This is a genomic window from Salipiger mangrovisoli, assembly GCF_015223355.1.
Taxonomy (GTDB): Bacteria; Pseudomonadota; Alphaproteobacteria; order Rhodobacterales; family Rhodobacteraceae; genus Salipiger; species Salipiger mangrovisoli.
Map to the genome: position 1 here is coordinate 169,461 of NZ_JADFFK010000007.1, position 55,145 is coordinate 224,605.

The following is a 55,145-nucleotide window of genomic DNA, read 5'->3' on the forward strand; positions in this document are numbered from 1 at the left end:
CTGGACGGAGTGCGACCGGACGAGACCTCTGCCCGCGACGGCGCGGCGCGCGAGACCCTGCTCGAGGTCAACAATATCGAGGTCATCTACAACCACGTGATCCTCGTGCTGAAGGGGGTCTCGCTCTCGGTGCCGCGCGGCGGGATCACTGCGCTTCTGGGTGGCAACGGCGCGGGCAAGACCACGACACTGAAGGCGATCTCGAACCTGCTGCACTCCGAGCGCGGCGAGGTGACCAAGGGAACGATCTCGTATCGCGGTGAGCGGGTGCAGGACCTCGATCCGGCGGCGCTGGTCAAGCGCGGGGTGATCCAGGTGATGGAGGGGCGGCACTGCTTCGAGCACCTGACGGTGGAAGAGAACCTGATGACCGGGGCCTTCACGCGGCGCGACGGGAAAGCCGCCGTGCTGCGCGATCTCGAGATGGTCTACGAATATTTCCCGCGGCTGAAGGAGCGGCGGAAGTCGCAGGCCGGCTACACCTCGGGCGGCGAGCAGCAGATGTGCGCCATCGGCCGGGCGCTGATGTCGCGGCCCGAGATGGTGCTGCTGGACGAGCCTTCGATGGGGCTGGCGCCGCAGCTGGTGGAGCAGATCTTCGAGATCGTGAAGGCGGTGAACGAGGGCGAGGGTGTCTCGTTCCTGCTGGCCGAACAGAACACCAACGTCGCGCTGCGCTACGCGCATTACGGCTACATCCTCGAGAACGGCCGGGTGGTGATGGACGGGCCCGCGCAGGCGCTGCGCGAGAACCCGGACGTGAAGGAATTCTACCTCGGCATGTCCGACGAGGGCCGGAAATCTTTCCGCGACGTGCGCTCCTACCGCCGCCGCAAGCGGTGGCTGGCGTGAATGCGCGCCTTCCTTGCTCTGCCGCTGCCCGAGCCGCTGATCCCGCCTCTGCTGGCGGTGCAGGAGGCCGTGCCGGTGGGGCGGGCGGTGCCCGAGGAGAACCTGCATGTGACGCTGGCCTTCCTCGGCGACGTCGAGGATGCCGAGCTGCAGGAGTTGCACCTCGAGCTGGAGGGGCGGGCGCTGCCGGGCTGCTGGCTGCGGGTGTCGGGGCTGGAGAGTTTCGGCGGGCGCGCGCCCAGGTTGCTGGCGGCAGAGATCGCGCCCGATCCGGGTCTTGCGGCGCTGCAACTGCGCGTGCAGCAGGCCTGCCGCGCAGCGGGGGTTGCGCTCGAGCGGCGGCGGTTCCGGCCGCATGTGACCTTGATGCGCTTCGGCGCAGGGCTGCGCGGCGAGGCGTTGGCGCGGTTTGACCGCGCGGTGGCGGGGCAGGTTGCGCTGACCACCGGGGCGGCGGCGGCGGCGGAGCTGCGGCTCGTCGCCTCGACGCTGACCCCCGAGGGGGCGCTTTACGAGACATTGGCAGCCTATGCGCTGCCGCACCCGCCCGGCGATGCCGGGGCCGGGGAGGGTTAGGACTGGGCTGAAGAAGGGAGGCTCGGATGAGCAGCTACTACGACGATCTCGAGACCCGCAGCGCGGCGGAGCGCGCATCGGCGCTGGCCGGGGCGCTGCCGGGGCAGGTCGCCCGCGCGCAGGCGCTGCCGGGCTACGCGGAGCTTCTCGCGGGGGTGGATGCGGCGCGCGTCACGACGCGCGAGGCACTGGCGGCGCTGCCGGTGCTGCGCAAGTCCGAGCTTGGCGCGGCGCAGAAGCGCGCGGCGCCCTTCGGCGGCTTTACCAGCCGGCCCGCCGCCGGGTTTGCCCATATCTTCCAGTCGCCCGGGCCGATCTACGAGCCGGGTGGGAGCGAGCGCGACTGGTGGCGGCTGGGGCGTTTCCTGCATGCAGCAGGCATCGGTGCGGGCGACATCGTGCAGAACTGCTTCGGCTATCACCTGACACCCGCCGGGATGATCTTCGAGAGCGGCGCGCGGGCGGTGGGGGCGGCGGTGCTGCCCGCCGGCACCGGCCAGACCGAGCTGCAGGTGCAGGCGGCGGCGGACATCGGTGTGACCGCCTATGCCGGGACGCCCGATTACCTGAAGATCATCCTCGACAGGGCCGAGGCCATGGGGGTGGAACTGGCGATCCGCAAGGCGGCGGTCTCGGGCGGGGCGCTGTTCCCGTCGCTGCGGGAGTTCTACGCCGAGCGAGGGATCGCCTGCCTGCAGTGCTATGCCACCGCCGACCTGGGGCTCATCGCCTATGAGACGCCGAGCATGGAGGGGATGATCGTCGACGAGCGGGTGATCGTCGAGATCGTCACGCCCGGCACCGGCGATCCGGTGGCCGAAGGCGAGGTCGGCGAGGTGGTGGTGACCACGCTCAACCCCGACTACCCGCTGATCCGTTTCGCCACCGGTGACATGTCTGCCGTGTTGCCGGGTGTCAGCCCCTGCGGACGGTCGAACATGCGCATCAAGGGCTGGATGGGCCGTGCCGACCAGACGACCAAGATCAAGGGCATGTTCGTGCGCCCCGAGCAGGTGGCGGCGCTGGTGGCGCGCCATGCCGAGATCGGCCGGGCCCGCGTGGTGGCCAGCCGCGAGGGCGAGATGGACGTGATGACCGTGCGGATCGAGACCTCGGGGCAGGGCGAGGCCCCCGATGCCGGGGCCTTCGAGGCGAGCGTGGCGGAACTGCTGAAGCTCAAGGGCAAGGTCGAACTTGTGCCGCCCGGCGGGCTGCCACGCGACGGCGTGGTGATCGAGGATGCGCGCAGCTACGAGTGAGGGGTCAAGGCATCACGATGTGCGGTGCAAAATGCTTTGAAGGACTTTGCACTCAGCGCAGCAGCGACGAGTAAAGCAGCAGGCCCCAGGGCTCCAGCGCCTTGTGGACCTGCGCCCAGCCGGTGCCGAAGGTGATCGGGTCGATGCTGGCAGACTGTGCGATTTCGGTCAGGCTGCGGCGGCCGTCGATCCCCGCGAGCAGCGGCGCGGTGCCCTTGGGCAGCACCAGCGTGGCCTCGGCCCCGGCCATCTTCACCGGCAGCGGACGTCCCTGCGCCACGGCCGTCGCCAGCGCTGCGCGCTGCACGCCCCGCAGGTGGGGGATCAGCTTGCGGTCCGTGGGCGCGGCCCTGGTGGGTTCCGCCTCGGCGGGCACGGCATAGGCGGTGTGCATGCGGATCGTGCCGCGCAGCTTCTCGGCAATGGCCATCTGGGTGGCGGGGTCCATGCGCTCGGGCACCTCGGTGAGCTGCGCCAGATCGTAAAGCGCGGGAGTGGTGAAACCTGCGAGACGCCAGCCGGCCCGGTCCAGGGTGGCGAGCAGCTCGGGCACCGTGTAGCTGCGGTCCTGCCCGTGCAGCAGGAGGTCGTAGAAGCCCGCATCAGAGGCGTGGTGATCGCCGAGGTTGCGGTTGGCGGCGAAGGGATGCCCCGCGGGCAGTTCGGCGACGAGGCGCTGCGCGCGGGCCAGCCGCTCCTGCGGTGGCAGCCCGTCGAAGAGCGCGCCGAAGGCCTCCTGCAGCGGGTAGACGCCCGACCGGCCATAGGGCGCGTAGACCATGAAACCGAGCCCGCCTCCGGCGGCGAGCGCGGCGCGCAGGGCGCTGAAACCGGCCTCGGGCTCGGGCAGGTGATGCAGCACGCCGCAGCAGTCGATGTAGTCGAAGCTGCCGAAGACGGGCGCGTCCAGCAGGCTGGCGGTGTGGAAGGTGATGCCGGTGAGACCGCGCACCTTGGCGCGTTCCTCGGCCACGGCGCGCGAGGCGGTGGAGAGGTCGAGATAGGTGATTTCGTAGGGCCGTTTCGCGGCGGTGAGCAGCGTGGCGAGCTGGATCAGCCCGTCACCGGTGCCGCCCCCGGCGACCAGCACGCGCAGCGGCCGTGTCCAGTCGCGCGCGCCGCGCCAGAGCCAGTGGTCCATTTCCAACGGATGCGAGGGCGAGCCGGTGATCAGCCGGGTCTTTTCGTCCTTCGGGTCGCGCGCGGGGTAGGGGTAGCTTTCGTACTGCTCTTTGACCGTGACCATGCGCGCTCCCTCTCCTGCGGGAACTTGTGGCATGGCATCGCTGAAAGGCCAAGGCTTATCGAGACTTGCGGGCGATCTCGAGCTTCGTTTCGAGCAGCGACATGTCTTGGATGAGACGGCGGCGCTGATCGCGGTCAGCGGTCTCGCGCAGCGCGTCGCGCAGGGCCGAAAGCTCGCGCGAGAGCGCCACTGCCTGCGGCACGGCGCCGTTGTCCCTGAGGATGCGTGTCAGCACGGCGTTTTCCGGATCGTCGCAGTCGGGCAGCCGTTGCCCAGCGCCGGGCAGGTTGTCAAAGGCCCCCTCGGCCTCGGCCTTGGCGATACGGGCGTTGATCAGGTCAATGAGCGGGTGATCCATGGCGATGCCGTGTTTGTGGGGAACGGGCCGAGCATAGCGCGGCACCGGCCGTGGCAAAAGGGGGCGCTGCCCAACAGATATCTGCCGCGCCCGCTTTTGGAGTGGCAGGGCCGTCGCCCGTGACGGCTCGGAAACCGTCCGCGACCTTGCTGTCCTTTTGTCAGACCTTGATCGCATGCGCGGCGGCGACCGCATCTTCGAGACCCACAGTCGAAGTGCCCGCCGTGACGTCCATCTTTGCAGGAATGATCGAAGCCGGAGCCATGCGGATGCGACGGCCCACCGTCAAGTCTCTGCCACCTTTGGTCCAACGCATGGATAGGGTTCCTCCCGCCTTCTACGAAGTCCCCGTAAAAGACCGCTTGACAGAAATTGGAACGTTCCATTAGATCGTTCCAATGGAACGTTCCATATCGGGTTGTTCCGAGTCTTGGGAGGACGACAGTGGCTTGGGCATTCGCGGGCGCCAGCACGATTGGCGGCCAGTACATGATCGACGCGGTTCGCGCGCAGACAGAGGGCCGGGTGGACTGGGTCGTCAGCGGGAATGCGGACCATGCGGCCGGCTACGCAGGGCGCTACGGCATCGCGAACTGGACGACGGCCCTTGAGGACGCCCTTGCCGATGATGCCGTGACCTCCGTCTACATCTCGTCCACCAACGAGAAGCATTTCGGCCAGGCGATGGCGGCGATCGCCGCCGGGAAGCATGTCCTGTGCGAAAAGCCTCTTGCCATGACGGCGGAGGAAGCTTCGGCGATGGTGGTGGCTGCCCGGGATCGGGGCGTCATTCTGGCAGTCAATCACCACCTGCGCTCTGCCGGCAGCCATCGCGCGATCCGCGCGCTGATCGCATCCGGACGCCTGGGCCGCATCCTGTCGCTGCGGGTTTTCCACGCGGTCCATCTGCCCGAGCATCTGCGCGGCTGGCGGCTCGATGATGCGTCCGCGGGCGGCGGCGTCATCGCGGACCTGACCGTCCACAACGCCGATACGGTCCGGTATCTCGTTGGCGAGGACCCGGTGTCCGTCGTGGCCGAAACGGCATCCACGGGCATGGGAAAAGGGGTCGAGGACTCGGCCATGTCGGTCTGGACGATGCCTTCCGGCATCATGGTCTTCAGCCACGAGAGCTTCACCCACCCGCACAGCGCCTCGGGCATCGAGGTTCACGGCACGGAAGGGTCGGTCATCGCGCGGGGCGTCATGGCCCAGGATCCCGTCGGGGAGATCGAGCTGGTCACCTCGGCGGGCCGGGAGACGGTGCCGTTCGACAAGTCCGGCCTGTACGAAGCCGTTGTCCGGGATTTCGAGCTGGCAGCCGCCACCGGTGCCGAACCGGCCGCGTCCGGGGCGGATGGGCTCAAATCACTTCAGGTCGCCATCGCCGTCCGGGAGGCGGCGCGAACCGACAGGCGCCTGGCTGTCACTTACGGAGAAGTTCAATGAGCAAGGTTGTGCCCGCGGCGGAAGCGGCTGCCCGAATTCCGGACGGTGCGATCGTCACGGTCTCGTCCTCATCGGCGCTGGGGTGCCCGGACCTGGTCCTTCAGGCGATCGGCGCGCGGTTCGACGAAAGCGCGCATCCCAGGGACCTGACAACCATCCATCCGATCGCCGCAGGCGACATGTACGGGGTCAAGGGCGTGGACCACATCGCCAAGGACGGGTTGCTTTCGCGGATCCTCGGCGGCTCGTATCCGTCTGGTCCGTCGTCGAAGCCCATGCCCGAGATCTGGAAGATGATCGTCGAGAACCGGGTGGCGGCGTACAATGTGCCCTCGGGCATCCTCTTCGACATGAACCGCGAGGCGGCGGCGAACCGTCCCGGCGTGTTGACGAAGGTCGGCCTGGACACCTTTGTCGATCCCCGGCGCGAAGGCTGCGCGATGAACGAACTTGGTGCTGAAGCACCCATCGTGCAGCGCGTCGAGTTCGGTGGAGAGACCTGGCTGCATTTCCCGAACCTCGTTCCGAACGTCGCCATCATCCGGGCCACCACGGCCGACGAGTTCGGCAACCTGACCTATGAACACGAGGGCGCCTATCTTGGCGGCCTCGAGCAGGCGATCTGCGTGCGGAACCACGGCGGGCTGGTCATCGCCCAGGTCAGCCGCGTGACGAAGCGCGGCTCGCTCCGGCCGCATGATGTCCGGGTGCCGGGTCATCTGGTCGATCTGGTCGTCGTCGATCCGCATCAGAAGCAGACCTGCGAGACATCTTACGATCCCGCGATCTCGGGGCAGGTCATGCGACCCTGGGACAGTTTCAGCCTTGCCGAGCCGGGGGTCGAGAAGGTCATCGCCCGGCGCGCGGCACTCGAGCTGAAGCCGGGCATGTCGGCGAACCTCGGCTTCGGCATCTCGGCCATGGTGCCGCGCATCCTGCTGGAGGAGGGCCATCCCGACGCCGTCACCTGGGCGATCGAACAGGGCGCGGTCGGCGGCATGCCCCTGACGGATTTCGCCTTTGGCTGCGCCTCGAACGCCGACGCCTATGTCCCGTCGCCGCAGCAGTTCATCTACTTCCAGGGCGGCGGCTTCGATGTGTCGTTCCTGTCCTTCCTGGAGGTCGATGTCGCAGGCAACGTCAACGTCTCGAAGCTGGGCAAGAAGCCCTACCTGACGGCCGGCTGCGGGGGCTTCGTCGATATCACGGCAGGGGCAAGGAAGATCGTCTTTTCGGGGTGGTTCGAGGCGGGCGCGAAGGTGGAGCTGCGCGAAGACGGCGTGCACATCGCGGCGCCCGGCAAGTTCACCAAGATGGTCGAGGCGGTCGAGCACGTGACCTTCTCGGGGGAGCGGGCGCGCGAGCTGGGGCAGGAGATCCTCTATGTCACCGAGCGCTGCGTCATCCGCCTGACGGCCGAGGGGCTGGTCGCGACCGAGATCATGCCGGGGATCGATCCCGAGCGCGACATCGTCGCGGCCTCGGGCGGGCGGGTCAGCTTGGCCGCCGATGCCATCACCCTGCCGCTTTCGCTCCTGTCGGATGCGCCGATGGGGTGGGGCCAATGAGCGCCGTCCACCTTTCCCGGCGCGACCGGATCGTCGAGCTTCGCCTGGACAATCCCGCGAAGCTGAACGCCTTCACGGTCGAGATGCTGGCGCAGCTTGCGGCGCATCTGGAGGCGATCGAGCGCGATGCATCCATCGCGGCCGTGATGCTGACCGCCGAGGGGGACAGGGCCTTTTGCACCGGGGCGGACATCAACGGTTGGGGGGACCTGAGCCCGGCCGAGTTCGCCCGTCACTGGGTGCGCGACGGCCACCGCATCTTCGACCGGCTGGCGCGGTTGTCCAAACCGACCGTGGCGGTGCTGAACGGCCATGCCTTTGGCGGCGGACTGGAGCTGGCGGCGGCCTGCGACATCCGCGTCATGGCACCGAACGCGGCCTTGGCGCTGCCCGAGGCGGGGGTGGGCATCGTGCCCGGCTGGTCGGGAACGCAGCGGCTGCAGCGGCTGCTGCCCGAGCCGATGGTCAAGGAGATGGCCCTGTTCGGGCACCGCATCAAGGCCGAGCGGGCGCTGGCTTGCGGCTTTGTCGCGGCGGTGGACGAGGACCCGCGGGCGGCGGCCGATGCCTTGCTGGCCAGGGCCGTCACCCTGTCGCCGCGCGCCGTCGAGATCTCGAAGTCGATGATCCACGCCGCCGCGGGCGAGGACCGCGGCGCGATGGTCGAGGCACTTGGGAGCGCGGCGATCGCCGCCACAGCCGACAGGCAGGAAGGCGTCGCCGCATTCCGCGAGAAACGAAAGCCGGAATTTTCGGGAACCTGACAATGAACGATCTTCTGCACATCATCTCTGAGCCGGCCCTGAACGTGCCAGCTTCGCCGTACCAGGCGCGACACTTCATCGACGGCGCCCTGGTGGACAGCGCGGACGGGCGCAAATCCGATCGCAGGTCGCCGTCGCATGGCGTCGTCGTCAGCCAGGCTGCCCTCGGCGGCGTCGCGGAAACCGAAGCCGCGATAGCGGCCGCGCGCAGAGCCTTCGACGACGGCCGTTGGAGCAGGCTGTCGGGCAAGGACCGTGCCCGCGTCCTGAACAAGGTCGCCGACCTGATCGAGCGCAACGAGGAGCGGCTCGCGCTTCTGGAAACGCTGGAAAGCGGCAAGCCGATCTCGCAGGCACGGGGCGAATGCGGCGGCGCCGCGGACCTCTGGCGCTATGCCGCATCGCTGGCGCGCACATCGCACGGCGACAGTCACAACACCCTCGGCCCGGACATCCTCGGGGTCGTGGTCAAGGAGCCGATCGGCGTCGTCTCGATCATCACGCCCTGGAACTTTCCCTTCTGGATCCTCAGCCAGAAGCTGCCCTTCGCGCTGGCCGCCGGCTGCACCTGCGTGGTCAAGCCGTCCGAGATGACGCCTTCGACGACCGCGATGCTTGCCGAGCTGCTGGCCGAAGCCGGCTTGCCGGCGGGCGTGTGCAACATCGTCCTCGGCCATGGCGATCCGGTCGGCAGCCTGATGACCAGCCACCCCGAGGTGGACATGGTCAGCTTCACCGGGTCCACGGCGGTCGGCAAGCGCATCACCGCGACGGCCGGCCAGTCCCTGAAGAAGGTCGCGCTGGAGCTGGGTGGCAAGAACCCGCAGGTGATCTTCCCCGACGCGGACCTCGAGACCGCCGCCGACGCGGTGACCTTCGGCATCTATTTCAACGTCGGCCAGTGCTGCAATTCCTCGAGCCGGATCATCGTCCACGAGGACATCGCGGATGCCTTCGTCGACCGGGTGGTCGCGCTGTCGCGCAAGGTGGCGTTCGGCAATCCGCTGCACCCGGACACGCAGGTCGGCGCCATCGTGACCCCCGAGCACCGCGAGAAGATCGACGGCTACGTCAGGGCGGCGCAGGAGGCTGGGGCGGAGCTGTGCCTGGGCGGAGCGGGGCTGTCGGTGCCGGGCCTCGGCGACCAGTTCTACCAGCCGACGGTGATCCGCCGCGTGACGCCGGACATGGCCATCGCCCGCGAGGAGGTCTTCGGCCCGGTGCTGTCGGTGCTGACCTTTGGCAGCTTCGACGAGGCCATCGCGCTGGCGAACGACGCGACCTACGGCCTTTCGGCCGGGGTCTGGAGCGAGAACGTCCACACCTGCCTCGAGTTCTGCCGCCGCGTGCAGGCCGGGACGGTCTGGACCAACACCTGGATGGATGGCTTCCCCGAAATGACCTTCGGCGGCGTCAAGCAGTCCGGCCAGGGGCGCGAGATCGGAAGCTACGGCTTCGACGAATTTCTCGAGGTGAAATCGATGGTGCTGCGGCTGGGCCGCACCAGGGTGCCTTGGGTCAGGAACACCTGAGCCGGAACAGGCCAGGCAAAGCCAACGCAGACAGGAGGAGAACCAAATGCGTAGGTATCTTGGAGGAGCGGCATCGCTTTTGGCGGCGCTGATGGTGACGAGCAGCATGGCGCGTGCCGCCGATGTCGAGGTGCTGCACTGGTGGACCTCGGGCGGCGAGGCCGCGGCGCTGAACGTGCTGAAGGACAAGCTTCAGAGCCAGGGCATCACCTGGAAGGACATGCCGGTCGCGGGCGGTGGCGGCACCGAGGCGATGACCGTCCTGCGCGCGCGCGTGACGGCCGGAAACCCGCCGACCGCGGTGCAGATGCTGGGCTTCGACATCCAGGACTGGGCCAAGGAAGGCGCGCTCGGCAATCTGGACGAGGTCGCCTCGGCCGAGGGATGGGACGCGGTGGTTCCCGAAGCCCTGCAGCGCTTTTCGAAATACGACGGGCACTGGATCGCGGCGCCGGTCAACGTCCACTCGACCAATTGGGTCTGGGCCAACAAGTCGGTCCTAGACGGCCTTGGTATCGCGGAGCCGAAGACCTGGGACGAGTTCATCGCCGCGCTTCAGAAGGTCAAGGACGCGGGCAAGGTCGCGCTGGCGCACGGCGGGCAGCCCTGGCAGGACGCCACGCTGTTCGACGGGGTCGTGCTGGCCACTGGCGGCGTCGACTTCTACAAGAAGGCCTTTGTCGAGCTCGATCCGGAAGCGCTGGGATCGGACACGATGAAGCAGGTCTTCGACCGCATGACCGTGCTGCGCGGCTTCGTCGACGACAACTTCTCGGGGCGGGACTGGAATCTGGCCTCGGCGATGGTCATCAAGGGCGATGCCGCGTTCCAGATCATGGGCGACTGGGCGAAGGGCGAGTTCCTGAAGGCGGGCAAGGTGCCCGACGAGGATTTCCTGTGCTTCCGCGTGCCCGGCTCCGAGACCGCCGTCAGCTTCAACTCGGACCAGTTCGCCATCTTCGCCGTCTCGTCCGACGATGCCAGGAAGGCCCAGGCGACGATGGCGTCCGACATCATGAGCCCGGATTTCCAGATCGCCTTCAACAAGGTGAAAGGGTCCGTCCCGGCCAGGACCGACGTTCCGAAGGATGACTTCGACGCCTGCGGGCAGAAGGGGATGGAGCAACTTGCCGCCGCGAACGAGGCCGGCACGCTGGTCGGGTCGATCGCCCACGGGCACGCGAACCCCGCGGCCGTCAAGAACGCGATCTACGACGTCGTCACCGCCGAGTTCAACGGCGAGTACGACAGCGCGACCGCCGTCGAGGAACTGGTGACCGCTGTCGAGATCAACAAGTGATCTGACCTCGGCCGGGGGAGGGCGAGGTCGCTCTCCCCCTACAGCGCAGGGATACCCAAAATGGCATCAACCACAGACACTCACAGGGACGTTCCCCAACGGGCGGGCAGCGACTGGCTGCGCGACGCGCTCCCCAAACTCGTCCTCAGCCCGAGCCTCGCGATCGTTCTGGTGTTCGTCTACGGGTTCATCCTGTTCACCGTCTACCTGTCGTTCACCGACAGCCGCATCCTGCCGTCCTACGGCTGGGTCAGCTGGCTGAACTACGACCGGCTGTTCTCGATCCGCGAATGGAAGATCGCCGTCGTCAACCTGCTGATCTTCGGCGCGCTGTATATTGTGATCTGCTGCGTGCTCGGGCTGGCGCTGGCGATCCTGCTGGACCAGAAGGTGCGCGCCGAGGGCTTCATCCGGACGATCTACCTCTACCCGATGGCGCTGAGCTTCATCGTCACCGGCATCGCCTGGAAATGGTTCCTCGACCCTGGCATCGGCCTGCAGGCCGTGGTGCGGTCCTGGGGCTGGGAGAGCTTTACCTTCACCTGGATCAAGGACAGCGACATGGCGATCTACACCATCGTCATCGCCGCCGTCTGGCAGACCTCGGGTTTCGTGATGGCGATGTTCCTGGCCGGTCTGCGCGGCATCGACAACGAGGTGATGAAGGCGGCCCAGATCGACGGCGCCTCGAGCTTCGCGCTGTACAGGCGGATCGTCATTCCGCAACTGCGCCCCGCCTTCATGTCCGCCTTCGTCGTGCTGGCGCACATGGCGATCAAGTCCTACGACCTGATCATCGCGCTGACCGGCGGCGGCCCCGGAACGGCGACCTCGATGCCCGCGACCTTCATGTATTCCTACACCTTCACCCGGAACCAGATGGGGATCGGTGCGGCCTCGGCTACGATCATGATGATGTCGATCGCGGCGATCATGGTTCCGTACATCTATTCCGAACTGAGGGAGAAGAAGTGATGGCTGGCTCTTCGGCTTCCCAGCAGGTGGTCCGCACCGGCGCCGGGGCGCGGTTCGTGATCTACACGATCCTGATCCTGTTCTGCCTCTACTACCTGGTCCCGCTCTACGTCATGGTGGTCAACTCGTTGAAACCGCTGGGCGAGATCACCTCGGGCGGGATGATGTCCCTGCCGCGCGAATGGACGCTGGCGCCTTGGCACAGCGCCTGGTCCACGGCCCAGGTCGGGGTCGAGGCGACCGGTCTGCGGCCGTTCTTCCTGAACTCCATCCTGATGGTGGTGCCCGCCGTCGCGCTGTCGACGTTCTTCGGGGCGCTGAACGGCTACGTGCTGACCAAGTGGCGCTTCCGCGGAGACACCCTTGTCTTCGGGCTGCTGCTGTTCGCCTGCTTCATCCCGTTCCAGATGGTGCTGATCCCGATGGCGCGGATGCTCGGCCTGATGCACGCCGCCGGTACCGTGCCGGGACTGATCTTCGTGCACCTGGTCTACGGCATCGGGTTTTCGACCCTGTATTTCCGCAACTACTACCAGCAGTTCCCGACCGAGCTGGTCCGGGCGGCGATGATAGACGGCGCGGGCTTCTTCACCATCTTCCGCCGCATCATGCTTCCGGCGTCGGGGCCGATCGCGGTGGTCTGCATCATCTGGCAGTTCACCAACATCTGGAACGACTTCCTGTTCGGTGCCTCGTTCTCGGACTTCGACAGCCAGCCGATGACCGTCGCGCTGAACAACCTGGTCCAGTCCTCGACGGGCGTGAAGGAATACAACGTGCATTTCGCCGGGGCGATCCTGGCCGCTCTTCCCACCCTCTTCGTCTACATCGTCGCCGGCCGGTTCTTCGTCCGCGGTCTGATGGCAGGCTCCGTGAAAGGATGATCCAGATGGGATTTCTCGACATCAGACAGGCCACCAAGTCCTACGGCGCGCTCAAGGTGCTGCACGAGACCGACATCTCGATCGAGGAGGGCGAGTTCCTTGTCTTGGTCGGGCCGTCCGGTTGCGGCAAGTCGACGCTGCTGAACATGATCGCAGGACTCGAAGAGGTCACGACCGGCGACATCTCGATCAAGGGCCGGTCGATGACCGGGGTGCGTCCGGCGGACCGCAACATCGCGATGGTGTTCCAGTCCTATGCCCTCTATCCCACCATGAACGTCGGCCAGAACATCGCCTTCGGGCTGGAAATGCACGGTGTTCCCAAGCCCGAACGCGAGAAGGCCGTGGCCGAGGCCGCCGAGCTTTTGCAGATCGGGCATCTGCTGGACCGCAAGCCGGGGCAGCTGTCCGGCGGCCAGCGTCAGCGGGTGGCCATGGGCCGGGCGCTGGTGCGTGACCCCGACGTGTTCCTGTTCGACGAGCCCCTGTCGAACCTCGACGCCAAGCTGCGCGTCGACATGCGCACCGAGATCAAGAAGCTGCACCAGAAGCTGCGCACGACCATTGTCTACGTGACCCACGACCAGATCGAGGCCCTGACGCTGTCGACCCGGATCGCGGTGATGTACGGCGGCCATGTCCAGCAGCTTGGCACGCCCAGCGAAATCTACGACCATCCCGCCAACATGTTCGTCGCGGGGTTCATGGGCTCTCCGTCGATGAACCTGTTCCCGGCGTCGGTCGCGCAGGAAAATGGCAAGGCGGTTGCCAAGGTCGAGCTTGCCGATCGATCGACCGTTGCGCTGCCGTTCCCGGACCATGCCGAGATGGCGCGTCACGCGGGGAGGGAGATCGTGCTGGGCATCAGGCCCGAGGCGATCACCGACCCCGACGGCTCGGATCGCAACAGCGCGTCGATCCACCACTTCGATGCGAATGTCGAAGTGACCGAGCCGGCAGGGTCGGATACCTTCGTCGTCACCCACATGGGAGGAAAGGAAGTGACCGGCCGATTCCGGGCAAACGTGGATGTCCGGGCGGGCCGGACCTTCAAGTTCGCCGTCAACATGGACAAGGCGGTTGCCTTCGATCCGAAGTCGGAAGAGCGGATCTCGGCATGAGCGACGGTCCCGACGTCATCGTCATCGGATCCGGAATGGGGGGCGCGACCTTCGCCGCGGCCCTTGCCGGGTCCGGGCGGCGCATCCTGATCCTGGAACGTGGCGATCATCTTCGCCCCTCGGAGCATGATCGCAGCGACAGGGCCATTTTCGTCGACGGGCATTACCGACCCGCGGAGGAATGGCTGGATGGCGCGGGACAGCCGTTCAACCCGGGGAACTACTACAATGTCGGTGGCAACTCCAAGTTCTACGGCGGGGTGCTGATCCGCTACCGGCGCGAGGATTTCTCGCCTCTCGTCCACATGGGCGGGACCACGCCGGGCTGGCCGATGTCCTATGACGACATCGAGCCGTTCTACAGCCGCGCCGAACAGCTCTACCAGGTGCGCGGGCAGCTCGGCGAGGATCCGACCGAACCGCCTCACTCGAAGCCCTATCCGCACCCTCCGCTGCCGGACGAGACCGCCATCGCGGACTTGCGATCGCGGCTGTCATCGGTCGGATTGCACCCGAGCAGCCTCCCTCTCGGCGTCAATCTCGACCGATGGCTGTCGCGGGCGAAGACGCCCTGGGACGGCTTTCCCGATACGACCGGCGGCAAGATGGATGCGGAATCCGGCGGGCTGCAAGCCGCCTTGCGGCATGGGAACGTCACGCTGCGCACTGGGGCTCGGGTCAGACGGCTTTTGACCGGGGCAGGCAATCGCGTGACCGCCGTCGAGCTGACGAGCGGCGAAGTCCTTTCCGCCCCGACCGTCGTGCTTGCCGCGGGGGCCGTCCAGACCGCCGCGCTGCTGCTGGCCTCGGCGAACGCGGGCAATCCGCACGGGCTGGCGAACCGGTCGGACCAGGTGGGCCGCAACTTCATGAACCACAACTGCTCGGCGATGCTGGCGCTGCACCCTTTGCGGCGCAATCCGTCGATCTACCAGAAAACCCTGATGGTGAACGACTTCTACCTGACCGGGGGGCCGAATGGCGCGCCTCTGGGGAACGTCCAGCTTCTGGGCAAGATCTCGGGGCCGATCCTTCAGGCGTCTTCGCCGCTGCCCGGTCCGCTGGCACGGTGGGTGGCGGGACGCTCCGTCGACCTCTACCTCATGTCCGAGGATCTGCCGAACCCGGAAAGCCGCGTCAGCCTGCGGAACGGCCAGATCGTGCTCGACTGGAAACGCTCGAACCTGCAGGCCCATCTCGCGCTTGTCGCGCGGCTCAAGTCCGACCTGCGCAGGGCCGGGTATCCGATCGTGCTGTCACGCCCCTTCGACCGACGCACGCCGTCGCATCAGTGCGGGACGGCGCGCATGGGTCTCGATCCTGCGTCCAGCGTCGTCGACATCCATTGCCGCAGCCATGACCACCCGAACCTGTTCATCACCGACGCATCGGTGCTTCCGACCTCGGCGGCGGTGAATCCCGCGCTGACGGTGGCCGCCCTTGCGATCCGGGCAGCAGACCACATGCAACAGACCGAGCGGGCCGCCTGACAGAGGGCGACCGGCAATTCCGAGGAAAGACGATGACCAAGGGCTACGACTTCATCATCATCGGCGGCGGTTCGGCGGGATCGGTCCTGGCCGGACGCCTGTCCGAAGACCCGGCGGCGCGGGTACTGCTGCTGGAAGCGGGCGGCAGCGACAGGCACCCCTTCTACCACCTGCCTGCCGGTTTCGCGAAGATGACCAAGGGCATCGGCTCATGGGGTTGGGATACGGTTCCCCAGACGCATATGCAGAACAAGGTGTTCCGCTACACCCAGGCCAAGGTGATCGGTGGCGGCTCGGCGATCAACGCGCAGGTCTACACGCGGGGCAATGCGCAGGACTACGAGGACTGGCGGCAGATCGGATGCACCGGCTGGGGCTATGACGACGTGCTGCCTTACTTCCGCAAGGCCGAGGACAACGAGACCCACGAGAACCGGTATCACGGCAAGGGCGGGCCGCTGGGTGTCAGCGAGCCGCGTGCGCCGCTGCCGATCTGCGAGGCCTATTTCGAGGCCGCCGCCGCGCTCGGCATCCCGCGCAACATGGACATCAACGGCGAGACGCAGGACGGTGTCTGCTACTACCAGCTGACCCAGAGGAACGTGCGCCGGTCCTCGGCCGCGATGGCCTATGTCTCGCCGAACCGCCATCGCCCGAACCTGACCGTCCGGCTGGGCGCACAGGTGCGCAGGCTGCTGATCGAGAAGGGGCGCGCGACGGGGGTGGAGCTCGTCGATGGCACGCGGCTGACCGCGAGCCGCGAGGTGCTGCTGTCCTCCGGGGCGATCGGGTCCCCCCGGCTGCTGCAATTGTCGGGGATCGGGCCGGCCGATCACCTGCAAGCCCTTGGCATGAAGGTGGTGCATGACCAGCCGGAGATCGGCTCCAACCTCCAGGACCACCTGGACCTCTACTGCATCGTGGAGCTGTCCGGCCCCTACAGCTACGACCGCTATGCCAGGCCCCAGTGGGCGGCGGTCGCGGGACTGCAATACCTCTTCGGACGCAAGGGGCCGGTGGCCTCTTCGCTCTTCGAGACGGGGGGCTTCTGGTACGCCGACCCAAGCGCCCGTTCGCCGGACATCCAGCTCCACCTCGGGCTTGGCACCGGGATCGAGCACGGCGTCGCGTCCATGCCGCAAGGCGGGATCACGCTGAACTCGTGCTACCTGCGCCCGCGCTCCCGAGGCACGGTGCGGCTGCAAAGCGACGACCCGGCCAAGGCGCCGCTGATCGATCCCAATTACCTGGCCGACCCCATGGACCGCGAGATGACGATCCGCGGGCTGAAGCTGACGCAGGAGATCCTGTCACAGGGGCCGTTGAAGAAGTTCATCCTTGCCGAGAGGCTGCCCGGCCCGGACGTGAAGACGGACAGGGACTACTTCGACTTCATCTGCGCCCATTCCAAGACCTCGCACCATTGCGCGGGGACCTGCCGGATGGGTGCCGACCCGGCGGCCGTGGTCGACCCGAGGTTGCGCTTCAACGGGATCGACGGGCTGAGGATCGTCGACAACTCGATCATGCCGACGGTGATCTCTTCGAACACCAATGCGGCGGCGATCATGATCGGCGAAAAGGCGGCCGACATGATCAAGTTCGACAATGGGATGGGCTGAGAAATGGTAAGACACATCGTTCTGATCCGCTTTCGGGCGGGCACCGGCGAGGCCGCCATCGCCGAGCTGTTCGCGGAACTGCACCGGATCGAGGGCAAGGTGCCCGGCCTCGTCTCGATAACGTCGGGGCGCAGCGAGAGCCCCGAGAAGATGGAGCGCGGATACATGCATGGCTTCGTCGTGGATTTCGACGATTGGGAGGGTTTGCAGGCCTACCAGGACCACCCGGAACACCAGGCGCTGGGGGCGAAGCTGGTCGAAAACGCCGAGGGCGGCAAGGACGGCATCCTCTGCTTCGATCTGCCCCTCGGGTCGAAAGGCACATGATCATGCGTCCGGTCCACTTTCCATCCACCTGCTATGTGGCGCATTCTTCACGGCAAGATCCGGATGAAGGCAGACGAACATGAACCGACGACCAACCATCATCGACGTGGCCCGCGCCGCCGGCGTTTCCAAGTCGACCGTGAGCCTCGTTCTCCAGAACAGCCCCACGGTGCGCGAGGAGACCCGGCAGCAGGTGCGCGAGGCGATGGCGCGCATCGGCTATGTCTACAACCGGGCGGCGGCGAACATGCGGATGGCGAACGCCGGGTTGATCGGTCTCGTCATCAACGATCTGCGCAACCCGTTCTTCACCGAATTCGCCACCTCGCTGCAGATGGCGCTCTCGGCCCGCGGCTATTCGGCGGTGGTCGCGAACACCGATGAGGACCCCGCGCTGCAGGCCCAGGTCGTCGGTGCGATGATCGAGCATGGCGTGTCCGCCGTCATCCTGTCGCCGACCTATGGCGGCGAGGCCGAGACCTTCGGCGCGCTGGCGCGCTCGGGCATTCCGGCGATGCAGGTGCTGCGCAAGGTCGAGTCCCGCACCGAGCTTTTTCCCTTTGCCGCACCCGATTATGTTCAGGGCAGTCGCGACGCGACCGAACACCTGATCCGGGCCGGAGCCAGGCGGATCGCCTTCGTGGGCGGCTTCGAGGGCCGCTCCGTCACGCAGGTCCGGATGTCCGGCTACCGCAGCGCACTCGAACAGGCCGGGCTGGAGCCGGTGGTGATCACCGGGCGGGCCACACGGGCCTTCGGGCGCGAGGCGGCCCATCGGCTGTCGGCCGAAATGCCCGAGGTGGATGCGGCGCTCGCCTTCAATGACCTCGTCGCCCTGGGGATCCTGTCCGGCTGCGCCGAGATCGGCCGGACCGTCGGCGACGCGTTCAAGGTGGTGGGGTTCGATGACATCGAGGAATCCGCCCATGCCTGGCCGCCGCTCAGCTCGGTGCGATGCGACGTGAACGGGTTCGGCAAGGGCATCGCCGACACCGTGCTCAATTGGTTGGAAGACGGCAAGACACCCCCGGAGGAGACGCTGACACCCGTGGACCTCGTGGTTCGGCGCTCCAGCGGAGGGGCCGGCGCGCGCTGACGGCGCCGCGCGGCTCACACTCAATCCCGCGCAAGCGGCCCACAACAGCAGACCGCCCGGAATGACCCCCGAAGCGGCAACGGAAGGAGCATGGTCATGGCAGAGGTTCGGGTTGCGGTGCTCGGGGCGTCGGGATGGATGGGCAAGGTCCATACGATGGCCTACCAGACCTTTCCGCATTTCTTCGGCACCGCCGGGGGCACCGCGCGCGTTGTCGCGCTGGTCGAGGCAAATCCTGCCGCCGCGGCGGAGCTGGCGGCCCGCGCACCGGGGGCAAAGATTCATAAGCACTGGCAGGCGGTCATCGACGATCCGGACATCGACCTGATCGATATCTGCCTGCCGGACAGCTTTCACCATGAAGTCGCCAAGGCGGCTCTCGAGGCCGGCAAGCATGTCTATTGCGAGAAGCCCCTGGCCGACACCGCGGCCGAGGCGCGGGAACTGGCCGATCTTGCCCGCGCGAAGGGTGTGATCACCCGCGTCGGCCACGCCTTCCCCCGCAACCCGGTGCACGACCTTGCCAAGGAGATCATCACCTCCGGCGAGATCGGCGAGATCACCCTCTTCAAGGGATGCCAGCACATCGACATGTACGGCGATCCGCTGGCGCCGTTCATGTGGCGGGCAGATGGCGCACGCGCCCCAACCGGGATCGTCGGCGACACCGGCAGCCACGTTTTCAGCTTCATGGAGTTCCTCGTCGGCCGCGTCTCGTCGCTCGTGGCGAACAACATCATCGCGACGCCGCGCCGCCCGGTCGTCGAGGGGCAGGGCTACGGCGGTGCGGCGGCCCTGACCGGCAAGGAAGAGTGGGCGGAGGTCACCAACCCGGACGCGACGCAGCTGCTCTGCACCTTCGAGAACGGCGCCAGCGGCGTCGTCGATTTCAGCCGCATCGCCATGGGCCGCAAGTTCATGCAGACCTACGAGATCTACGGCACGAAGGGCAGCCTTGCCTATACCTACGACGAGGTGAACCGCATCCGCTTCTATTCCCACGCGGACAGGTCGGGACGGCGCGGCTTCCGCGAGATCGATGTCGGTCCCGAACACCCGACCTACGCGGCCTTCCTGCCGCTGCCGAATTTCGCGCTCGGCTACAACGAGAGCAAGATCATCGAGGTCGCCGAGGTGATCCGCTCGATCGTCGGCGGCACGCCGATGTGGCCGACCTTCGAGACCGGCCATCACATCACCCAGATCGTCGACGCCTGCATGGCCTCCTCCAGGCAGCGGGCCTGGGTCGACATCCCACTCGTGTGACACAAGCCGACCGGAGACGAACATGGACGCATCCGTCCCGCAGAACATCCTCGACGCGCTGACCGACGTCGACATGCCGACGCTGCCGCCGGAACGACCGGCCGCGGACCACCTGGACATCGACGGCCTGCGCATTCCCGTCCACCGGGCGGGCTGTGTGGTGATCGGCAGCGGCGCCGCAGGGCTGCGCGCCGCTGTCGAGCTGCACCGGCGCGGCGGTTCTGTCGCGGTGATCAGCCAGAGCGCCTGGGGCGGCACCTCTGCCTGTTCGGGATCGGACAAGCAGACGCTGCACACGGCCAATACCTCGGCCCGTGGCGACGACTTCCTGGCGATGGCGCGCGCGATCCGCTCGGGGGGCGCCATGGACGAGGACACGGCCTATGTCGAGGCGGTGGGCTCACCGCGGATGATGGCCTCGCTGCAATACCTCGGGCTGCCCCTGCCGCAGGACCCGCTGGGCGGAACGCTTCGCTACAAGACGGACCACGACGAGGCCGGGCGCGCCACGAGCTGCGGACCGCGGACCTCTCGGCTGATGGTGCAGGTGCTGGCCCGCGAGGCGATCAGCCTGGGGATCGCGCTTCACAACCAGACGACCGCTGCCCGGCTGCTGGTCGAGGACACGGACGCCGGGGCGCGGGTGCAGGGCGTCCTGACCTTCCGGACGCGGGACCGGTCCGGGGACAACCCCTACGGTCTTGCCCTGTTCCTCGCGCCGGTCGTCGTGCTGGCGGCCGGCGGGCCGGGCGAGCTCTATCGCGACAGCGTCTATCCGAACGGCTGTTTCGGCGCGCTGGGTCTCGCGCTCGAGGCCGGGCTGCGGCTGACCAACCTGACCGAAAGCCAGTTCGGGATCGGCACCCGCCGCGAGGGGTTCCCCTGGAACCTGTCGGGCACCTATGTGCAGGTCATTCCTCACATCTATTCGGTCGATTCCGAGGGGCAGGAGCATCATTTCCTTGCGGACTACTACCGCAGCACGCAGGAGCTGGCCTCGAACGTGTTCCGCAAGGGGTACCAGTGGCCGTTCCACGCGACGCGGATGCTCGGGTTTGGCTCCAGCCTTGTCGATCTTGCGATCTGGCGCGAGACCGCAGCCGGGCGGCGGGTTTTCATGGATTTCAACCGCAATCCCCTGCCGGTGCCGGGCGATGCTCCGTTCAGCCTCGAACGGCTGGATGGGGACGTGGCCGCCTATCTCGGGACGGCCGGGGCGATCCAGGGCACGCCGATCGAGCGCCTGCGCCACATGAACCCGCTCGCGATCGAGCTCTACCGCCGGTACAAGGTCGATATCGCCTCGGAGCCGCTGGAATTCGCGGTCAACAACCAGCACATGAACGGCGGCATCGAGGTCGATACCTGGGGTCGGACCAATGTTCCGGGCATCTATGCGGTGGGGGAGGCCGCGGGCACCCATGGCGTGACCCGGCCGGGCGGTGCCGCGCTGAATGCCGGCCAGGTCTTCGGCACCCGCGTCGCCGAGCATATCGCCGCGTCGGGGGCGGCAACACGGCCCGCGTCCGGGCAGCCCGCTGCCGTGGTGAAGACGGCCCTGTCCGAGATCACGGCTCTGATCCGGCCCGGCAGCCCGCATGACATCGAGGGCGTCCGGGCGGAGATCCAGGCGCGGATGAGCGATTGCGCCGGGATGATCTGCGATCCTGCAACGGTTGCCAGGGCAGGGGCCGAGGCCCGGGCTCTTGCAGCGTCGATCGGGGCGAAGGGCATCTCGATCTCCCGGTCCGCCGAGGCGTCCCGCGCGGTACAGTGGCACCAGATGGCGCTGGCGTCGGAAGCCGTGCTGGCGGCGCTCGACCACTTCATCACTGCCGGCGGCGGCAGCCGGGGCGCCCGTGCGATCCGCGATCCCGAAGGCCAGGCTCTTCCCTTGGCCCGGACCCTTCCCCTCGATGCGTACCGCTTCCGGGACGAGCGCGAGACGGACAAGCGAGAACAGATCATCGTGCAGCGGGACAAGGGGGGGCTCCTCGTCGCTTCGAGAGACATCCGCCGCTTCGACGAATCCACCCGCGCCTTCTTCGAGCGGGACTGGCCGGCGTCCCTCACCGGCCGGATTTTCGATCTCGATCGCGACGGAGGGCCGGATGATACGCGGCCCTGACCGTGCCGTCGCGCGTGGCGCGGCAACGCTCTAGATGGCTCCGATCGGTTCGTGAGGGAGGCGGGCTCCGGCGGGTTTGAAATGTGCGGGCACCGTCAAGCTGCGGATCAGCGGCTTGTCGGGGCGCGAAGATGGCCACCAAGGGTTCCCCGGAAACGGCGCCTGCGGGACTTGCTCGGCAGTGTGTCAGCGGAAAGGTGGGTCAGACCTGCCTCAGAAAAACATCCCCTCCAGCCGCTCGAACACCCAGAATGTGGCGACAGTCCCGATACCGTAGGCGGCAGCCACCGGGGCCGCCCGCGGCAGGGCGACGAGGCGGCGCAGCAGCACCACCAACGCCAGCAGCCCACCGATGAAGGCAAGCTGGCCCAGTTCCACTCCAATATTGAAGAAAAGCAGCGCCAGCGGGATGTCGGTTTGCGGCAGGCCGATCTTCACCAGCGCCCCGGCGAAGCCGAAGCCGTGCAGCAGGCCGAAGGCGAAGGCGACGAGCCACGGCCATCGGGTCGCGAGGCTGGAACGGCCGCGGCGCAGGTGGATGGCCTCGACGGCGACCAGAAGGATGCTGAGCGCGATCAGCGTCTCGACCGGGGGCGGCGGCAGCGAGACGTAGCCGAAGGTGGCCAGCGCCAGCGTGATCGAATGGGCGACGGTGAAGGCGGTGACGGTCTTCAGCAGCATCGGCCAGCCGCGCACGATCAGCATCAGCGCGGCGACGAAGGTCAGGTGGTCGACCCCCTCGAGGATGTGCTGCGCGCCGAGCCGGGTGTAGGTCTGAACCACGGCCCAGGCCGAGGGGGTCTCGGGGATGGTCACGGCGGGCTCGCGCGGGCGCAGCAGGAAGCTGTGATGTGTGCCGTCCAGCAGCGCGACATTGACCAGCGTGTCGATGGTGGTGCGGTCCAACCCGTCGATGCGCAGCTCGGTTCCGGGCAGGCCGGTGCCGCCGCTCAGGCCGTAGCGGAAGAGCACGAAGCCCTCGACGAGGGTTTCGCCGGGCACCGGCGTCAGGGTCAGGCCCGGATCGAAGGCGGGTCGGATGTTCTGCACCATGCCGTCGCGGGTCGGCACCTTCCACAGCAGCTCGTAGCGCTGCGGCGCGACCTCGTCGATCTGCAGGAAGGCGGGGCGGATCTCATGCGCGCGGGCCTGCGGGGCCAGCGTGCAAAGGCAGAGAAGAAGCGCGGAGAGCAGGCGCAGGATCATGGGTGCGCATACTCCTGCCGCACCGCTTCGGGCACGCCTTCGGCCTCGAAGCGGACCTCGTAGCGGTCCAGCAGCTCGCGGAACATCTGCTCCTGCGCGTCGAGCACGGTGTAATACTCGTATTGCCGGGCGACAAAGTCGCGGACCTCCTCGAAGGGCGCGAGGTGCTCGGGCTGGTTTTCCGTCACCAAAACGAGGTGCAGCCCCAGCCCCGAGCGCACGGGCCCGGACCATGTCCCGACCGGCAGTTCCGAGAGCGACTCTGCGAAGCCGCCGCCGAAGGCGTTTTCCAGCGCCTGCGCCGGGGTCAGCGCCCACTCGGTCGGCATAGCCAGCTTCCCACGCCGGTCCGGCGGTACCTCGCCGCCGACCCGTAGCGCCGCGAGCGTCGCTTCCAGCGCCTCGTCCCCGGCCTCGGCAGGCAGGTAGAGCACCTGCCGGAAGGCATAGGCCCGCGGCAGGGTGAAGAGATCGGGGCGCGCGGCGTGGAAGGCGCGCAGCTGCTCCTCGGTGGGGGGCTGCATGAGCAGGCTCAGATCGCTCGACACCGCCTCCATCTTCTGCGCCAGCCGGGTGCGGATGATGTCGTCGTCCTTGTCGAGCCCCATGCTCAGGGCCTCGCGGTAGAAGACCTCCTGCCGCAGGTGGCGGTCGATGATCGCCTTCAGGTCCTCCGGCGAGGGATCGCGCTTCCACTGCGCGGTCCAGAGCGTCTGCAAGTGATCGAGCCGGGCCTGGTCAAGCGTGATGACCTCGGCCTGCGGCCCCGCGCTCTCCTGCGGGGCCAGCCAGGTCCATGTCGCGAAGAGCAGCCCGCCCAGGACGAGGAAATGGACGAGCGGCTCCCTGAGGATCGACTTCAGCATGGCGCGCCTCAGTTCACCTCGTGCCAGATCGGCGAGGCCCAGGCGCGCTCGACCAGCTCGCGCTTGACGTCCTCGGGGTAGCTCACCCCCTCGCGCAGCTCGTCGTAGAGCGTCCAGCGCGCGGTCGGCAGCTGCAGCACGCGGGCGTAGTAGAAGGCCTCGACATCGGGGTTCCAGTCGGGATCGGTCCAGACCGTCATCAGCTCGGGATCGCCCTTCTCGGCGTCGAACTCCCCCGTCTCCATGTTGATCGGCGCATCCACGGGCGTGACGCTGCCATCCGCCTGCAGGCGGTCGCCGGAGGCCACGACGTCGTAGATCCTGTCCTTCATCTCGCCGTCTTCGTACCAGCCCTTGATGATCTGGATGCGGTCGAGGTTGGGCCCGATCGGGTCTTTCATCGCCCAGACGAGCAACTGCGGCGCCTCGGTTCCGGTGTAGTCGCCGCCCATCGGCACGCCCTTGGCGTAGCCGTCGGTGACCATGGCGTCATAGCTGTCGTAGCTCTCGGCAAAGCCCTGCCCGGCGAAGACGCGCACCTTCATGCGCGGGCCGGAGGTGGCGAATGTCTCCTTGGCTTGCATGGAATCCCAGATAGCGCCGCGGGTGTTGGACTCGGCCCAGACCGCGGTCAGCGCGCCGGGGTTCACGTCGGAGATCAGCATCTCGCCCTCGAGCACCGAGGTCGATCGGATCTCGGCGGTCTGGTCGGCATAGCCGTGGCTGCCGACGGCGAAGTTGTCCTCCTCGACGTTGCTCGGGGTGCCGTTGTGGCTGTCGGTGCCGCCGACGAAGCCGTATTTGAACGGGTTCACCCCGAGGTCGGCATTGTACTTGATGCCGCGCCCGAGCCCGTAGCGCACGAAGTTCTCCTTCACGAAGGCCCTGCCGTTGAAGCGCTGGATCGACACGGCATTCTCGAAATCGGCGAACTCGTCGTTGGGCCAGAAGTTCGGCACCACCTCGGAGTTGCCCTTCACCTGCATCATCTCGATCAGCGGCTCCATCGAGGCGCGGGTCTCGGCGTACTCCTGGCCGATCGGCACGCCGGTCAGGCTCGCCTCGGCAAAGAGCAGCCCTTTGGATTCGTTGGAATTGTGCGGGATGGCAAAGACCTTTCTGCCGTCGTCGCGCTGGGTCTGCATCCAGGACCAGAGCATCTCGGGATCGGCGCCCTCGTTCGACGAGAACGGCATGTCGGGCACGTTGGTGTCGCGGAAGAAGATGTTGCGGTGCTGGTTCGCCCCGCCCGGCGCCGAGGTCCATTCATAGGCGTGGATCGTGGTGAAGGTGCCCGGGTTGTAGTGCTTCTCGGTCGCCTCGTAGTTCTTCTGCCAGGTCGTCTTGATCGCCTCCTCGCCCTGGAAGAAGGACGGGTGCGGCTCGCCGCCGCCGGCCAGCGGCGTCAGCACGTACTTGCCGTAGAGCCCCAAAGCTGTCTCGAGATCCGGCGCGGTGCGGAAGGCCACGGCGATCTCGTCGTCATAGCCCGGCGCGCCCTCGGTCATCAGGCTGTAGGCCTCGCCCATGAATTCCGCGTGGTCGGTGACCGCGACAAAATCGAGCGGGCGCTTGATCTTGTGCAGGCTGCCGTTGACCATGATCTCCTCGCCCTTGGCGAAGCGGTAGGCGTCGTCAGGCGTCAGCCGGTTGCCGCCGATGAAGGCATCCATCGACACGCCGGTATGGACGTGCTGCTCGCCGAAATAGGCCTCCTTCAGCGGATTCGTCGGGGCGTCGGCCTCGGTGGCCTGCGCCAATGCGCCGGTGGCCGTCGTCGCAAGGAGCGCGCCAAGACCCATCAGGGGCAGGAAATTGGGTCGTTTCATGATCAAATGTCCTCGTTCCGGAAGGAATCCGAAGGTTGGTAATAACGGCAGCGTAACACGCGAATAGCTCACGCATAGCGGGAGTAGACTATCCGGCGCATCGGAGTAACACTGACCACCCATGGGCATTTCGAAAAATAACGACCTGACGGCAGAGGATAGGCTGCGGCTCGAGGGACGCGGCTGGCTGGTCCGTCAGCCGGCGGATTTCCGCACCGCTCTGCTCGACAATTGCCTGCTCATGACTCTCGGCGCGGGCGAAAGCGCCATGCACCTCGGCGGCGAAGATGGCGGGCTCTACGGGCTGATCGACGGCTGGCTCGACGTGCTGATCTCGCCGGGCGCGATGGAGCCCACTTTGGTCCACGTCGCGACCACCGGCTGGTGGTTCGGCGACAGCGCGCTGCTCACCCGCAGCCCGAAGCGCGGGGCCCATGTCGCCCGCACCCCCTGCCGCATCGCGCACCTGCCCGCCGAGGCCGCCGCGCGCCTCGACCGCGACGGGCTCGACATCTGGCGCCGCATCGCTTTCATCTCGGTCGGCGTTATCGACCATGCCTTCGCGGTTGTCGCCGCGAACCGTTGCCCCCATCCGCTCGAGCGCAGCAAGCTGACACTCCGCATCCTGCTGGGCGAGGGTCTGCCCTTTGCCGCCGGCGCGCCGCTCGATCCGCCCGTGCTGCCGATCTCGCAGGCCGAGTTCGCCGAGATCGCCAACCTCTCGCGCAACGCGGCGGGGGATGCGCTGAGGCAACTCGCGCAGGAGGGGATGATCCGGCTCGGCTATCGGGAGATCGAGGTTGTGCATCAAAAGGCGCTGGGTTTGGCGTAGGGCGGTTTTCAGACCCTCCGGTTGGCGCGGCGGGTGCCTTGCGCTGGTTGCCGAGCCCGTGCAGTCGGATCCGAGTTGCGGCCCGGCGGCGGACGGCAGGAAGGTCCGGTCCCTGGCCGTCCATTGGTCTCGGGACGAAGACCCGCTTCATCAGGCGGGGCAACTCTAGACGAAGCTTCCGTTCGGGCTGTTGCCGAAGTTTGCTCCGCCAGGCGGGCCTTGGCGAAGAGGGCTGCCTGCCTTCGTTCGAAGACCAATATCGAGGTCGCAGGGGGCGCTGCCCCCTCTTGGCCTGCGGCCAATTCACCCCTGGCGTATTTGGCAAGAGAAGAAGGGACAGAGGCGCGGCCCTGGGCCGGGGTTCCTCAGCTGCGCAAGCGCCAGCCGGTGCGGAAGATCCACCAGATCACCGCGAGGCAGAGGCCGGTGAAGGCCGCGATCGCCAGCAGGCTCAGACCGATCGGCACGTCGGCCATGCCGAAGAAAGCCCAGCGGAAGCCCGAGATCAGGTAGACCACGGGGTTGAACAGGGTGATCGTCTGCCAGATCGGCGGCAGCATCGAGATCGAGTAGAAGCTGCCGCCGAGGAAGATCAGCGGGGTGACCACGAGCAGCGGCACGAGCTGGAGTTGCTCGAAATTGCCCGCCCAGATGCCGATGATGAAGCCCAGCAGCGAGAAACTGATGCAGGTGAGCAGGAGAAAGACCACCATCGCAAGCGGGTGTGCGATGTGCAGATCGACGAAAAGCGTTGCCGTGGCCAGGATCACCGCGCCGATGAACAGCGCCTTGGTTGCCGCCGCGCCGACGTAGCCGAGGACGATTTCGAGGAAGTTCACCGGGGCTGACAGAAGCTCGTAGATCGTGCCGATGAACTTGGGGAAGTAGATGCCGAAGCTGGCATTGGAGATCGCCTGGGTGATCACCGAGAGCATCACCAGCCCCGGCACGATGAAGGCGCCGTAGCTGACGCCCTCGACCTCGTCGATGCGCGAGCCGATGGCGGCGCCGAAGACCACGAAATAGAGCGAGGTCGAGATCACCGGCGACAGGAAGCTTTGCATCAGCGTGCGGAAGAAGCGGCTCATCTCGTAGCGGTAGATGGCCCAGACGCCCCGGAGATTCATGCCTCGTCCTCCTCGTTGTGGACCATGCTGACGAAAATCTCCTCGAGCGAGCTCTGCCGGGTGGCGACATCGCGCACCGCGATCCCTTCTGCCGCCAGATCGGCCATCAGACGGGCGATGCCGCTACGCTCGGCGGTGCTGTCGTAGCTGTGGACCAGCAACCGCCCGTCGTCGAGCAGTTCGAGCCCGCGCCCCTCGAGCGCGGCGGGCAAGGTCTCGAGCGGGCTGTCGAGCAGCACCCGCAGCTCCTTGCGGCCCATGCGGGTCATCAGGCTGTGCTTGTCCTCGACCAGCAGGATGCGGCCGCGGTTGATCACCCCGATGCGATCGGCGATGGCCTCGGCCTCCTCGATGTAATGCGTGGTGAGGATGATCGTCGTGCCCTGCGCCTTGAGCCCGGCGACGATCTCCCACATGTCGCGGCGCAGTTCCACGTCGACACCTGCGGTGGGCTCGTCGAGGAACAGCACCTTGGGCTCATGCGCCAGCGCCTTGGCGATGAGCACCCGCCGCTTCATGCCGCCAGAGAGCGCGCGGATCGGCGTATCACGCTTGTCCCAGAGCGAGAGCCGGCGCAGCACGTCCTCGATCAGCGCGTCATCGCGTTTCAGCCCGAAAAGCCCGCGCGAGAAGCGCACCGTGTTGAGCACCTTCTCGAAGGGTTCGAGGTTGATCTCCTGCGGCACCAGCCCGATGAGGCGGCGCGTGGAACGGTAGTCGGCGAGGATGTCGTGGCCGCCGACGCGCACCTGGCCGCCGGTCGGGGTGACCAGCCCGCAGATGATCGAGATCAGCGTCGTCTTGCCCGCGCCATTGGGGCCGAGCAGGGCGAGGATCTCGCCCTCGGCGATCGACAGGTCGACGCCTTTCAGCGCCTCGAAACCGCCGTCGTATTTCTTGGCGAGCTGCGCCACCTCGACCATGGCCATGGGGTATTCTCCGTCTGCTGTGAGCGCAAACCTAGGCCCGCGGGCGCAAAGCGCAACGTGCGATATGGCAGGGCGGGCTGTGCGCGGCGCGCCTGCTGCCGGTTCTTGTCAGGAGCTCCCCGGCCGCGCCGGGCAAATCTCCTTGAAGATATTTGCGACCTTCTTCGAAGGAGGGGGCCCGCGCGTTTCCATATGGCGCCGGCCGCTCCGCCGGGCTAGAGCCAGCCCATGACACTTGCCGCACCCATCCCCAGCCTTCATCGTCCCGGCCTCGGAATCGCGCTGATCTGCGCGGGGGTTGCGGGGATCTCGATCAACGACATGCTGATCAAGCTGCTCTCGGGCGGCTACCCGCTGCACCAGATCGTCGCGTCCCGCGCGGCGGTGGGGCTGTGCATCATCCTCGTGCTGCTGCAGCTCGAGGGCGGCTGGCGGCTGCTGCGCAGCGACACGCCGCTGCTGCATCTGGCGCGCGGGGTGCTGGTGGTGCTTGCCAACATGAGTTTCTACGCCTCGGTCGCGATCATGCCGCTGGGTCAGGCGACGGCGCTGTTCTTCGTGGCGCCGCTGTTCATCACGCTGCTCTCGGTGCCGATCCTCGGCGAGCGGGTCGGGCCCTGGCGGCTCGGCGCGGTCTTCGTCGGCTTTCTCGGCGTGGTGGTCATGCAGCAGCCCTGGGCAGCGGCGCCCGAGGGCGCGGCGGCGTCGCGGCTGGCGCTACTGCTGCCGGTCGTGTCGGCGCTGCTCTACGCGCTGCTGCAGGTGCTGACGCGCAAGCTGGGGGTGACCACGCGGGCCTCGGCGCTGGCGGTGCACCTGCAGCTGATGTTCCTGGTGGTCTCGGCTGGCTTCTACCTCGTCGCGGGGGACGGGCGCTACATGGACAGCTTCGAGAGCGAGGCGGCGCGTTTCCTGTTGCGGCCCTGGGTGATCCCGAGCGCGGAGGATGCGCTGGTCTTCCTCGCGCTCGGCTGCATCTCGGGATTCGTCGGCTATGCGCTCAGTGCCGCCTACCGGATGGCCGACGCGGCGGTGATCGCGCCCTTCGAATATGTCGGGCTGCCGCTGGCGATCTTCTGGGGCTGGGCGATCTTCGGAGAATGGCCAATCCCCGCCACCTGGATCGGCTGCGCGCTGATCGTCGGGGCGGGGCTGGTGGTCTTCCTGCGCGAGCGGGCGCGGTCGCGGCCGCAGCCGGGACGGCGGCGCGGCAGCACCGCCGTCAGGCACTAGGTAGGATCTAGGCCGTGACCGTGCTGCGCACGGTGTCGATCATCAGCTGAACGTTCTCGGGGTCGGCGTCGGGGGTGATGCCGTGCCCGAGGTTGAAGATATGCGGCCCCTTCAAGAAGGCCTTCACGACCCGCTGCGTCTCGCGCACCAAAGCGTCGCCGCCGGTGACCATGTGCGACGAGGCAAGGTTGCCCTGCACGCAGCCCGAGACCTGCACGTGCTGGGCGGCCCATTCGGGCGTCACGCTGTCATCCACCGCGACGCAATCGGCACCGGTCGCCGCGTGGAAGCCGATGTAGCCCTCGCCGGCCTGGCGCGGGAAGGCGATGACCGGCAGGCCGGGGAAGCGCGCCTTCATCTCCTGGGTGATGATCCGGGCGGGCTCGAGCGCGTACTTGCGGAAATCGTCGCCCTCGAGCGAGCCGGCCCAGCTGTCGAAGAGCTTCACTACCTCGGCCCCGGCCTCGACCTGCTTGGTCAGATATTCGATGGTGCCCTGCGTCAGCACGTCGAGGATGCCCTCGAAGAGCTTGCGGTTCTCGGCCTTGAGCGCATGCGCCGGGCCCTGGTCCTTGGTGCCGCGCCCGGCGATCATGTAGGTCGCCACAGTCCAGGGCGCGCCGGCAAAGCCGATCAGCGTGGTCTCGGACGGCAGTTCGCGCGAGAGGATCTTCACCGTCTCGTAGACCGGGTTCAGCGTGTCGTGGATCGCGTCCACCGGATTCAGCGCGGCAAGGTCGGCATCGGTCTGGATGGTCGAAAGCCGCGGGCCTTCGCCGGTGACGAACCACAGGTCGAGCCCCAGCGCCTGCGGCAGCAGCAGGATGTCGGCGAAGAGAATCGCCGCATCGAAGCCGTAACGGCGGATCGGCTGCAGCGTCACCTCGGCGGCGAGTTCGGGGTTGTAGCACAGCGACAGGAAGTCCCCGGCCTGCGCCCGCGTGGCGCGGTACTCGGGCAGGTAGCGCCCGGCCTGGCGCATCATCCAGATCGGCGGGGTGGGCAGGGTCTCGCCGGCCAGCGCGCGCAGGATCGTCTTGGTCATGGGAACCCCCGTCTTTCTTTCGTGTCTTTCAGGTCCGTCGTCTGGGGGCGGCAATATGTCAAATCGGCCCCCATTGCCACAGCTTCTCCCGCGACATAAAGCTCGGGCCATGACAATCGAGACCCCCATCACCCTGCCTTCGCCCGACGCCCCGTTGAAGATCGGCACCCGCGGCTCGCCGCTGGCGCTGGCGCAGGCGCATGAGACCCGCGACCGGCTGGCCGCGCATTTCGACCTGCCCGCCGAGGCTTTCGAGATCGTGGTGATCAAGACCACCGGCGACGACCGCGCGATGATCGCCGCCGACCGGCCGCTGAAGGAAATCGGCAACAAGGGGCTGTTCACCAAGGAGATCGAGGAGCAGCTGCTGTCGGGCGGCATCGACATCGCCGTGCACTCGATGAAGGACATGCCGACCGAGCAGCCCGAGGGGCTGATCCTCGATTGCTACCTGCCGCGCGAGGACGTGCGCGACTGCTTCATCTCGCCCGCGCATTCGGCCATCGCCGAGCTGCCCGAGGGCACCGTGGTCGGCACCTCGTCGCTGCGCCGCCGGGCGCAGCTGTTGCACCGCCGCCCCGACCTGCAGGTGGTCGAGTTCCGCGGCAACGTGCAGACGCGCCTCAAGAAGCTCGAGGACGGCGTCGCCGCCTGCAGCTTCCTAGCCATGGCCGGGCTAAACCGGATGAACATGACCGGGGAGCACATGACGCCGATCGACCCCGAGGACATGCTGCCCGCCGTGGCGCAAGGGGCCATCGGCATCGAGCGCCGCACAGCGGACGGGCGCGCGGCGGCGATGCTGGATGCGATCCACGACCGGCCGACGCAGGCGCGTCTGGATGCCGAACGCTCTTTCCTGCGCACGCTCGATGGCAGCTGCGAGACGCCGATCGCGGGGCTCGCGCTGCTCGACGGCGACACGCTCTGGCTGCGCGGCGAGATCCTGCGCCCGGACGGGACCGAGGCGCTTTCCGGTGAACGCCGCGGTCCGATCGCCGAAGGCGCGCGCATGGGCGCCGATCTGGCGCGCGAGCTGCTGGAGCGTGCGGGCGAGGGCTTCTTCGCCTGGAAGTAGCGCTGATAGGATCAGACGGGGCGCGGGCCGGAGACGGCTTGCGCCCTGCCTCTTATCTCTCCGGGCAATCCTCGCCGAGCGGCGTGCCGTCATAGGTCTTGTCGCCGCACTCGTTCACCTCTTCCCAGACGTAGCCGCGCCCTTCGTCGCTGATCGCCACGACCCGGTCGATGCCGAATTCGATGTTGCGCTGCGAAGTGTAGACATGCGCCGTGCCCGCCTCGATCTGCGCGCCGATCTCCTCGGCGTCGAAGCAGCCGAACCAGTCGGGCGCATTGCGCGGCTCGGCGCCCTCGTAGCGCTCGAACACCGGGTCGAGCGTATCGGGCCGTTCGGAGGTGGTGAAGCAGGCGCGGTAGCGGATCGGCGAGGAGTCCGCGTCGATCCCCTCGAAGTCGCGGAACGGAATGTCGCGCGGATCGCCGCGATCCAGCGGGGTCAGCACGACACGCGCCTCGGCCCCGGCGAGCGGCTCATAGAAATAGTAGACCTGCGCGTAGTAGACGACCGCGCCGAAGATCAGCGCGGCCGCAACGATGAAGATCGCGAGGATCTTGCCGCTCACGCGGCGGTCTCCGCGGCTTCGGCGGTCCAGCCACCGGCCTCGGTGCTGACGAAGGCGTCGGCGCATTTCTTCGCCAGCGTGCGCACCCGGCCGATATAGGCCTGCCGTTCGGTGACCGAGATCACGCCGCGCGCGTCGAGCAGGTTGAACAGATGCGAGGCCTTGATGCACTGGTCGTAGGCCGGGTGGGCCATGACGATGCGCTTGCCGGTCTTGGGGTCGTCATGCGTGCGCGCGAGGATCGCCTCGCATTCGGCCTCGGCCTCCTCGAAGTGGCGCAGCAGCACCTCGGTGTTGGCCACGTCGAAGTTCCAGCGCGAGTATTCTTCCTCGGTCTGGCGGAAGATGTCGCCGTAGCTCAGTGCGATCGGCGCGTCGGGGTCGTTGAACGGCATCTCCATCACGTGGTCGATGCCGAGCACGTACATGGCAAGGCGCTCGAGCCCATAGGTCAGCTCGCCCGAGACCGGGTGGCAGTCATGGCCGCCGACCTGCTGGAAGTAGGTGAACTGCGAGACTTCCATACCGTCGCACCAGACTTCCCAGCCAAGCCCCCAGGCGCCCAGCGTCGGGCTTTCCCAGTCGTCCTCGACAAAGCGGATGTCGTGCAGCGCCATGTCGATGCCGATGGCCTCGAGGCTGCCGAGGTAGAGCGCCTGCAGGTCCGGCGGGCTCGGTTTGATCAGCACCTGGTACTGGTAGTAATGCTGCAGCCGGTTCGGGTTCTCGCCGTAGCGCCCGTCGGTCGGGCGGCGCGAGGGCTGCACGTAGGCCGCCGCCCAGGGCTTCGAGCCGAGCGCGCGCAACGTGGTGGCCGGGTGGAAGGTGCCGGCACCCACTTCCATGTCATAGGGCTGCAGCACGGCGCAGCCCTTGGAGGCCCAATAGGTCTGCAGCCGCAGGATGATCTCCTGGAAGCTGCGCGGCTTGCTGCTTTCGCTGCGGATCTCGCTCATGGCATCTTTCCCCTTGCGCGTCGCCTGTGCGGGCGCCCGTCGTCCACTGGTCGGCTGCCTGATTATGCGTGCAACGGTCAAGGGTCAATGCGCCAGCCTGACCATCTTTTGAGATGACGCGAGCGGGGGGTCTGTTACAGAGTCCTCGCGAAAACAAGAAACCAACAGACGACCGGGGCCGAGGAGCGAGTACAGCCATGTTCAGATCCATTCTCATTGCAGGAGCGACCGCGGCGTTGCTCGCCCATGGTGCCGCGGCGCAGCAGGGCGACGTGGTCTACATCCAGATCGAGGCGCAGCCCAGCCTGAACGAGGCAGAGGCGCGCCTGCGCGACTATGCGGGCGGGCTGCAGGACGTGAACGGCTTCTCGCTGGGCGGCGGCTGGTACGGCATCGCGCTCGGCCCGTTCGCGCCCGAAGTCGCCGCCGAACAGCTGCGCAGCCTGCGCGCCGCCGGGCGCATCCCGCGCGATTCCTACCTCGCTGCGGCGGGCGAATACGGTCGCCAGTTCTGGCCGGTCGGCGCGGGCCGCGGCGCGAGCCAGCCGCCCGTGACCGCCGCGCCGCTCGATCCCGCCCCCGAAGGTCAGGTCTCGTCGCTGGCCGCCGCGCTGGCCGAACAGGTCGGCGAGCGGACCGCTGGCGCCAGCGCAGCGCCAGAGGCCGCGACCGAGGCGCCCGCCGCAGAGCAGGTGGCTATTGCGGAGCCCAAGCCGCAGCCGCAGCCGCAGCCGTCGATCCCCGAGGAAACCCCGGCTCAGGCGCGCCGCAGCGAAGCGCAGCTCAGCGCCGCCGAGCGCCAGCAACTGCAGGTGGCGCTGCGCTGGTCGGGCCATTACGACAGCGCCATTGATGGCGCTTTCGGCAATGGCACGCGCATGGCGATGGGTGCCTGGCAGCGTGACAACGGCTACGAGGTGACCGGCATCCTCACCACGCGCCAGCGCGCCGACCTCATCGGCAAATACAACGCCGTACTCGAGGGCACGGCGATGCAGCAGGTCACCGACGCCAAGGCAGGCATCGCCATCGAGCTGCCGATGGGCGTGCTGGCCTTCGACCGCCGCGAGGCGCCCTTCGCGATCTACAAGGGCAACGGCGAGCTGCCCGAGGCACAGGCGCTGCTGATCAGCCAGCCGGGCGACCGCAAGGCGCTTGGCGGGCTCTACGAGATCCTCCAGACGCTTGCCATCGTGCCGGTCAACGGCCCGCGCAGCCTGCGCCGCGATGGCTTCAGCCTCAGCGGCGCCAACGCGCGCATCACCAGCCACACCGAGGTGCAGCTGCGGGACGGGCAGATCAAGGGCTGGACACTGGTCTGGCCGGCAGGCGACGAGGCCCGTTTCGAGCGCATCGTGAACATCATGAAGACCAGCTTCCGCGCCACTCCCGGCGTGCTCGACCCGGCCTCGGTCAGCGACGACGGCCAGTCGCTCGATCTCGTCTCCGGCCTGCCGATCCGCAAGCCGCGCGAGACCGTCGCGGGTTTCTTCGTTGACGCGCGCGGCGCGCTGCTCACCTCGGCCGCCTCGGTCGCCGGGTGCGGCCGGCTGACGCTCGACGGCAGCTATGGGGCCGAGCTCGTGCAAAGCGATGCGACCCTCGGCGTGGCGCTGCTGCGCGCGACCTCGGCGCTGGCGCCGCGCGGCGTGGCGCGGCTGCGGACCGACATGCCGCGGCTCGGCTCCGAAGTGGCCGTCGCGGGCTTTCCCTATGGCGGCGTGCTGAGCGCGGCGACGCTGACCTTCGGCGCGCTGGAAGACAGCAAGGGCCTCGGCGGCGAGGAGACCCTGGCGCGGCTGGCGGTCGAGGTGACGCCGGGCGATGCGGGCGGTCCGGTGCTCGACGCGGGCGGCGCGGTGGTCGGCGTGCTGATGCCGCGCGATGCGGGCGCGAAACAGCTGCCCGAGGATGTCGCCTTCGCCACCGATGCCTCGGCACTGCTGGCCTTCCTGCAGTCGGCCGGCGTCTCGGGGACGTCGTCGCAGGGCGAGGGCGTCATGGCCCCCGAGGACCTCACCGCCGCTGCCCGCGACATGACCGTGGCGGTCAACTGCTGGGAGTGAGGGCCGCCGCGCCGCGCGCCGCCTGCGTCTTCTAGGCGGAAATATCCCGAGGGGTGAATTCGCCGGTAGGCGAAGAGGGGGGCAGCGCCCCCCTTTCTTGTCGGTCGGTCACGCCGCGGTCACCCGCCAGATGATGTCGCCGACGTCGTCGGCCATGAGCAGCGACTTGCCGTCCGGCCCGATGCAGACCCCGACCGGCCGCCCGTAGGAGACGCTTTCGTCCTCGGCGAGGAAACCCGAGAGGATGTCGCGCGCGGGTCCGGAGGGCTTGCCGTCCTCGAAGGGCACGAAGACCAGCTTGTAGCCGCTCAGCGTCGAGCGGTTCCACGATCCGTGCTGGCCGATCACCATGCCATCCGGGAAGCCGGGCAGGGTGCCCGCGGGCATCCAGCACAGCCCCAGCGAGGCGGTGTGCCCGCCGAGCGCGTAGTCGGGCTGGATCGCGCGGGCCACCTTTGCGGCGTCCTGCGGCACGCGGTCGTCGACGATCTGTCCCCAGTAGCAGAAGGGCCAACCGTAGAAGCCGCCGTCCTGCACCGAGGTGAGGTAGTCCGGCGGGGTCTCGTCGCCGAGCCCGTCGCGCTCGTTGACCACGGTCCAGAGCGCCCCCGTCGCGGGCTCCCAGGCCAGGCCGACGGGATTGCGCAGGCCCGAGGCGAAGACGCGGGACGCGCCGGTTGCGAGATCCAGCTCCCAGATCGCCGCGCGGCCCTCCTCGACCTCCAGCCCCTCGTCCCCGATGTTGCTGAGCGAGCCGACGCCGGCGTAGATCTTGCTGCGGTCGGGAGAGACGATCAGGCTACGCGTCCAGTGGCCATGCGGCTTGAATTCCACCAGCTTGCGGCCCTCGCCGGTGAGCGACGTTGCGCCCTCCGCGTAGGGGAAGGCGACGATGCCGTCGGTGTTGCCGACGTAGAAGGTGCCGTCCACCAGCGCCATGCCAAAGGGTTGGTTCTGGTTCTCAAGGAAGATCTCGCGCCGCTCGGCGACGCCGTCGCCATCTTCGTCCCGCCAGAGGGTGATCCGGTTGGCGCTGGTGCCGAGCGCCCGCGCCCGGCGCATGGTGGCATGCATGGCGCGGTCGAAGAGCGTCTTCGGCGGGCGGCCCTGCTGCATCGCCTCGGCGACCAGCACGTCGCCGTTCGGCAGCACCTCGATCCAGCGCGGGTGGAGCAGCTCCGAGGCAAAGGCGTTGACCTTCAGGCCCGGCGCGGCGGTTGGCGTGTGGCCCGGCTCCCAGCCCTTGGCGGTCGGCATCTTCAGGGTCATGATCCCCTGTTTCTTGGCCTCCGGTATGCTAGGATTTGCGCCGAACGCCTGTGTGCCCGGCGCGCTTGCGCGCCGAAGTAGAACCATTGTGCCGCCGATCATCGCGGTCACGCGTGCCATGAAATCCATGTCAGCCCCCAGCCAGTGTTTGCGCGAACCTACCGCAGGCGGGATGAAGGGCAAAGGGGTCCCGCGACGTTTGCACGCACCCGCACCCGGCGATTGCTCCCTGAGGTCAAGCAGTTGCACGGATTGTATAAGCTGGGCTTTTTGTTAATCAGCGGCCCCGAGATCGGCCGAGAGGAAAAACGCCAATGACCAAACCCTTCCGTACCGCGCTTTTCGGCGCTGCCATCGCCGGCGCTGCCGCGACCTCGGCCACGGCCGAGGAGTGGCGCCTCAACAACTTCCTGCCCGAGACCCGGCCGGAAACCGCGCAGATCGAGCAGTTCGCCGACGAGGTGAACACGGCGCTCGACGGCAAGGATTTCAAGCTGACCGTCTACAGCGGCGGCTCGCTTGGGCTGAAGAACACCGACCTGCTGCGCGTGCTGCCGCGCGGCGCGGTGGAGATGAGCCTGATGTGGTCGAACTACCTTGGCCGCGATGCTCCGGCGCTGTCCTCGGTCTTCGTGCAGGGGGCGATCAGCACCGTCGACGAGCTGAAGGCGGTGCTGCCCGTGGCGCAACAGATCTACGAGGAAGAATACACCGACTGGGGTGTGACCACCGTCGGCTTCGTGGCGATCCCGACGCTCTCGGTTTCGGTCTTCTGCCGCGACGAGCCGATCCACACGCTTCAGGACCTCAAGGACGTCAAGCTGCGGGTCTGGGCGCGCGAGCAGGTCGAGACCTTCACCAAGCTCGGCGTGGCCGCGCAGATCATCCCGCAGGAAGAGACCTACGTGGCGTTGAAGACCGGCGTGGTGGATTGCGCGCTCTACCCGGCGCTCTACGCCAGCACGATCTCGTTGCAGGAGGTGACGAAATACGCCTCCTTCCTCTACCCGATGGCCTCGGCGCCCTACACGCTGGGCGTCGCCACGGACACATGGGAGTCCACCGACCCGGAGATCCAGGCAGCGATCACCACGGCAGCGGACGCCCTCTGGGAGCGCACCAATCAATACGACAAGGACGCCGAGGCCGAGATGGCCGCGCGCGAGAAGCTGGGCGAGATGGGCGTGACCTGGGGTGAGGACTTCCCCGAGGCCGACCGCGCGCAGTTCATGGAAGCCGTGTCCGAGACCTGGGCGATGCTTGCCGAGGAAGCCGGCGGCAACGCCATGGACTACCGCGCCCGCGTGCTCGAAGCGCTCGGTCGCTGATCCACGGCGATGGGAGCGCTGAAACACATGCTGGCGCGGGGGCTGGAACTTCTGGCCCTCGCCATGGCGCTGATGGCTGCCGTTGCCATGGTGGGGATCGTCGGGATCATCACCACCAGCGTCGTCATGCGGCGGTTCTTCAATTCGCCCGTCCATATCACCGAGGACATGGTGGGGCTGATGCTGAGCGCCATGCTCTTTCTCGCGCTGCCGCTGGTGACCCTGCGGGCCGAGCATGTGCGGGTCTCGATCGTCGCCGACGCCCTGCAGAGCCGGATTCCTCGGCTTCTGCGCATCGCGGCGATGCTGGTCGGGGTGCTCTTCTTCGGCTGGATCCTGCTGGAGGCGATCCCCTGGTTCGAATTCGCCTGGAAGCGCAATCTCAAGTCCGAGACCGCGCGCGTGCTGCTCTACCCCTGGATGGCGGCGCTGCCGCTCTCGGTGGCGGTCACATGGGTGATCTTCGCCGGGCGGCTGCTCGGCCTGCTGGCCCCCGAACGGCCGCACGCACCCGAGGAACTGCAATGACCATGACCCCCTCGAAGGACAGGTAACCCATGTTCTGGACCACGCTGATCGGCGTCATGGTGTTCTGCGCCTCGACCGGCGTCGCGCTCGGCGCGGCGCTTGGCCTCACGGGGCTGGCGCTGCTGCACGTCTATTCCAATGGCGCGACGTCGCTGGCGGTGGATGCGATCTGGGGCGTCTTCAACGCCTTCACCCTCAGTGCGGTGCCGCTGTTCATCCTGCTGGGAGAAATCCTGCTGCACAGCGGCGTGAGCAACCGCGCCTATTCCGCTTTCGCGCCACTCTTCCGCCGGGTGCCGGGTGGATTGCTGCACACCAATATCGCCGTCTGCACGCTTTTCGGCGCGGTCAGCGGGTCGAGCATGTCGACGGCGGCGGCAGTGGGCTCGGTGGCCTATCCCGAGATGGTCCGGCGCGGCTATGACAAGGACGTCATCGTCGGCAGCCTCGCGGGGGGCGGCACGCTGGGCCTCTTGATCCCGCCGAGCCTGTCGTTCCTGATCTACGGCGCGCTGACCGAGACCTCGATCGGACGGCTTTTCATGGCGGGCATCCTGCCGGGGCTGATGATCGGGCTGATGTTCATGGCCTACATCCTGCTCAAGGCGCTGCGCCATCCGCAGATCGCCCCGCGCGACGAGAGTGGCCTGCCGCTGCGAGACATCCTGCGCGGCTTCAGCCAGGTCTGGCCGCTGCTGATCCTGATCGTCGCGGTGATCGGCAGCATCATCGGCGGCATCGCCACGCCCACCGAGGCGGCGGGGCTCGGCGTCGTGCTGGCCACTGTCATCTCCTTCCTTTGGGGGGACCTCACGCTGCGCAAGCTGCTCGATGCGATCTTCCATTCGACGCTGCTCTTTGCCGCGATCGGCTTTGTCGTGCTGGGCGCGACGATCCTCGCGCAGTCGGTGAGCATCCTCGGCATCCCGCAGCAGATCCTGAGCGCCGTCGCCGCGAGCGGGCTGGGGCAATACAGCATCCTGCTGATCGTGGTGCTGATCTACCTCGTCCTCGGCTGCTTCTTCGACGGGCTGTCGCTGATGATCATGACCTTGCCCGTGGTCTTCCCGCTGCTGACCGGGCTCGGCTACGATCCGATCTGGGTGGGCGTGCTGATCACCATCGTCATCGAGATCGGCCAGGTGACGCCGCCGGTGGGTCTCAATCTTTCGGTCCTGTCGAGCTTGACCAAGAACGAAATCAGCCTTGGCCGGGTGGCGACCGCGACGGTGCCCTATTGGCTCATCCATCTCTTCGCGCTGGTGGTGCTGACGATCTTCCCGGTCATCGCGCTCTACCTGCCCAACCTGTTGTTCTGAGGAAAGGTTTTCCCAAATGGCCCTGAAACTCCGCCCCAAGCGCTTCGGCCCGGTCTCGGTGCTCTTCGATCCCGAAGGCCCGGTGCGCTTCGTCTCGGGCGAGGGCGGCGCGCCGCTGCCCCATCCGCCCTACGACAAGCCGGTTCTGACGCTCATGGCCTCGGTGGCGCATTGCCTTGTGGAATCGCTGCGCATCGTCGCCAAGCGTGACGGGGTGGCGCTGCCCGCCTATGCCATCACCGTGACCGCCGAGAAGTCCATCGACGAGCCGGGGCGCCTGCAGTCCATGGTCTGCCGGATCGACGGCGACCTTGCCGAGGAGATGGTGCGCGAGGCAAAGTCCATGTGCACCGTCAGCAACACGCTGAACTGCAAGATCACTCTGGAGTGAGGCCGCCATACCCCCGCGCGCGGCTTGTGAAGCCGCGCCGGATGGGGCATGTGACGTCATCTTCGTGGCAGCGGAAAGGATCGTGTCATGGACTACAGCAAGATGGGCGGCGCACGCCCAGGCCAGAACAAGCCCAAGTTCAGCGCCGAGGACCTCAAGCGCGAGGGCAAGGCAGGAACCGGCGGCAAGGCCAGCAAGGAAGAGCTTCTGGCGCGCATGAAGGCGCAGAACGAAGCGAAGAAAAAGGACTGAGCGCGCCTAAGGCTGGCGACGAATAGGCGTCAGCGGGACGTGCAAGTCTTTGCCAAAAGCAAAAGGCGCGGGTTATCCCGCGCCTTTCGTCATTTCGGGAAGTCCCGATCAGTTCTTCGACTTGTCGACCATCTTGCCGGCCGAGATCCACGGCATCATGCCGCGCAGCTTGGCGCCGGTGGCTTCGATCTCGTGCTCGTCGTTGGCACGGCGCGAGGCCTTGAGGGTCGGCTGGCCGACGGCGTTCTCGAGCATGAAGTCACGGACGAACTTGCCCTGCTGGATGTCGGTGAGGACTTCCTTCATCGCTTTCTTGGTCTGCTCGTAGGGCAGGATGCGCGGGCCGGTGACGTACTGGCCGTACTCGGCGGTGTTCGAGATCGAGTAGTCCATGTTGGCGATGCCGCCTTCATAGATCAGGTCGACGATCAGCTTCACTTCGTGCAGGCACTCGAAGTAGGCCATTTCCGGCGCGTAGCCGGCTTCCACCAGCGTCTCGAAGCCGCAGCGGATCAGCTCGACGAGGCCGCCGCAGAGAACGGCCTGCTCGCCGAAGAGGTCGGTCTCGCACTCTTCGCGGAAGTTGGTCTCGATGATGCCCGAGCGGCCGCCACCGATGGCCGAGCAGTAGGACAGGCCGATTTCCAGCGCCTTGCCCGATGCATCGTTGTGAACCGCCACGAGGCAGGGCACGCCGCCGCCCTTGGTGTATTCGCCGCGCACGGTGTGGCCCGGACCCTTCGGCGCCATCATGATGACGTCGACGCCGGCTTTCGGCTCGATCAGGCCGAAGTGCACGTTCAGGCCGTGCGCGAAGGCAATGGCGGAGCCTTCCTTCAGGTTGTCATGCACGTATTTCTTGTAGGTCTCTGCCTGCAGCTCGTCGGGCATGGTGAACATGATCAGGTCGCACCAGGCCGCCGCTTCGGCGATGCCCATGACCTGCAGGCCTTCGGCTTCGGCTTTCTTGGCCGAGGGCGAGCCTTCACGCAGGGCGACCACGAGGTTCTTGGCACCCGAGTCGCGCAGGTTCAGCGCGTGGGCGTGGCCCTGGGAGCCGTAGCCCAGGATGGCCACTTTCTTGTCCTTGATCAGGTTAATGTCGCAATCACGATCATAATAGACGCGCATGGGTCTTTCCTTCCTTTGTGCAGCCTTGCTGCGGGTCTTGGTGCGGGCGGTTTGTTGCGCCGCTTCGTTATGAGGCGCAACATAAGTATTCCTCCGTCGATACGGCTTGCGTATTTCTTGAATATTCGCGGAAAAGATGAAAGATCATTCTCGCAATGAAGAAATAACGGCGAAATCATGCTTGACGACACCGACCGGCGCATCCTGCGCCAGTTCCAGGCCGCGCCCGATCTGCCCGGGGCCGAACTGGCCGAGCGGGCAGGGGTCACGCCCTCGACGCTGGCGCGGCGGCTTGCTGCCATGCGTGACAAGGGCGTGCTGCGCGGCACGCGCGGGGTGATCCACTGGCCGGCGCTCGGCTACGAGCTCGAGGTCTCGCTGCGGGTGGCGCTCGACAAGACGGTCTCCAGCGCCTTCGACGAGTTCATCGTGGCGGCGCGGCAGGTGCCCGAGGTGATCGAGATCCAGACCTTCCTTGGCTCGATCGACGTGCGGCTGGCGGTGATCGCGCGCGATCTGACACATTACCAGCAGCTCTACCGGGGCCGCATCCTGACCCTGCCGCATATTTCCGACATCGAGGCGCTGATGCATGTGGCGCTGGTGAAATCCGACGAAACGGTTCCATTGTAAGGAGGGGCCGCTGTGATCGATCTTGATGACACAGACCGCGCGCTGGTGCTGGCGCTGGCCAAGGATGCCGGGGCGAGCGCGGGGTCTCTGGGGCGCGAGCTCGGCCTCTCGCAGCCCGCTTGCTGGCGGCGCATCCAGCGCCTGCGCGAGGCGGGGGTGTTCCGCAAGCCGCGGCTCGACCTCGACCTCGGGGCGCTGGGATTCGGCGTGACGGTCTTTCTCGGCGTGAAGCTCGCCACCAAGGGGCGGGTCAGCCTCGAGGATTTCGAGCGCGCTGTTTCGGCAATTCCCGAAGTGCAGATCGTCGAGCACGTGCTGGGCGCTTTCGACTACCGGCTGCGCGTCGTGGCCCGAGACATTCCTGATTTCGAGCGGGTGCTTCGGCGGCGGATCATGACCCTGCCCGGCGTGGGTCGGGTCGAAGCGAACGTGGTGCTCACCGAGGAACGGCGGCCCGGCCCGCTCTGAGCCCGCTCCGAGGCCTGCGGCCACCTCAGGTTTTGCCAATTCGCGCGATCCGCGCTAACCCCGTCGCACCAACAAAGGAGGTAGCCATGGCGCTGCGCAAGGATGTGGACCCGACGGGTCTGGACGAATTCTCGGTGGTCTTCACGGATCGGTCGCTCAACCACATGTCGGCGGCCTTCCAGGAGGTGATGCGCGACATCTCGGCAGGGCTGCGCGAGGTCTACGGCGCGAGCGGACTCGCCGTGGTGCCGGGGGGCGGCACCTACGGGATGGAAGCGGTGGCCCGCCAGTTCGGTCGCGGTGCCAAGGCGCTGGTGGTGCGCAATGGCTGGTTCTCCTTCCGTTGGAGCCAGATCTTCGAGGCCGGCGGATTCGGCGGCGAGGTTACCGTGATGAAGGCCCGCGCCACCGGCAACGGCGCGCAGGCCCCCTTCGCCCCGGCACCGATCGAGGAGGTCACCGCCAAGATCCGCGAAGAGCAGCCCGACATCGTCTTTGCGCCGCACGTCGAGACCGCCGCCGGGATCATCCTGCCCGACGACTACATCACCGCGCTGGCGACCGCCGCGCATGAGGTGGGCGCGCTGATGGTGCTCGACTGCATCGCCTCGGGCTGCATCTGGGTCGACATGAAAGCCACCGGCGTCGACGTGCTGCTCTCGGCGCCGCAGAAAGGCTGGAGCGCGACTCCCTGCGCGGGGCTGGTGATGATGTCGCAGCGCGCGCTGGAACGTCTGGAAGAGACCACCTCGGACAGCTTTGCGCTGGATCTCAAGAAGTGGCATCAGATCACCGCGGCCTATGAAGCGGGCGGCCATGCCTATCACGCCACCATGCCCACCGACGGGCTGCGCATGTTCCGCGACGCGATGGCCGAGACCCGCGAGTTCGGCTTTGCCGAGGCCAAGGCGGCGCAGGTCGAGCTGGGCGCCAAAGTGCGCGCGCTGCTGGCGTCGAAGGGCGTCGTCTCGGTTGCCGCCGAGGGCTTCGGTGCGCCGGGCGTGGTGGTCAGCTACACCTCGGACCCCGAGGTACAATCGGGCCGCGCCTTTGCCGCCAAGGGCACGCAGATCGCCGCCGGCGTGCCGCTGCAGGTGGACGAGCCCGCCGGCTTCTCGACCTTCCGCCTCGGGCTCTTCGGCCTCGACAAGCTCAAGGACGTGGATGCCACCGTGGCGCGTCTTGAGACGGTGCTGGCCGAGGTCCTCTGAGCCGGTCTTGAAAATCGGGGCGCGCGGCGGGCAGCGATCCTTGCCGCGCGTCCTGCCCCTCGGGGCTTGCCGCGCCGGGCTTGCGGCGGCGATCGGTCGCATCTTTGCGGGCACGCATGGGCGGAAAAGGTGGTCTGCCCGGTGTGGAACCGACGGAAGACAGTTCGGACCGGACAGACCCAAGAGCCGGAGGCGCGGCTGGACCAAGGAGGCCGCGCTTCGGATCGAGTGCGGAGCCCTGGGGGACGGAAGCTATCCCAGGCTCCGGCCCCAAGCTGCACCGAGATTGTCGCCGAATTGTTGCAGAACGCGATTTATCCGCGCAGATTGCCACGCGGGGTCAGCACAGTCGGGCCATGACCCGCGGATATCGGAAGGCGATCTCCGGCGGCACGGCCTCGGGGCCGAAGCGGCGGCAGACCAAGGCCAGAGGCGCATAGATGATGTTCTCTCGGTGGATCTGTTCGGCAAAGAGTCGAGCGGAAACATATTCGATGTGCTGGAGCCTGCTCAGGGCCATGCGGCGCGACATCGCCATGGCGGCGATGCGGCCGCGCAGCGAGGGGCTGTCGGGGTCGCCGAACACAGGTTCAAAGAACAGCGGTGAGAGAACCGACACGCTGTAGAGCTGGCGTTTGGCGTCGCCCAGACCCTCCCGGTTGCCCGAGGCGACAAGGACCTGGCACTTGATGGTCAGCGTGTAGAGATGTGATCGCGACCCCGGCTCGACCAGCTCCAGCGCCTGCTCGATGCAGGGCAGGGCCTCGTCAATGCGCCCCATGAAGGCACGCATCTGGCCGATCAGCGGCAGCGAGGCGCTGACCGAGAGGCTTGAACGGTAGGCATCTTCGGCAATCCCCATCGCCAGCTTGTCATAGCCGCGATCAAGGAAATGCAGAAGCTTCGCCGCCATGATCGTCAGGTCGGGCTTGGGTTGCACATGCGGTAGCGCCGAGAGCACCAGCGCCTCGATCGAGTCCTCATCCGCATTGCGGTCGTCCACCCCATCGGCAAAGAGCTTGTGGCCGAGCATGATGTATTTGGTGTGCAGGTGCGCGGCATGCATGATCCGCAGGCTGGCGTCATCGGGCGCGGCCTCGTGCAGATCGAGGATCCGCCGTTCGGACTGCCGCCATTCCTGCAGGTACTTGCGATCGTTGGTTTCCGCGCGGGCGGTGAGCTTGGAGAGGCTCTCGGTCGCCGTCGCGGAATCGTCCATCTTCCAGAAGCCGGCGGTATACATGGAGACCGGCAGGGGACCATCGGTCTCGGTGGCGCTGGCCTTGGCGCGCCAGGCCTCGTTGAGCAGCCGACGGACAAAGTTGCGCATGGCGGCCCGGTCCGAGAGCAGCTCGTGGAGATCGTGGTCCAGCGAGACGCGCGCCAGGGAGAGGATGCGCCCGGTATCGAACTGCTTCACCGCGCTCACGCAGTTCACTTCCTCCGCCTCCGAAAAGAAAGTCAGCTCGATCATCTTGCTGGGCCCCTGGCCAGCGCTGCCGGCGCGCGGGGCGGCATCGGGCATGTAGATCACGCTCTGGCCGTCGGGGATCTCTTCTTTCACCACTTCGTGCAGGGCGCGGGCAAAGGTCTCGGCGCGCTCGCGCAGGGCTCCGAGCAGGGCAAGCCCGTTTAGCGGACCAACCAGCAGGTCGGCACGCGCCGGATCGCGCCGCATCGCGGGAGGACCACCGACCCAGACATAGCCTTCGCCGTAGCGCGTGGCGATGAACCGCGGGCTTCGCGCATTGTCGGCGAGCTTGCGGCGCAGCCGGTTGATGACGAAATCGATGTTGCGCTCGCTGCGGTCTGATCCCACCTCGGTCAACTCGTCGAGCAGCATCTCTCGCGTGGCGATCCGGTCGGGATGACGGGTGAGCAGCGCCAGCACGCGCGCTTCCGACCGGGTGAAACGGACGATCTGTCCGTCACCCGTGTGCGCTGATCCGAAATCCTCTGCGAAGGTCAGCTGAGTGAATTGTTCGGGGCTGGTAATGAAAGTCTCCGCGATTCTACGAAACTTGGTCCGACATTTCGCCAAATTTAACGTTTTCTTATCCAATCACGGCAAGGTAGCATCACTTTTCATCTTCGCCGAGTGTTCGGAGTGACGTGCCGGTTTCGGGGGAACTGTACCTTTTTATTGCCACGGGGGGACACTATTCCGCATGCGACACTCGTTTTTGCCGAAATCGTTAAACAGCTTGCTTTGCGCCCTGCCGCTGGTCGGATTGGTCGCGACCGCTGTGCAGGCGCAGGCTTTCTTCGCGGATTTCGTGGTGGACCCGGTGACCGGGGTGGACCGGGGATCGACCTCGCAAATTCGCAAGGTGGAGGAATTCACCACCGTCGCGACCCTCTCCAACACCGGCTCCACGCCAATTGGCCGCAATGTCGCCTCGCTTGGCGTTTCCATGCCTCTCGGCTCGAAATATGGCAGCCAGATTGATCTACTTGGGGTGATCGGAGGGCTGGACGTCAACGGCGGGCTGGAATTGCGCGCCGCCGGCGTGGGCTACCGTCTGGGCGTGGCGAGCGGGACGACGCTCTATGTCAATTACGACTACGGCGACTACCTTCTCGGCACCGCGGAACTGCTGCCGCTCGATGTGACGGGGGTGCACGAGACACTGGCGCTGGGTGTCCGGCACGTGTGGCAACTGGGCGAGAGCAAGCTCACCGGGTCGGTCGAGCTGGCGGCGAAACAGCGCAGCGACGAGGTGCTGGGGTTCGAGGTCACCAACGAGGACCTGCGCCTGCTCCGGCTCGGTGTGATGCACGAGACGGGTCAGCCCTTCTCCTTGCGCAGTCGGCTTGCGCTGGCCGTGACCAAGGGGTTGCCGGGGCTCGGAGCCTCGCTTGCGGAGAACCCGCTTCCCAGCGCGCGCGGGGTCACGCCCGATTTTCTGCGCGTCGCCTTCAGCGCCGAGGCCTCGGTGCCGCTGCGCGCCACCACCTATGTGAATGCCGGGCTGATCGGGCAGGTCACCCGCGACAGCCTGCCGGTCTCCCAGCGCTGCGGCTATGGCACCAACGGCTACTCGCGCGGCTTCGACCGCAGCTACGTGCTGGCTGACCAGTGTTTCGGCGGGCGGATCGAGCTGGCGCAGGATTTCCAGCCGCCGAGCATGGCTTCGGGTGCCCTGCGCCGCACCCAGGGGTTTGCCGCGATCGACGGCGGGCGGCTGCGCAACATGGGCAGCGCGCTGTCGGACGGGCGAAGCGACAGCTGGTCCAGCGCCAACTGGGGCGTACGCACGCTGCAGGGCAATTTCCTTGGGGAGATTGCGCTGTCGCACATTCTGACCAAGCCCGAGGGACCCGCGCCGCAGGATACGACGCGGCTCTGGTTCCAGGCGGCCTATCAGTTCTGAGGCGCTCGGGGATCAGCCCACCGCGAAGTCGCGGCGGGTTTCGGGCCTGATCTCGATCGAGAATCCGGGCGCGGAGGGGGCCATGTAGGCGCCGTTCCGGACCACGCAGGGATCGGTGAAATGCCCGTGCAGATGGTCGACGTATTCGGTGCGGCGGTCGTCCTTTTCGCCACAGATCGCCACGTAGTCGATCATGCTCAGGTGCTGGACGTATTCGCACAGGCCGACGCCGCCCGCGTGCGGCCAGACCGGCAGCCCGGCCTTGGCGGCCATGAGCTGCACGGCGAAGACCTCGTTGAGCCCGCCGAGGCGGCAGGCGTCGATCTGCACCACGTCGATGGCCCCGGCGGCGATGAACTGCTTGAACATCACCCGGTTCTGGCACATTTCGCCGGTCGCCACCTTCACCGGGGCGACGCCCTCGCGGATCGCCTTGTGGCCGAGGATGTCGTCGGGGCTCGTCGGCTCCTCGATGAACCACGGCTTGGCAAAGGCGAGGCGGTTCACCCAGTCGATGGCCTGCGGTACCTCCCAGACCTGGTTGGCGTCGATCATCAGCGTGACCTCGGGGCCCAGTTCCTCGCGGAAGATGGTCAGGCGGCGGATGTCATCGTCGAGATCGCGCCCCACCTTCATCTTCACGTGGCTGAAGCCTTGCGCCCCGGCCTCGCGGCAGAGACGGCGCAGCTTGTCGTCGGGATAGCCCAACCAGCCCGCCGAGGTGGTGTAGCAGGGATAGCCCTCGTCCAGCAGCGTGGCGATGCGGGCGGGCTTGCCGCGCGCGGCTTCCTGCAGCAGCTCCAGCGCCTGCGCCGGGTCGAGGAAATCGGTCATGTAGCGGTAGTCTGGGATGCGGGCGAGCTCCGCGGGGCTCATCTCGGCGACGAAGCGCCAGACCGGCAGCCCGGCCTCGCGCGCCATGAGGTCCCAGACCGCGTTGACCAGCGCGCCGGTTGCGAGATGGATGACACCCTTTTCCGGCCCGACCCAGCGCAGCTGGCTGTCGCCGGTGATCGCGCGCCAGAAGGCGCCGGGATCGGCGCGGATGTCGTCGGTGTCGCGGCCGATCACCTGTCCCTTCAGCGCCTCTATGGCCGCCACGCAAAGCTCGTTGCCGCGCCCGATGGTGAAGGTCAGCCCGTGGCCCTCGTGCCCGCCGTCCGTCTCCAAGGTCACGTAGGCGGCCGAATAGACCGGATCGGGGTTCATCGCGTCGGAGCCGTCGAGACCGCCCTCCGAGGGGAAGCGGAGATCCCATGTCCGCAGGCCGGTGATCCGTGTCATGCCGCGGCGACCTCCTTCTTCTGGACCACGTAGATGTGCTCGCAGGCCAGCACCACCTCGTCCTTCTGGTTGAGCACCTGCACGGTCTCGAAGAGCTTGCCGGACTGCGGCCGCTTGGGGTCGTCCTCCTTGCGGGCGGCGGTGATGCGGGTGCGGATGGTGTCGCCGATGAAGACGGGCCGGACGAAGCGCAGCCGGTCGTAGCCGTAGGAGAAGGCGAGCGGATTGATCTCGGTCGCGGTGAGCCCGACGCCGATGGCGAAGATCATCGTGCCATGGGCGATGCGGCCGCCGAACTCGGACTTGGCCATGAACTCGGCGTCCATGTGATGCGGGAAGAAATCGCCGGTGTGCCCGGCGTGGACCACGAAATCGGTCTCGGTGATCGTGCGACCGTAGGTCTCGCGGGTCTCGCCGATCTCGATCTCTTCCAGGTAGCGGGGGCGTTCCATCACGGGGTCTCCTGAATGGGGGTCAGCGGCGCGGCAGAGGCGGCATAGCAGGCCTCGACCAGCGCCATGGTGCGCCAGCCGTCGGAGGCGGGGGCGATCAGCGCCTCTTCGCCCGCGGCGGCGCGTTGCAGGTTGTGCATGCGGGCGGTGAAGCTCTCGGTGAACCACGAGCCGGTGAGCGGCACGTTGCGCCAGCCCGTGCCGTCGTTGATCTCCAGCACGTCGGGCTCGCCCTTGGGGTAGTCGAGGTTGACGCCCAGCTTCATGTAGGTCGCACCTTTCGTGCCAGCGACGCGCAGCTCGCAGGCCTGGTGCGGACGGCCGAAATCCCAGTCGTGGTTGACCGACAGCAGGCAGCGCAGATCTGGGCCATAGTCGAGGATCGCCGCAGTGCGGGTCTGGGCGACGGCATGGCTCGGGTGGCCCAGCGTGCGGGCCGAGACCCCTTTGGGGTCGCCGACGAGGTGGCGGATGAGGTCGAGGTAGTGGATCGAATGCATGGCGATCTCGATCCGGGGCAGCCCTTCGAGAAAGGTCCAGAGGCCCCACGGGGTTGCGAGAACGCCGTGCATCTCGATATCGACCACCTGACCCAGCAGGCCGCGGTCGATGGCGTCTTTCAGCGCCACCGCCATGGGGGCAAAGCGCAGCTGGAAATTCATCGCCGCCAGCAGCTTTCGCTCGAGACAGATCCTGAGGATCCCGCTCGCGCCCTCCAGCGTGCTGCCCATGGGTTTCTGGATGAGCACCGGCGCGCCCTCGGGCAGCCGTTCGAGGATCCCCGCATGGGCGTCGGGCGGGGTGGCGAGGTCGAAGACCGCGCCCGGCACCGCCAGCGCCTCGGCCGCCGTCAGCGCCCGCGTGCCGTGTTCGGCCGCCAGCGCCTCGGCCTTGGCATGGTCGGGGTCGGTGATCCCCGCCACCTCGTAGCCGCCCGCCGCCCAGGCGGGCAGGTGGGCATCGCGCACGATCGAGCCCGCCCCGAAAATGACGATCGGGCGGCGGGTGGCCGGCGGGGTCCACTCCTGTTTGAGCGTGTCCATGGCGCCTCCTCAGCCGCGCAGGGTAAGGCCGGTGTCGGCGTCAAAGAGATGGGCGCGCGACAGATCAAGGTGGAAGCGCAGCGCCTCACCGCGCTTCACGGCGCGCGGGTTGAGCATCCGTGCCGTCCAGCTCTGGCCGCCGAACTCGGTGAACAGCAGCGTCTCGTTGCCCAGCGGCTCCGACAGATGCACCGGAAGCTCGCGGCGTTCGACCGCGTGGCCGCTCTCGCTGTGGATGCCGTGGCCCTCGGGATAGATGTCATCGGGCCGAAGGCCGAGCACCACGCGCCGTCCCTCGGCGACGGAGAAGGCGGGCGGCATGGGCACCTCGGTGCCATCGTCGAGATGCAGTGCGCTGCGCGTGACCGTGGCCTCGGCCATGTTCATCGGCGGCGAGCCGATGAAGCTGGCGACGAAGCGAGACGCGGGGCGGTTGAACACCTCGTCGGGCGAGCCCACCTGCTCGATCCGGCCGTCCTTCATGATGACGATGCGGTCGGCGAGGGTCATCGCCTCGATCTGGTCGTGCGTGACATAGACCACCGTGGAGCCAAGCCGCGCGTGCAGCCGCTTGATCTCGGTGCGCATCTGGCCGCGCAGCTTGGCGTCGAGGTTCGACAGCGGCTCGTCGAACAGGAACACGTCGGGGTCGCGGACGATGGCCCGCCCCATGGCAACGCGCTGGCGCTGCCCGCCCGACAGCTGCGCCGGGCGGCGCTCCAGCAGCGGCTCGATGTCGAGGATGCGCGCGGCGTCCTTGACGGCGGTGTCGATGGTGGCGGCATCGCGACCTGCGATCTTCAGCGAGAAGCCCATGTTCTCGGCCACCGTCATGTGCGGGTAGAGCGCGTAGGACTGGAACACCATCGAGATGTTGCGGTCGCGCGGCGGAAGGTCGTTGACCACCCGCGCGCCGATGCGCAGCTCGCCGCCCGAGATGTCCTCGAGCCCGGCGATCATCCGCAGCGTGGTGGACTTGCCGCAGCCCGAGGGGCCGACCAGCGCGACGAATTCGCCGTCGGCGACCTCGAGGTCGATGCCCTTCACCGCGTGGAAGCCGCCGTATTTCTTGTCGAGTGTGGATAGGGTGAGCGTTGCCATGTCTTATCCCTTGATCGCGCCCGAGGTCAGGCCCGAGACGAGGTGCTTCTGCACCGCGTAAGTCAGAAGAAGCGCCGGGATGATCATCACCACGGCGAGCGCGCACATGCCGCGCCAGTCGATTGTGAACTCGGCGGTGTAATCCAGCAGGCCCACGGGAAGGGTCTTGCTGTCGGTGGAGCGGGTCAGCTGGCTTGCCAGCGCGAACTCGTTCCACGAGGTGAGAAAGGCGAAGATGCCGGCGCTGGCGATGCCCGGGCGGGCGAGCGGGAACTCGACCTGCCAGAAGGCCTGCCAGCGGGTGCAGCCGTCGATCTGCGCGGCCTCGGCCAGATCGCGCGGGACCTGCCGGAAGAAGCCGTCGATCAGCCAGATGGTGAAGGGCACGTTGAGCGCGGTGTAGGCGATGATCATCCCCGCGTGGGTGTCGATCAGCCCGACCTTGGCGTAGAGGAAGAACAGCGGCAGCGACAGCGCGATGCCGGGCACCGTGCGGGTCAGCATGAGCCCGAGGAACCAGGCCGACTTGCCCTTGAAGCGGTAGCGCGCGAAGGCGTAGCCGCCGGACATGCCGATCGCCAGCGAGATGACCGTCGAGGTCACCGCGATGATCACAGAGTTGCGGAAGTAGGCGATCACCGGGATGCCGCCCTGACCGACGCCCGAGAACATGTCGACATAGGCGTCAAAGGACAGCTCGCGCGGGATCCACACCGGCGGCTTGGCCATGATCTCGACCGTCGGCCGCAGCGAGTTGAGCACGATCCAGAGCCCGGGCAGGCAGATGATCAGCATCGAGATGAAAAGCGCCACGTTCAGCGCCCAGGCGGAGCCGCGCTTCTTCAGCCGTGCGGAGGCATTCGCGTCCATCACCAGTCCCCCGCGACCTGGGCCCGTGCCTTGCCGAGCTTCGAGAAGAAATATGCCGTGAAGGCGACCGAGAGCAGGATCGCGACATAGGCCATGGCATTGGCCATCCCCATGCGCGCGTCCGAATAGGCGGTGCGGGCGATCAGCGTCCAGAGCACCTCGGTCCGGCCGGCCGGGCCGCCGTCAGTCATGATCTTGATGATGTCATAGGCCCGCGCCACGTCGAGGCTGCGGATGGTCATCGCGATGAAGGCGAAGGGCATCAGGAAGGGCCATGTCACATACCGGAAGGTCTGCCACGGCGTGCAGCCGTCGACCCGGGCGGCCTCCTGCGGATCGCGCGGCATGGCCATAAGACCCGCGAGGATGAAGATCGCGAAGACCGCGGTCGACGACCAGATCTCGGCGGCGGCGATGGCGAGGAAGGCGAGCTTGCCGTCGATCAGCCAGGGGATCGCCTTGTCGGTGAGGCCCAGTGACTGCAGGGCGTTGTTCACCAGCCCGACGTTGTCGTTGAACATGAACTTGAACTGGAAGCCGACCAGAATGGGCGAGAACATCATCGGGAACATCAGCAGCGTGCGCAGCAGGCGCTGGCCGCGGGTCTGCCGGTCGACCAGCAGCGCGAGCCCGAGGCCGATCAGCATCTCGAGGTTCAGCGCCACCGTGAGCAGCAGCACGGTGCGGCCGAAGGCGATCCAGAAATCGAGGTCGGTGAAGATGCGCTGGTAATTGCGGATGCCGATGAACTGGTAGACCGACTCCGGCTTGGTCAGCCGGAAGGGGGTGAAGCTCGACCACAGCGACAGCAGCAGCGGCAGCACCACCACGGCGGCAAGCACGATCACCGCGGGCAGCAACAGCATTATATGCGGGGGGAGGCGCGAGGCCTTCATCTTTCTCTCCTGTCAGGGGAGGCGGGCCGCGCGCACGCGGCCCGATCCTTGGACGCGGCTCAGAGTTCGCCGGCGTCCTCGAGAATGGCAGTCGCCTCGTCGGCGGCGGTGTCGAGTGCCTCCTGCGGGCTCTTGTCGCCGAGAATGGCCGCCTGAAGTTCCGGGTAGAGCACGTTGGTGATCTCGATCCAGCTTGGCGTCTGCGGCACCGGGAAGGCGGTCTCTGCGGCCACCTGGAAGGCCTTCAGCACCTCGGTGCGATAGGCATCCCCCTCGGCCTCGGCGATCACATGCTCCCAGACGGACTGGCGCGAGGGCAGCGGACCGGCGGCGCTTTCCAACTTCTGGCTGTCCTCGTTGGTCAGGAACCAGACCAGAGAGGCGGCGGCCTCGGGGGTCTCGCAGTCCTCGGTGACCGAGAAGCCGTGGAAGCCCGACCAGCCCGAGCGGATGCCCGCGGAGCCCTTCGGCGGCGGCGCAACACCGACGTTGCCCGCGACCTTCGAGGCGGAGGGGTCGTTGAAGAACCCGGCCCAACCCGGCCAGTCGAGGTTCAGCGCCACGGTGCCCGAGGCGAAGCCCTGTCCCAGATCGTCCCAGAGGTAGTTCGGCACGCCCGCCGGCACGGCCTTTGCCGCGTAGAGATCGACGAACCAGGTCAGCGCCTCGACACCGGCTTCGGAGTTGAACGCCGGGCGGCCGTCGCCGTCGAGGAACTGCCCGCCGTTGGCCACGAGGATCTCGTAGAAGCGCCCGGCGATGGCCTCTTCCTTGCCGGCGTATTGCGTGCCGTAGAAGTTCGGCGCGTCGGCGAAGAACTTCGCCTGGTCGGCGACCTGGTCCCAGGTCTCGGGCACGGCCAGCGGGTAACCGTATTCTTTCTCGAAGGCGGCGGCATCGGCCTTCTCGTAGATGTCCTTCTGGTAATAGAGCGCCGAGACGTCGAACTGCGCGCGCGGCAGCATCACCAGCTTGCCGTCGAGCGTCGCCGATTGGATGTTGCCCGGCACGAAATCGGCCAGCGCCTCTTCGGGCAGGTACGCGCGCAGGTCCACGTAGATGCCGGGGTATTGCGGCGCGAAGGACGAGTGGTTCGAGCCGACGCACCAGCCAAGCTGGCCGGTGGCGATGTCGGACTTGATCTCGCGGTCGAGCTCGAAGTGGTTCTTCTTCGAGATCACCTCGACCTTGGCCCCGGTCGCGGCCTCCCATTCCGCGATGCGCGCGTAGAGCGGTTCATACTGCTGCCCGCCGATGAGTTTCGCCTCGATGGTCACGCCCTCGAAGCTGCCGGGCAGGTCCTGCGCAGAGGCGGCGGTCGCCAATGTCAGCACCGCCGCCGAAGCGGTCGTCAAAAGTTTCATGGGTCTCCTCCCTGAAAATCCGTGGGGGCTATCCCCTCACTTATGGATAATCTATTTATATACAAAGACGGCGACGTGCCTCCTGTCAAGGAATTCCGCTGGAGGCGCAGGATGTATTCTTATATGAATGACGCAATTCACAGAGAGCAGCATGACCGACACCACTGACCGCTACCGCGCGCCGGCCCTGGACAAGGGGCTCGACATTCTCGAATTGCTTGCCGGGATCGAGGGCGGGCTCACCCAGGCCGAAATCGCCAAGGAACTCGGCCGTTCTCCCAATGAATTCTACCGGATGCTCGAGCGGCTGGCCCGGCGCGGCTACGTCGCGCGTGTCGATGGCGATCGCTATGCGCTGACGCTGAAGATGTTCGGCATGGCGCAGTTCCACGCGCCGACGCGACGGCTGGCCTCGCTGGCGACACCCTTGCTGCGCGATCTGGCCGAGCGCACCCGGCAGGCAAACCAGTTGGTGGTCTTTGACCGTGGCAACGCCGTGGTGATCGCGCAGCAGGAGGCGCCGGGCTACTGGGGCATCTCGATCCGCGTCGGCAGCCACATCAACCTCTTCGACACCGGCTCGGGCAATGTGCTGCTGGCCTTCTCCAGCCCCGAGCGGCGACTGGCGATGGTGGCCGAGAACAGCGACACCGGCGCCCCGGCGCGCGCCATTCCCGCCGAGCTTG

At 67.2% G+C, this 55,145-nt stretch carries 52 protein-coding genes (2 of these 52 cut by a window edge); 31 read left to right on the forward strand and 21 right to left on the reverse strand.

From position 1 onward, the window contains the following. The 3 genes in view from IQ782_RS11205 to IQ782_RS11215 are tightly spaced (at most 26 nt apart) and all read left to right on the forward strand, a layout consistent with a single transcriptional unit that may run on beyond the window. A protein-coding gene (locus IQ782_RS11205) for an ABC transporter ATP-binding protein (RefSeq protein ID WP_194134720.1) crosses the window boundary here: on the forward strand, nt 1-852 show its 3' portion. The gene continues 3 nt to the left of window position 1, outside the view; only the last 852 of its 855 coding nucleotides appear in the window; the start codon falls outside the window, past its left edge; the stop codon is at nt 850-852. Beyond that, nucleotides 853-1,428, forward strand: coding sequence for an RNA 2',3'-cyclic phosphodiesterase (gene thpR / locus IQ782_RS11210; protein WP_194134721.1), 576 nt, complete (start codon nt 853-855; stop codon nt 1,426-1,428). 26 nt (nt 1,429-1,454) lie between these two features. Next, nucleotides 1,455-2,687 carry a phenylacetate--CoA ligase family protein gene (locus tag IQ782_RS11215; RefSeq protein ID WP_194134722.1) on the forward strand — a complete coding sequence of 411 codons (1,233 nt, stop codon included), beginning with the start codon at nt 1,455-1,457 and terminating at the stop codon, nt 2,685-2,687. Between the two features lie 52 nt (nt 2,688-2,739). On the opposite strand, the gene IQ782_RS11220 is transcribed toward IQ782_RS11215, so the two are convergent. The 3 genes from IQ782_RS11220 to IQ782_RS11230 form a co-directional block, all read right to left on the reverse strand. Beyond that, a complete protein-coding gene (locus IQ782_RS11220; RefSeq protein ID WP_194134723.1) occupies nt 2,740-3,933 on the reverse strand; it encodes a class I SAM-dependent methyltransferase in 1,194 nt (397 codons plus the stop codon). 55 nt (nt 3,934-3,988) lie between these two features. Beyond that, the gene (locus IQ782_RS11225) at nt 3,989-4,291 is read right to left on the reverse strand and encodes a DnaJ family domain-containing protein (protein ID WP_194134724.1); all 303 of its coding nucleotides are present in this window, start codon (nt 4,289-4,291) and stop codon (nt 3,989-3,991) included. Between the two features lie 160 nt (nt 4,292-4,451). Next, entirely contained in the window at nt 4,452-4,607 is a 156-nt protein-coding gene (locus IQ782_RS11230; RefSeq protein WP_194134725.1) for a hypothetical protein, read from the reverse strand. Between the two features lie 128 nt (nt 4,608-4,735). Here IQ782_RS11230 and IQ782_RS11235 point away from each other — a divergent pair, with 128 nt between their 5' ends. From IQ782_RS11235 to IQ782_RS11300, 14 genes are all read left to right on the forward strand, one after another. Continuing rightward, nucleotides 4,736-5,740: a Gfo/Idh/MocA family protein gene (locus IQ782_RS11235; protein WP_338092574.1), complete on the forward strand. Its 1,005-nt coding sequence runs from the start codon at nt 4,736-4,738 to the stop codon at nt 5,738-5,740. Then, complete coding sequence (locus tag IQ782_RS11240) at nt 5,737-7,308, forward strand: acyl CoA:acetate/3-ketoacid CoA transferase (RefSeq protein WP_194134726.1); 1,572 nt, start codon at nt 5,737-5,739, stop codon at nt 7,306-7,308. Before IQ782_RS11235 ends, IQ782_RS11240 begins: the two co-directional genes overlap by 4 nt. Further along, entirely contained in the window at nt 7,305-8,072 is a 768-nt protein-coding gene (locus IQ782_RS11245) for an enoyl-CoA hydratase/isomerase family protein (RefSeq protein ID WP_194134727.1), read from the forward strand. Before IQ782_RS11240 ends, IQ782_RS11245 begins: the two co-directional genes overlap by 4 nt. A 2-nt stretch (nt 8,073-8,074) precedes the next feature. Then, nucleotides 8,075-9,604, forward strand: a complete 1,530-nt coding sequence (locus tag IQ782_RS11250; RefSeq protein ID WP_194134728.1) for an aldehyde dehydrogenase family protein — start codon at nt 8,075-8,077, stop codon at nt 9,602-9,604. 46 nt (nt 9,605-9,650) lie between these two features. Next, nucleotides 9,651-10,904, forward strand: a complete 1,254-nt coding sequence (locus IQ782_RS11255) for an ABC transporter substrate-binding protein (RefSeq protein WP_194134729.1) — start codon at nt 9,651-9,653, stop codon at nt 10,902-10,904. 60 nt (nt 10,905-10,964) lie between these two features. After that, nucleotides 10,965-11,879: a carbohydrate ABC transporter permease gene (locus tag IQ782_RS11260; RefSeq protein ID WP_194134730.1), complete on the forward strand. Its 915-nt coding sequence runs from the start codon at nt 10,965-10,967 to the stop codon at nt 11,877-11,879. Further along, a complete protein-coding gene (locus IQ782_RS11265) occupies nt 11,879-12,763 on the forward strand; it encodes a carbohydrate ABC transporter permease (protein ID WP_194134731.1) in 885 nt (294 codons plus the stop codon). The genes IQ782_RS11260 and IQ782_RS11265 overlap by 1 nt, the downstream gene beginning before the upstream one ends. A 5-nt stretch (nt 12,764-12,768) precedes the next feature. Further along, nucleotides 12,769-13,884 (forward strand): ABC transporter ATP-binding protein, encoded by a 1,116-nt coding sequence (locus IQ782_RS11270; RefSeq protein ID WP_194134732.1) that lies wholly within the window; start codon nt 12,769-12,771, stop codon nt 13,882-13,884. After that, on the forward strand, nt 13,881-15,374 hold the full coding sequence (locus IQ782_RS11275) for an FAD-dependent oxidoreductase (RefSeq protein ID WP_194134733.1): 1,494 nt from the start codon (nt 13,881-13,883) through the stop codon (nt 15,372-15,374). Before IQ782_RS11270 ends, IQ782_RS11275 begins: the two co-directional genes overlap by 4 nt. Before the next feature lie 32 nt (nt 15,375-15,406). Continuing rightward, nucleotides 15,407-16,996 carry a GMC family oxidoreductase gene (locus IQ782_RS11280; protein ID WP_194134734.1) on the forward strand — a complete coding sequence of 530 codons (1,590 nt, stop codon included), beginning with the start codon at nt 15,407-15,409 and terminating at the stop codon, nt 16,994-16,996. A 3-nt stretch (nt 16,997-16,999) separates the two neighbouring features. Continuing rightward, nucleotides 17,000-17,323, forward strand: coding sequence for a Dabb family protein (locus IQ782_RS11285; RefSeq protein WP_194134735.1), 324 nt, complete (start codon nt 17,000-17,002; stop codon nt 17,321-17,323). Between the two features lie 79 nt (nt 17,324-17,402). After that, nucleotides 17,403-18,419, forward strand: coding sequence for a LacI family DNA-binding transcriptional regulator (locus IQ782_RS11290; protein ID WP_194134736.1), 1,017 nt, complete (start codon nt 17,403-17,405; stop codon nt 18,417-18,419). A 96-nt stretch (nt 18,420-18,515) separates the two neighbouring features. Then, entirely contained in the window at nt 18,516-19,685 is a 1,170-nt protein-coding gene (locus IQ782_RS11295) for a Gfo/Idh/MocA family protein (RefSeq protein ID WP_194134737.1), read from the forward strand. A 22-nt stretch (nt 19,686-19,707) separates the two neighbouring features. Then, nucleotides 19,708-21,813, forward strand: a complete 2,106-nt coding sequence (locus IQ782_RS11300) for an FAD-dependent oxidoreductase (RefSeq protein WP_194134738.1) — start codon at nt 19,708-19,710, stop codon at nt 21,811-21,813. A 213-nt stretch (nt 21,814-22,026) separates the two neighbouring features. Here IQ782_RS11300 and IQ782_RS11305 read toward each other — a convergent pair whose 3' ends face one another. From IQ782_RS11305 to IQ782_RS11315, 3 genes are read right to left on the reverse strand one after another with little or no spacing between them, the layout of a single operon-like run. Further along, on the reverse strand, nt 22,027-23,019 hold the full coding sequence (locus tag IQ782_RS11305) for a HupE/UreJ family protein (protein ID WP_240989239.1): 993 nt from the start codon (nt 23,017-23,019) through the stop codon (nt 22,027-22,029). Further along, entirely contained in the window at nt 23,016-23,885 is an 870-nt protein-coding gene (locus IQ782_RS11310; RefSeq protein ID WP_194134739.1) for a peptidyl-prolyl cis-trans isomerase, read from the reverse strand. The genes IQ782_RS11305 and IQ782_RS11310 overlap by 4 nt, the downstream gene beginning before the upstream one ends. A gap of 8 nt (nt 23,886-23,893) precedes the next feature. Beyond that, entirely contained in the window at nt 23,894-25,714 is a 1,821-nt protein-coding gene (locus IQ782_RS11315) for a DUF3604 domain-containing protein (RefSeq protein WP_194134740.1), read from the reverse strand. A gap of 121 nt (nt 25,715-25,835) precedes the next feature. On the opposite strand from IQ782_RS11315, the gene IQ782_RS11320 reads away from it, so the two are divergent. After that, nucleotides 25,836-26,546: a Crp/Fnr family transcriptional regulator gene (locus IQ782_RS11320; RefSeq protein WP_194134741.1), complete on the forward strand. Its 711-nt coding sequence runs from the start codon at nt 25,836-25,838 to the stop codon at nt 26,544-26,546. A gap of 365 nt (nt 26,547-26,911) precedes the next feature. On the opposite strand, the gene IQ782_RS11325 is transcribed toward IQ782_RS11320, so the two are convergent. Both IQ782_RS11325 and IQ782_RS11330 read right to left on the reverse strand, forming a co-directional pair. Then, entirely contained in the window at nt 26,912-27,673 is a 762-nt protein-coding gene (locus tag IQ782_RS11325) for an ABC transporter permease (protein WP_194134742.1), read from the reverse strand. Continuing rightward, nucleotides 27,670-28,602, reverse strand: a complete 933-nt coding sequence (locus IQ782_RS11330; RefSeq protein ID WP_194134743.1) for an ABC transporter ATP-binding protein — start codon at nt 28,600-28,602, stop codon at nt 27,670-27,672. Before IQ782_RS11330 ends, IQ782_RS11325 begins: the two co-directional genes overlap by 4 nt. Before the next feature lie 228 nt (nt 28,603-28,830). Between IQ782_RS11330 and IQ782_RS11335 the strand changes: the two genes are divergently transcribed. Further along, the gene (locus IQ782_RS11335; protein WP_194134744.1) at nt 28,831-29,835 is read left to right on the forward strand and encodes a DMT family transporter; all 1,005 of its coding nucleotides are present in this window, start codon (nt 28,831-28,833) and stop codon (nt 29,833-29,835) included. Between the two features lie 7 nt (nt 29,836-29,842). On the opposite strand, the gene hemE is transcribed toward IQ782_RS11335, so the two are convergent. Further along, nucleotides 29,843-30,880 carry a uroporphyrinogen decarboxylase gene (hemE, locus tag IQ782_RS11340; protein WP_194134745.1) on the reverse strand — a complete coding sequence of 346 codons (1,038 nt, stop codon included), beginning with the start codon at nt 30,878-30,880 and terminating at the stop codon, nt 29,843-29,845. Between the two features lie 109 nt (nt 30,881-30,989). Here hemE and hemC point away from each other — a divergent pair, with 109 nt between their 5' ends. Then, nucleotides 30,990-31,958 (forward strand): hydroxymethylbilane synthase, encoded by a 969-nt coding sequence (gene hemC, locus IQ782_RS11345; RefSeq protein ID WP_194134746.1) that lies wholly within the window; start codon nt 30,990-30,992, stop codon nt 31,956-31,958. 52 nt (nt 31,959-32,010) lie between these two features. On the opposite strand, the gene IQ782_RS11350 is transcribed toward hemC, so the two are convergent. Together IQ782_RS11350 and IQ782_RS11355 are read right to left on the reverse strand one after the other, a co-directional pair. Next, nucleotides 32,011-32,523: a DUF6446 family protein gene (locus IQ782_RS11350; RefSeq protein WP_194134747.1), complete on the reverse strand. Its 513-nt coding sequence runs from the start codon at nt 32,521-32,523 to the stop codon at nt 32,011-32,013. Continuing rightward, on the reverse strand, nt 32,520-33,479 hold the full coding sequence (locus IQ782_RS11355) for a glycine--tRNA ligase subunit alpha (protein WP_194134748.1): 960 nt from the start codon (nt 33,477-33,479) through the stop codon (nt 32,520-32,522). Before IQ782_RS11355 ends, IQ782_RS11350 begins: the two co-directional genes overlap by 4 nt. 197 nt (nt 33,480-33,676) lie before the next feature. Between IQ782_RS11355 and IQ782_RS11360 the strand changes: the two genes are divergently transcribed. Then, on the forward strand, nt 33,677-35,545 hold the full coding sequence (locus IQ782_RS11360; protein WP_194134749.1) for a serine protease: 1,869 nt from the start codon (nt 33,677-33,679) through the stop codon (nt 35,543-35,545). A 108-nt stretch (nt 35,546-35,653) separates the two neighbouring features. Here IQ782_RS11360 and IQ782_RS11365 read toward each other — a convergent pair whose 3' ends face one another. Next, on the reverse strand, nt 35,654-36,943 hold the full coding sequence (locus IQ782_RS11365) for a PQQ-dependent sugar dehydrogenase (RefSeq protein WP_194134750.1): 1,290 nt from the start codon (nt 36,941-36,943) through the stop codon (nt 35,654-35,656). A 185-nt stretch (nt 36,944-37,128) separates the two neighbouring features. Between IQ782_RS11365 and dctP the strand changes: the two genes are divergently transcribed. The 5 genes from dctP to IQ782_RS11390 all read left to right on the forward strand — a co-directional run bounded on the left by dctP (nt 37,129) and on the right by IQ782_RS11390 (nt 40,632). Continuing rightward, nucleotides 37,129-38,142, forward strand: a complete 1,014-nt coding sequence (gene dctP, locus IQ782_RS11370; RefSeq protein WP_194134751.1) for a TRAP transporter substrate-binding protein DctP — start codon at nt 37,129-37,131, stop codon at nt 38,140-38,142. Between the two features lie 9 nt (nt 38,143-38,151). Continuing rightward, on the forward strand, nt 38,152-38,670 hold the full coding sequence (locus IQ782_RS11375) for a TRAP transporter small permease (RefSeq protein ID WP_240989240.1): 519 nt from the start codon (nt 38,152-38,154) through the stop codon (nt 38,668-38,670). Between the two features lie 29 nt (nt 38,671-38,699). After that, nucleotides 38,700-39,989, forward strand: coding sequence for a TRAP transporter large permease (locus IQ782_RS11380; protein WP_194134752.1), 1,290 nt, complete (start codon nt 38,700-38,702; stop codon nt 39,987-39,989). A 16-nt stretch (nt 39,990-40,005) separates the two neighbouring features. Beyond that, entirely contained in the window at nt 40,006-40,380 is a 375-nt protein-coding gene (locus IQ782_RS11385) for an OsmC family protein (protein ID WP_194134753.1), read from the forward strand. 87 nt (nt 40,381-40,467) lie between these two features. After that, nucleotides 40,468-40,632: a hypothetical protein gene (locus IQ782_RS11390; RefSeq protein WP_194134754.1), complete on the forward strand. Its 165-nt coding sequence runs from the start codon at nt 40,468-40,470 to the stop codon at nt 40,630-40,632. Nucleotides 40,633-40,740: 108 nt separating this feature from the next. Here the strand turns inward: IQ782_RS11390 and ilvC are convergent, their stop codons facing one another. Beyond that, the gene (ilvC, locus tag IQ782_RS11395; RefSeq protein ID WP_338092576.1) at nt 40,741-41,901 is read right to left on the reverse strand and encodes a ketol-acid reductoisomerase; all 1,161 of its coding nucleotides are present in this window, start codon (nt 41,899-41,901) and stop codon (nt 40,741-40,743) included. A gap of 39 nt (nt 41,902-41,940) precedes the next feature. Between ilvC and IQ782_RS11400 the strand changes: the two genes are divergently transcribed. The 3 genes from IQ782_RS11400 to IQ782_RS11410 all read left to right on the forward strand — a co-directional run bounded on the left by IQ782_RS11400 (nt 41,941) and on the right by IQ782_RS11410 (nt 44,075). Then, nucleotides 41,941-42,396 carry an Lrp/AsnC family transcriptional regulator gene (locus IQ782_RS11400; RefSeq protein ID WP_194134756.1) on the forward strand — a complete coding sequence of 152 codons (456 nt, stop codon included), beginning with the start codon at nt 41,941-41,943 and terminating at the stop codon, nt 42,394-42,396. A 12-nt stretch (nt 42,397-42,408) separates the two neighbouring features. Then, on the forward strand, nt 42,409-42,864 hold the full coding sequence (locus tag IQ782_RS11405) for an Lrp/AsnC ligand binding domain-containing protein (RefSeq protein WP_194134757.1): 456 nt from the start codon (nt 42,409-42,411) through the stop codon (nt 42,862-42,864). An 86-nt stretch (nt 42,865-42,950) separates the two neighbouring features. Then, nucleotides 42,951-44,075: an aminotransferase class V-fold PLP-dependent enzyme gene (locus IQ782_RS11410; protein ID WP_194134758.1), complete on the forward strand. Its 1,125-nt coding sequence runs from the start codon at nt 42,951-42,953 to the stop codon at nt 44,073-44,075. Nucleotides 44,076-44,415: 340 nt separating this feature from the next. On the opposite strand, the gene IQ782_RS11415 is transcribed toward IQ782_RS11410, so the two are convergent. Further along, entirely contained in the window at nt 44,416-46,137 is a 1,722-nt protein-coding gene (locus IQ782_RS11415) for a helix-turn-helix domain-containing protein (protein ID WP_338092575.1), read from the reverse strand. Between the two features lie 106 nt (nt 46,138-46,243). On the opposite strand from IQ782_RS11415, the gene IQ782_RS11420 reads away from it, so the two are divergent. Then, nucleotides 46,244-47,449 carry a ShlB/FhaC/HecB family hemolysin secretion/activation protein gene (locus IQ782_RS11420; protein WP_194134760.1) on the forward strand — a complete coding sequence of 402 codons (1,206 nt, stop codon included), beginning with the start codon at nt 46,244-46,246 and terminating at the stop codon, nt 47,447-47,449. Between the two features lie 12 nt (nt 47,450-47,461). On the opposite strand, the gene IQ782_RS11425 is transcribed toward IQ782_RS11420, so the two are convergent. From IQ782_RS11425 to IQ782_RS11455, 7 genes are read right to left on the reverse strand one after another with little or no spacing between them, the layout of a single operon-like run. Then, nucleotides 47,462-48,733, reverse strand: a complete 1,272-nt coding sequence (locus IQ782_RS11425; protein WP_194134761.1) for an L-fuconate dehydratase — start codon at nt 48,731-48,733, stop codon at nt 47,462-47,464. Next, complete coding sequence (locus IQ782_RS11430) at nt 48,730-49,185, reverse strand: MaoC/PaaZ C-terminal domain-containing protein (RefSeq protein WP_194134762.1); 456 nt, start codon at nt 49,183-49,185, stop codon at nt 48,730-48,732. Before IQ782_RS11430 ends, IQ782_RS11425 begins: the two co-directional genes overlap by 4 nt. Beyond that, entirely contained in the window at nt 49,185-50,228 is a 1,044-nt protein-coding gene (locus IQ782_RS11435; RefSeq protein ID WP_194134763.1) for a Gfo/Idh/MocA family protein, read from the reverse strand. Before IQ782_RS11435 ends, IQ782_RS11430 begins: the two co-directional genes overlap by 1 nt. Nucleotides 50,229-50,237: 9 nt before the next feature. Then, nucleotides 50,238-51,329 carry an ABC transporter ATP-binding protein gene (locus tag IQ782_RS11440; RefSeq protein ID WP_194134764.1) on the reverse strand — a complete coding sequence of 364 codons (1,092 nt, stop codon included), beginning with the start codon at nt 51,327-51,329 and terminating at the stop codon, nt 50,238-50,240. Nucleotides 51,330-51,332: 3 nt separating this feature from the next. Beyond that, nucleotides 51,333-52,199 carry a carbohydrate ABC transporter permease gene (locus IQ782_RS11445; protein ID WP_194134765.1) on the reverse strand — a complete coding sequence of 289 codons (867 nt, stop codon included), beginning with the start codon at nt 52,197-52,199 and terminating at the stop codon, nt 51,333-51,335. Next, nucleotides 52,199-53,095, reverse strand: coding sequence for a carbohydrate ABC transporter permease (locus IQ782_RS11450; RefSeq protein ID WP_194134766.1), 897 nt, complete (start codon nt 53,093-53,095; stop codon nt 52,199-52,201). The genes IQ782_RS11445 and IQ782_RS11450 overlap by 1 nt, the downstream gene beginning before the upstream one ends. A 59-nt stretch (nt 53,096-53,154) precedes the next feature. Beyond that, nucleotides 53,155-54,459 carry an ABC transporter substrate-binding protein gene (locus IQ782_RS11455; RefSeq protein ID WP_194134767.1) on the reverse strand — a complete coding sequence of 435 codons (1,305 nt, stop codon included), beginning with the start codon at nt 54,457-54,459 and terminating at the stop codon, nt 53,155-53,157. 151 nt (nt 54,460-54,610) lie between these two features. On the opposite strand from IQ782_RS11455, the gene IQ782_RS11460 reads away from it, so the two are divergent. Next, nucleotides 54,611-55,145, forward strand: partial view of an IclR family transcriptional regulator gene (locus IQ782_RS11460; protein WP_194134768.1) — the 5' portion only. It continues 263 nt past the right edge of the window; the window shows 535 of its 798 coding nt (coding positions 1-535); the start codon lies at nt 54,611-54,613; its stop codon lies off the right edge, out of view.

What these genes read in the sequence shown, in the direction of transcription:
- IQ782_RS11245 (WP_194134727.1), top strand. Translation starts at nt 7,305, where the DNA reads ATGAGCGCCGTCCACCTTTCCCGGCGCGACCGGATCGTCGAGCTTCGC.
- IQ782_RS11305 (WP_240989239.1), bottom strand. Translation starts at nt 23,019, where the DNA reads ATGATCCTGCGCCTGCTCTCCGCGCTTCTTCTCTGCCTTTGCACGCTG.
- IQ782_RS11385 (WP_194134753.1), top strand. Translation starts at nt 40,006, where the DNA reads ATGGCCCTGAAACTCCGCCCCAAGCGCTTCGGCCCGGTCTCGGTGCTC.
- IQ782_RS11220 (WP_194134723.1), bottom strand. Translation starts at nt 3,933, where the DNA reads ATGGTCACGGTCAAAGAGCAGTACGAAAGCTACCCCTACCCCGCGCGC.
- dctP (WP_194134751.1), top strand. Translation starts at nt 37,129, where the DNA reads ATGACCAAACCCTTCCGTACCGCGCTTTTCGGCGCTGCCATCGCCGGC.
- IQ782_RS11280 (WP_194134734.1), top strand. Translation starts at nt 15,407, where the DNA reads ATGACCAAGGGCTACGACTTCATCATCATCGGCGGCGGTTCGGCGGGA.
- IQ782_RS11400 (WP_194134756.1), top strand. Translation starts at nt 41,941, where the DNA reads ATGCTTGACGACACCGACCGGCGCATCCTGCGCCAGTTCCAGGCCGCG.
- IQ782_RS11290 (WP_194134736.1), top strand. Translation starts at nt 17,403, where the DNA reads ATGAACCGACGACCAACCATCATCGACGTGGCCCGCGCCGCCGGCGTT.
- IQ782_RS11335 (WP_194134744.1), top strand. Translation starts at nt 28,831, where the DNA reads ATGACACTTGCCGCACCCATCCCCAGCCTTCATCGTCCCGGCCTCGGA.
- IQ782_RS11325 (WP_194134742.1), bottom strand. Translation starts at nt 27,673, where the DNA reads ATGAATCTCCGGGGCGTCTGGGCCATCTACCGCTACGAGATGAGCCGC.
- IQ782_RS11310 (WP_194134739.1), bottom strand. Translation starts at nt 23,885, where the DNA reads ATGCTGAAGTCGATCCTCAGGGAGCCGCTCGTCCATTTCCTCGTCCTG.
- IQ782_RS11270 (WP_194134732.1), top strand. Translation starts at nt 12,769, where the DNA reads ATGGGATTTCTCGACATCAGACAGGCCACCAAGTCCTACGGCGCGCTC.
- IQ782_RS11260 (WP_194134730.1), top strand. Translation starts at nt 10,965, where the DNA reads ATGGCATCAACCACAGACACTCACAGGGACGTTCCCCAACGGGCGGGC.
- IQ782_RS11360 (WP_194134749.1), top strand. Translation starts at nt 33,677, where the DNA reads ATGTTCAGATCCATTCTCATTGCAGGAGCGACCGCGGCGTTGCTCGCC.
- IQ782_RS11375 (WP_240989240.1), top strand. Translation starts at nt 38,152, where the DNA reads ATGGGAGCGCTGAAACACATGCTGGCGCGGGGGCTGGAACTTCTGGCC.
- IQ782_RS11455 (WP_194134767.1), bottom strand. Translation starts at nt 54,459, where the DNA reads ATGAAACTTTTGACGACCGCTTCGGCGGCGGTGCTGACATTGGCGACC.
- IQ782_RS11255 (WP_194134729.1), top strand. Translation starts at nt 9,651, where the DNA reads ATGCGTAGGTATCTTGGAGGAGCGGCATCGCTTTTGGCGGCGCTGATG.
- IQ782_RS11275 (WP_194134733.1), top strand. Translation starts at nt 13,881, where the DNA reads ATGAGCGACGGTCCCGACGTCATCGTCATCGGATCCGGAATGGGGGGC.
- IQ782_RS11425 (WP_194134761.1), bottom strand. Translation starts at nt 48,733, where the DNA reads ATGACACGGATCACCGGCCTGCGGACATGGGATCTCCGCTTCCCCTCG.
- IQ782_RS11420 (WP_194134760.1), top strand. Translation starts at nt 46,244, where the DNA reads ATGCGACACTCGTTTTTGCCGAAATCGTTAAACAGCTTGCTTTGCGCC.
- IQ782_RS11410 (WP_194134758.1), top strand. Translation starts at nt 42,951, where the DNA reads ATGGCGCTGCGCAAGGATGTGGACCCGACGGGTCTGGACGAATTCTCG.
- IQ782_RS11215 (WP_194134722.1), top strand. Translation starts at nt 1,455, where the DNA reads ATGAGCAGCTACTACGACGATCTCGAGACCCGCAGCGCGGCGGAGCGC.
- IQ782_RS11435 (WP_194134763.1), bottom strand. Translation starts at nt 50,228, where the DNA reads ATGGACACGCTCAAACAGGAGTGGACCCCGCCGGCCACCCGCCGCCCG.
- IQ782_RS11355 (WP_194134748.1), bottom strand. Translation starts at nt 33,479, where the DNA reads ATGAGCGAGATCCGCAGCGAAAGCAGCAAGCCGCGCAGCTTCCAGGAG.
- IQ782_RS11265 (WP_194134731.1), top strand. Translation starts at nt 11,879, where the DNA reads ATGGCTGGCTCTTCGGCTTCCCAGCAGGTGGTCCGCACCGGCGCCGGG.
- IQ782_RS11330 (WP_194134743.1), bottom strand. Translation starts at nt 28,602, where the DNA reads ATGGCCATGGTCGAGGTGGCGCAGCTCGCCAAGAAATACGACGGCGGT.
- IQ782_RS11440 (WP_194134764.1), bottom strand. Translation starts at nt 51,329, where the DNA reads ATGGCAACGCTCACCCTATCCACACTCGACAAGAAATACGGCGGCTTC.
- IQ782_RS11315 (WP_194134740.1), bottom strand. Translation starts at nt 25,714, where the DNA reads ATGAAACGACCCAATTTCCTGCCCCTGATGGGTCTTGGCGCGCTCCTT.
- IQ782_RS11225 (WP_194134724.1), bottom strand. Translation starts at nt 4,291, where the DNA reads ATGGATCACCCGCTCATTGACCTGATCAACGCCCGTATCGCCAAGGCC.
- hemC (WP_194134746.1), top strand. Translation starts at nt 30,990, where the DNA reads ATGACAATCGAGACCCCCATCACCCTGCCTTCGCCCGACGCCCCGTTG.
- IQ782_RS11450 (WP_194134766.1), bottom strand. Translation starts at nt 53,095, where the DNA reads ATGAAGGCCTCGCGCCTCCCCCCGCATATAATGCTGTTGCTGCCCGCG.
- IQ782_RS11285 (WP_194134735.1), top strand. Translation starts at nt 17,000, where the DNA reads ATGGTAAGACACATCGTTCTGATCCGCTTTCGGGCGGGCACCGGCGAG.
- hemE (WP_194134745.1), bottom strand. Translation starts at nt 30,880, where the DNA reads ATGACCAAGACGATCCTGCGCGCGCTGGCCGGCGAGACCCTGCCCACC.
- IQ782_RS11445 (WP_194134765.1), bottom strand. Translation starts at nt 52,199, where the DNA reads ATGGACGCGAATGCCTCCGCACGGCTGAAGAAGCGCGGCTCCGCCTGG.
- IQ782_RS11230 (WP_194134725.1), bottom strand. Translation starts at nt 4,607, where the DNA reads ATGCGTTGGACCAAAGGTGGCAGAGACTTGACGGTGGGCCGTCGCATC.
- IQ782_RS11320 (WP_194134741.1), top strand. Translation starts at nt 25,836, where the DNA reads ATGGGCATTTCGAAAAATAACGACCTGACGGCAGAGGATAGGCTGCGG.
- IQ782_RS11365 (WP_194134750.1), bottom strand. Translation starts at nt 36,943, where the DNA reads ATGGATTTCATGGCACGCGTGACCGCGATGATCGGCGGCACAATGGTT.
- IQ782_RS11430 (WP_194134762.1), bottom strand. Translation starts at nt 49,185, where the DNA reads ATGGAACGCCCCCGCTACCTGGAAGAGATCGAGATCGGCGAGACCCGC.
- IQ782_RS11295 (WP_194134737.1), top strand. Translation starts at nt 18,516, where the DNA reads ATGGCAGAGGTTCGGGTTGCGGTGCTCGGGGCGTCGGGATGGATGGGC.
- thpR (WP_194134721.1), top strand. Translation starts at nt 853, where the DNA reads ATGCGCGCCTTCCTTGCTCTGCCGCTGCCCGAGCCGCTGATCCCGCCT.
- IQ782_RS11380 (WP_194134752.1), top strand. Translation starts at nt 38,700, where the DNA reads ATGTTCTGGACCACGCTGATCGGCGTCATGGTGTTCTGCGCCTCGACC.
- IQ782_RS11390 (WP_194134754.1), top strand. Translation starts at nt 40,468, where the DNA reads ATGGACTACAGCAAGATGGGCGGCGCACGCCCAGGCCAGAACAAGCCC.
- IQ782_RS11250 (WP_194134728.1), top strand. Translation starts at nt 8,075, where the DNA reads ATGAACGATCTTCTGCACATCATCTCTGAGCCGGCCCTGAACGTGCCA.
- IQ782_RS11240 (WP_194134726.1), top strand. Translation starts at nt 5,737, where the DNA reads ATGAGCAAGGTTGTGCCCGCGGCGGAAGCGGCTGCCCGAATTCCGGAC.
- IQ782_RS11300 (WP_194134738.1), top strand. Translation starts at nt 19,708, where the DNA reads ATGGACGCATCCGTCCCGCAGAACATCCTCGACGCGCTGACCGACGTC.